Source organism: Microbispora sp. NPDC088329, assembly GCF_040685655.1.
GTDB lineage: Bacteria > Actinomycetota > Actinomycetes > Streptosporangiales > Streptosporangiaceae > Microbispora.
Map to the genome: position 1 here is coordinate 1 of NZ_JBFBIP010000025.1, position 55063 is coordinate 55063.

Below are 55063 nucleotides of genomic sequence, written 5' to 3' on the forward strand. Positions count from 1 at the left end.
CCCCTCACTCCCAACGGCAAGATCGACCGCGACGCCCTGCCCGAGCCTCCCGGCGACCGGCCCGACCTCGCCGACGCCTACACCGCACCCCGCGACGAGATCGAAACCGCCATCGCCGGCATCTGGTCCGACGTCCTCGGCATCGACCGCGTCGGCATCCACGACAACTTCTTCGACCTCGGCGGACATTCACTACGAGCAGTGGCGGTGGCGACTCGTCTACAGGATGCCGGCATCGACGTTTCGGTACGCCAGGTCATGCAGCACAGGTCCATCGCGGAGATCGCGGAGGCCGTCACGGGGCAACCCCGCTCGTCGCTGCGGGCCCTGACCCTTGAGTTCACGTCCGAGGGATCGGCGCGCACCGACGACCTGGTCTTGTTCTGCGTCCATCCCAGCGGCGGAAGCGCGCACTGGTATGAAGCGCTCGCCCAGAAGCTCACAGGCTCCTGCCGGACGTACGGAATCCAGGCTGCGGGAATGGATCCCGGTGAGGTTCCGTACAGAAGCGTCCCGGAAATGGCGAGCCGCTATTGGGAGGAGATCAAAAGGGTCCAGCCGAGGGGTCCTTACCGTGTGCTGGGATGGTCGTTCGGAGGGCTGGTCGCCCACGAGATCGGGCAACAGCATCCGGATGAGGTGGACGCGGTCTATCTATTGGAGCCTCCGACGGTGCAACCCGGTATTCGGCGCCGGATGCTTGATTATGCCGATGTCTACCGTAAGGCCGGCGAGATCTGGCTCGAGGGGCGCGCGGCCGACGGCGCCAGGCGCGTTGAGATCGAAACAAAATTCCGAGACTTCGTGGATTCCCTTGAATTCACCACAGAATCTCCCGGGTTGGACGACTGGCTCCCGTTCGGCGCATTGGGCGGAATCATGGAGGCCGCCGGAAACTACATGCCCGGCGTCTCCCGGGCCAACGCCACCCTGATGATCAGCGAAGACAGCCGCAGTATGTCTGCTGAATCCAAGTACAGAGAGGGGGGACTCGCAAAATACCTCGAATTCTGGAAGTCGCTTTATCGAGATGACATCCGAGTGGTCGATGTCTCCGGAGATCATATCGATATGATGACCAAGGACTCTTCGATCGCGGAGGTCTCCCAGCAGATCAGGACGGCATCTTCCGGTTTTCGTGGCCGGTCCTGACCACTCTCGGCCTGTCATGCGATTTCCGGCGTAGGTGTCCGAGCCGCCGAGTGATGTGACTCTTCCGACCGTCCTTCGAAAATAGCTCCATTCACTGTTGGGCCGTAGAACCAGGAGATCCAGTCCAGATGACGCATGTTTCGCCCACCGAGCCGATCGGGAGCCCGGCGCGGGAAGCCAGGGTGCTGTCCGAACGGGAACGGCACCAGGTGCTGGTGGAGTGGAACCGTACCCGGCACGAGGTCGAGCCGGCCACGCTGCCGGACCTGTTCGAGGCCCGGGTGGAGGCCACTCCCGACGCGGTCGCCGTCGAGTTCGAAGACCACACCCTCACATACGCCCAACTCAACGCCCGGGCCAATCAGCTGGCCTGGCATCTGATCGGCCAGGGCATCGGCCCTGAGGACGTCGTCGCCCTGGCCATCCCACGTTCGCATGAGCTGATCATCGCGGTTCTCGCAACCATGAAAGCCGGCGCCGCCTACCTTCCTCTGGACCCCGAATACCCCGCGGAACGCATCGCGTTCATGCTTCAGGACGCAGCGCCCGGCTTGCTCCTGACCACCCAAGCCGTCACGCTCGAACACCCAGCCGGCACCCGCCTGCTGATCACCGATCCCGCCATCGCCCAGCGACCCGCCACAAACCCGACCAACGGCGACCGCGTCCAACCACTGCACCACCAGAACGCCGCGTACCTCATTTACACCTCAGGATCCACCGGCCTGCCCAAAGCCGTTCTCGTCCCTCACACCGGGATCAGCAGCCTCATCACAGACCACATCTCCTGTCTCGATCTCGGTGAAGAAACCCGTCTGCTGAATCATGTGTCGCCCAACTTCGACGCGTGGAGCGCAGAAATCTTCTTCGGACTGGTCGGCGGCGCCACTGTGATTGTGGCTGGCGCGGACAAGCTGCTGGGAGAGGACCTGCTTCTGGCCGTGGAAAACAAGAGGGTCACCCACCTCAGTGCCCCCGCTCCGGTCCTGGCCACCGTTCCAGCGCGCGACCTGCCCGAGCTGCGGACTCTGCTCGTAGGCGGTGATGTCTGCTCGGTCGCTCTGGTCAACGACTGGGCTCCGGGCCGTCGGATGCTGAACGGTTACGGTCCGACGGAGTCGACCGTTGCCGCGACACTGAGTTTCCCGTTGGTGGCCGGCGAGACGCCTCCCATCGGCGCACCGGTGTCGAACACGCGAGCGTTCGTGCTGGACGCGGAGCTGCGTCCGGTGGCACCGGGCGTCGCGGGTGAGCTGTACGTGAGCGGGGCAGGGCTGGCCCGCGGGTACGTCAACCATCCGCGCCTGACCGCGGAGCGGTTCGTCGCCTGCCCGTTCGGCAATGGGGAGCGGATGTACCGCACGGGTGACATCGTGCGGTGGCGTCACGACGGACAGCTCGAGTTCCTTTCCCGGGCGGATGAGCAGGTGAAGATCCGCGGTTTCCGGGTCGAGCCCGGTGAGATCGAATCCGTCCTGACCGGCCATCCGGGGGTCGCCCGGGCCGTGGTCCTGGTTCACGAGAGCCAGCCCGGCGACAAACGCCTCGTCGCCTACTTCGTCCCCCAGCGGAACGCGTCCGGCGGACATCGTTCTCAGCACCACGTCGACGAGTGGCGGCAGTTGCACGAGGAGCATTTCGAAACATCGAGGATGGCTCCCTTCGGTAGAGATTTCGAAGGCTGGGCGAACAGCTCGGACGGCTCCCGGATTCCCGTCGAGGAAATGCGGGAGTGGCGAGACGAGATCGTGCGGAGGATTGTCTCGCTGAAGCCGCGGCGCGTACTCGAGATCGGCGCCGGATCCGGAGCCATCGTGGAGAAGCTGGCCCCGCACTGTGTGGAATATTGGGCGACAGACTTCTCGGCGGCGGCAATGGAGAAGCTCTCGGAAGACGTTGCGGGTGTCCCGGAGTTACGCTCCAAGGTTCACGCGAGAGTCATGGCTGCGGACGATTTTTCTGGAATCCCTCAAGCGTATTTCGACACCATCGTCATAAATTCGGTCATCCAGTACTTTCCCTCTAGGTCGTACCTGGAGGATGTACTCGCGCAGGCGTCCCAGGCTCTGCGGCCTGGAGGAAGGATATTCGTAGGGGACGTCCGCAATCTTCGTCTCCTGGACGAGTTCCATACTGCGGTGGCACGGAGTAAGGTCGGCGGCGACATGGGCAGGATTGCTCTGTGGAAGTCGGCGAGCTTGACGCGGGAGAAGGAGCTTCTCGTCGACCCGGCATTCTTCACCGCGCTGGGCGACCGCATTCCCGCTTTCTCGAACGTCGATATCAGAATCAAAAGCGGCAGGGCGGTCAACGAGCTGACCCGATATCGATACGATGTGATTCTGCACACCGAAACGGTGGACCGGGAGGCATCTGGGACGAGGTTCCGGGACTACCGCTGGGGCGAGGGGGTCGGCAGCCTCTCGGAGGTCAGGGGGCTGCTGGGCGAGTTGAGGGGCGAAGCGCTCCGGGTGCTCGGCATTCCGAACTCCCGTCTCACAAGCGGAATCTCCGGCCCTGGTCCGGGCTCGGAAAGCCCGCACGCCCTCTGCGCACTCGGTGACGATTTGGGAATCGACGCTGTACCGACATGGTCCGAGCATCCCCACATGTTCGACGTGATCTTCACGGACAAGAGCATGGCGTCAGGCGGCCGTGTCAATTGGCGACCGATGGCCGGTGGCGCCGGCCGTGAAGGTCTCACGAACACTCCATTCAGTGGTCACGCCGAGACGCCAAGCAGTCTGGAGCTGGCCTCATTCGTCAACTCCCGGCTTCCGTCGCACATGGTCCCCGCCTCGTTCGTTCCGTTGGAGGAATTTCCTCTGACGCACAACGGAAAGCTGGACCGAAGCCGGCTGTCCGAGCTGGGAGCCCTGGCGGTGACCAATGATCGCCGGCCGCAGGGCCCAACATCTCAGAGCCCCGCAGTGGAAACTCTCTGCTCTCTCTTCGCAGAGGCCCTCGGGCTTGACGGGTTTCAGGCCACAGACAACTTCTTCACGTCCGGAGGGCACTCGTTGATTGCCACGCGTCTGGTGAGCCGCATACGCACCTGCTTCGACGTCGAGATCTCTCTGCGGGTCCTCTTCGAGGCTCCGACGCCAGAAGAGATCGCTTCGAGGATCGCCGGTGCCGGGAAGCGGCGCCGGCCGGCACTCCGCCGGAAGCCGCCAACGTGAGTCCACTCCTGTACGTGACTCAGCCGGAGCGACCCATCACATGCACTTCATGGGCCCCAGCCAATACTGGTCGAACTCATTACGAATGCCAGGCAGAGGAGAGAATATGCGGCATCCGCTCGTCACCGAGACGTACGTGAAACCTGTCGAGGATTTCTATCTCCGCCGCGATCCCGCAGGTGGCACCGTCTTCGACGTCTGGGAGCGCGGCGAGGCCGTCGGGGACTCGATCACACCGTCAACGTACGACAACGGCTACCGGGCATGGATGGGTTTCCTGCTCCACTCCCAGCTCGGGCGGCCGGGCGAGCACACGCTGATCAGCGTCGGCTGCGGCAACGCGATGATCGAGTCGGATCTGGTCCGTCGTGGGCACGGGGTCACGGCGGTGGACGTGCTGCCACAGGCCGTCAGCTTGGCGCAGGCCAAGGGCGTCCCTGCCGTGTGTGCCGATGTGATGACCTGGACGCCGTCCGCACCGGGACCGCTCATCGTGTACGCCGACGGTCTGCTGGGGCATCTCTATTCCACCGAGAACCACAACCTGCCGATCCTCGACGTCATCCACCGGTGGCTGGCCGAGCGGCCGGGCAGCGCCTTGATCATCTCGAACGACGAGAGCCACGACGAGCTGCCGGTCGAGCCGGCGCGAGGGGTGCCCGGGTTCCACTGGTTTTCCGCCGGTTACCTGCAAGAACAGTGCGGACGCGCCGGATTCACCGACGTGGATCACATCCGGTACACCTATCAGCGACCGCTGTCCGGACCGCGCCACCGCGTCGTCCTGATGGCGCGCGGCTGATCCGCCATGCCCGTCTCCGACGACTTCCGGCAACGCCTCGATGCCTGCCTGCCTGCCGTGGCCGAGCATTTCGGCACGCCGTTCTACCTCTACGATGAGCAGGGCATCGTCGACACGATGGCTCAGCTGCGGGACGCCTTCGCTCCACTCGACTTCCGCGAGTTCTACGCCGTCAAGGCCGTCTCCAACCCACGCATTCTGCGCCTGCTGCGGGAGCACGGCGCGGGCTTCGACTGCGGCTCGGTGCCCGACCTCGGCGTCGCCCGCCGGGCCGGTGCGACCGCCGACGATCTGATCTTCACGTCCAACAACACGACCGCCGCGGAGTTCGCGGCCGCCCGCGCGACCGGAGCCCTGCTCACCATCGACGACCTGGCCGCGTTCGGCAAGCTGCCGGACCTGCCCGAGCGGGTCGGGCTCCGGCTCAACCCGGGCACCCTGGCCTACGGCGGCGAGGCGGAGCTGGTGACCAGCGGGCAGAAGTTCGGTCTGCGCCCTGACCAGCTTCTCGCCGCCGAGCGGGCGGCCCGGGCGCGCGGGGCCCGCTCGTTCGGCCTGCATGCCATGGTGGCGTCGGGGCTCACCAGCACCGGCGTCATTCGCGCGACGCTCGAGTTCCTGCTCACCATGGCCGGGCGATGGCATTCGGACACCGGCACGGTCGTCGACTTCATCGACGTGGGCGGCGGTCTGGGAATCCCGTTCCGGCCGGGCGAGCCCGCCTTCGACCTACGCGGGTTCGCCGCCGACGCCAACCGTCTCCTCACCGGCTGGGCCGAGCGCGAGGGTATTCCGCGTCCGCGTCTGTTCCTGGAGTCCGGTCGTTACGTGACCGGACCGCACGGCGTGCTGGTGACCCGCGTGGTCAATCGGATGGAGAAATGGCGGACCTTCGTCGGCGTGGACACCGGGGTCTCCGCGATGATCCGGCCGGCGCTCTATGACACGGCGTACCACCACATCTCGGTGCACGACGCCGACGACCGGCCCGAGGAGGTGGTCGACGTCGTCGGCAGCATGTGCGAGAACAACGACAAGCTCGCCACCGCCCGCCGGCTGCCCCGCGCCGAGGAGGGCGACCTGATGTACGTGCACGACGTGGGCGCGCACGGATATTCGATGAGTTTTCCGTACAACCACCGTTTGCGCCCGCAGGAACTCCTGCTGCACGCCGACGGCGACGTGGAGCTGATCCGGCGCGCGGAGACGGAGGCGGACTTCCTCGCCACCCTCGAGTGCGAGCGGCGAGTGCTGCACACGCGCGCCGGCGGCCGACGGGTGACCACGTGAGTTTCTGGGATCGCCTGGACTGCCTGCGCGCGGTCGCCGCCCGGCATCCGGACGGCATGGTGGACCTCACCAAAGGGGAACCGGTCGACCCGGTCCCGATGATCATCCAGCGGGCCCTCGCAGGCGCCGCGAACGCGCCCGGCTACCCCCTGACCCGCGGCACGGCGGCACTGCGCGAGTCCGCCGCGGTGTGGCTCGCGCGCTGCCACGGTGTGTCCGTGCCGTCCGGCCAGGTGCTGCCCACCATCGGGTCGAAGGAGTTCATCGGCCTGCTCCCGCTGATGCTCGGGCTCGGACCGGAGGACGCCGTCGGGTATCCGGAGCTCGCCTATCCCAGCTACGCGGCCGGCGCCCGCCTGGCCGGCGCCGAGACCGTCGCCTCCGACGACGTGACCGCCCGTGATCCGGTGCTGCCGAGCGGGCGCCGCATCCGGCTGATCTGGCTGAACTCCCCAGCTAACCCCACCGGGAGGGTATGGCCTGCCGAGAGCATGCGCCGTATCGTCGGATGGGCCCGGAAACACGACGTCGTGGTGGCCTCCGACGAGTGTTACCTCGACTACGGCTGGGATGCCGCGCCGGTCTCACTGCTGGCCCCGGCCGTGGCGGGCGAGTCCCACACGGGGCTGGTGAGCGTGTACTCGCTCTCGAAACGCAGCAACCTGGCCGGCTACCGGGCGGGTGTGGCTGCGGGCGACCCGGAACTGATGGACAGGATGTGGCAGCGGCGCCGTGAGATCGGCCTGATCACCCCCGCCCCCGTGCAGCGCGCCGTGATCGCAGCCCTCGACGATGACGCCCACGTCAAACGGCAACGCGAGCGGTATGCCCACCGGCGCGCCCTCTTGCGGGCTACCCTCTCGGCGGCTGGATGGACGATCGACCACTCCGAGGCCGGTCTGTTCCTTTGGGCACGCTGCCCGGCACTGCCCGGCTGGACGGCGTGCGAGCGGCTCGCCGAGGCCGGCATCCTGGCCACCCCGGGCGACATGTACGGCGACGCAGGCCGCCGGCATGTGCGCTTCGCCGTAACCGCCTCCGATATGGCGATCGAGATCGCATGCCGCCGTCTCCACACCGCTGTTCGGCCCTGACCGGACAGGTTCTCCACCTTCCGCACCACGGTGATCGGCGCCGGCGTCCCCGGTGCTACCTCAATGAGCAGGGATTCGGCGTCGCGGGACGCCCACGCCGTACGCCTCGGACGACAGATAGATCGACACGCCGGGACTGGGCGGCCCGATCCGCAGCGACACGTGCGCGACCAGGCCGACGCCATCCTCGAGCGGGCGGCTCGTGACCGCGGCGACAGCCGCCTCCAGCCTGTCCGTGTCGAAGCCGTACCGGCCGAGCAGCGCATGGACGCGGTCGTACGCCTGCCGATCGTCGGCGACGTAGCTGCGGATCGGTACGTAAACGCTGTATCCGACCGGCCGCGCCGCCTGTGCCACGAAGGTGTAGCTGCTGATGATGGGACGCCTGTCGTAGGGACCGGCGAAACCGGCGGCCGACTCACAGAAGGCGACCACCTCGGCGGGATCTGCGCCTGGCACCACCGCCGCCGCCCGTGCCAGGTCGGCCGGCTCTGCGTCGTGCTGTGACACGTAGAGCTTGATCCTGGCCGTGTCGGTGTCCCGCAGATCCAGGGCGAAGAAGGTCAGGCGGTCGCCCCGGCCGATCTCGCCGGGCCGCAGCGCCTGCTCACACACCGCCTGGTAGGCCGCACCGGCGCCGAGCCGGCCGAGCCCCTCCTGGACCAGTGGGACGGACCGGGCCATCCCGTGAATCTCGGGGTTCAGGTACACCTTGAACTCGGGCGTCGTACGCAGGATCAGCGAGTGCCACATGCCGAAGGTCCCCCGCGGCCGGCCAGTGGTGAACAGATCTCGGACCCGTTCGAGGCGCGACATGCTCACCGCGTGCCGGGCAGCCTGGCGACGGAGGAACGCGAGGGCAGGCGTGAGATCGGCAGGGGACGCCGGATCGGTGACCGCGGCCTCGCCGAGAATTCGCAGCACGGGTGGTCCGGCCGGATCGAACGCCAAGGAGAACTCCACCGGGGTGTGGTCGTCCGAGACGTCGGAATCCCACGCGGGTCCGGCCGCGAGGGGTCGCCGCCCCGCGGAACCCAACAGATCGGTTACCAATTCGACGGCTGTGGCGCCATCGGCGTGCGTGACCTGGCTTAACCGCACCAACTGATCCGTGATATGCGTGACGAGCGACTCGACAGACACTTAGCCTCCGCTCAGGACGCGATCATGATTCACTGATCATCTAACTCGGTGTATATCGATTAGTCCAGACCCGTGTTGTTCTGGCACGTGTGAAAACGGACCCCCTGGTGCCGGGCCACCCGGTGCCGCCGGCCCTTCGCGCCTTCTGACCTGGCCATGGTCCGTCCGGCGAGGCCTGTGACCGTCACGGGCGGCTGCCGTCCGCGCTTCCCTGAAAAGGACCTTTGCCTTCGTAAACCGGCGATCTTCCTCTCGCTCTGCGGCTCCGCTTTTGCGGCGAGTTGCTTTGTCGCGCCGTCACCGGTGATTTCCTTTGCGGTCTCTTGCCGTACGGCCTCCGGTCTTTGCCCTACGCGCGACTGAGTCTCAGTCACGCACCGTCAACAGCGCCTCGGGCAGAGGGGCGGAGCCCGGTCCGCTTTGGGGTAAACAGTCCCACTGGTAGATCTTCTGGGCTCTGTGCGGCTTTTACTTTGCTCCGTCCTGACTCATCCTGTAGTGTCCTGTTTGCCGCCAACCGGTGGCTGGATTGGACTTGGAGAGGAGATCACCGTGGGTGACCCCACATCGACCTCTGAGCCAAGGCTTTTCGGATCACACGTCTGACTCACGACGGCCTTCCGGCCGATCGCCATAGCTTCAGCGCACACGCCTCCGGGTGAACGACTTCCTCGCGCCCGGACACGTGGCCCGTCTTCGCGGTCTGCCGTACGCAGGTCCCTAGATGACGCATGGCCATCCACTGTCGTCTCACGAAAGATCCCCAGCCCTCATGAAGACTCTGTTTGACCTGCGTGGCAATCGACGCCTCACCGCCGTGGCCACGTTCGCCGGGGTGGCGGCCCTCACCACTTCCCTCGTGGCCGCCGCGCCCGCGCCTGTCGAGCAGCCGGTCAACGAGGCCGCCAACGTTTCCTCCACGGTCCCGACGCAGGACCTTTCCCTCGCCATGCCGGCGCACGAGGAGGCCCTGCTCCAGGGCAGCACCACCGGCTCGTACTTCTGGGACGACGCCTCCGGTCGCCAGGGCGACACGGGCCTGCCCGCGATCGGCAAGCCCATGCAGAAGGGCCTGTTCGCCAGCCCGAGCTGGCCGCTGGGCACCGAGGGCTACGTCTTCTACAAGGGCAAGAAGGCCAAGTTCTTCATCGGCGACCGCGGCCCGGGCATCCCGTCGAACAACGGCGTCATGCTCGACATCGACGGCAAGACCTTCGCCGAACTCACCGGCACCACCTGGAACGAGAACACGCTGACCGTCACCGGGGACCTCGGCCACATCCCGATCCAGTACGTCGTCACCAAGTGGGGCGACGGACCGGGCCTGCGCGGCGAGCCCGTGCCTTTCTCCAGCGGCGCCTGGCGGAGCTGACCCCCGAGATCTCGATGCGTGAGCGATGTGCGCGACCTTCGCGAGACTGCTAAGGTTACGGACATCGCAGGCGCCGCTAGCTCAGTTGGTTAGAGCAGCTGACTCTTAATCAGCGGGTCCGGGGTTCGAGTCCCTGGCGGCGCACAGAAGTACGAAAGCCCAGGTCGGCATAGTCGGCCTGGGCTTTCGTCGTCGACTGACCGTCTCCGCGGCCTCCCGTGTCCTGCCACCCTGTTGACGGCTCGCAGCACACTCAAGCGGGCTCCCTCAAGGCCCGGGGGGACGAAAGGTGCAGTGGGCAAGGATCTGGGCGAATGCCCATAAGATGGGGTCGGGGTGCCGGGAAGTCTGGTCGGCGGTCGTCGAACCGAGCCCGGAAACGGAGCGCCCATGGCCCCTTCCCAGCGACTGTCCCTCCTCGGTCCCGGATCCCGGGCCGAGGCCCGCCGCATCGCCGACATCCTCCGCAAGGAGACGATCGGCGGCGCCCTGCTCCTGATCGCCGCCGTCGCGGCCCTCATCTGGGCGAATTCCCCCTGGTCGGACGCGTACGCGGGGCTGCGCTCGGTGACGGTCGGGCCGGCTGGGTGGCACCTGGACCTCAGCCTCGCCAAATGGGCCTCGGACGGGTTACTGGCGATCTTCTTCTTCGTCGCCGGCCTGGAACTTAAGCGCGAGTTCGTAGCGGGGGACCTACGCGACCCCCGGCGGGCCGTCGTTCCGATCGCGGCGGCCGTCGGCGGCGTGATCGTACCGGCGCTTCTCTACCTGCTGGTCAACGTGCTGATGGACGGTGCGGTGCGGGGATGGGCGACCCCGACGGCCACCGACATCGCGTTCGCGCTCGCGGTGCTCGCCGTGGTGGGGCGGCGGCTGCCCCCCGCGCTGCGTACGTTCCTGCTCACCCTGGCCGTCGTGGACGACCTGCTGGCCATCGTGATCATCGCGGTGTTCTACACGTCGCATCTGTCGGTGCTGCCGTTGCTGGCGGCACTGGTGCCGCTCGGCGTCTTCACCGCGCTGGTGCGGCGGCGGGTGCGCTCGTGGTGGCTGCTGCTCCCGCTGGCCGTCGCGACCTGGGGACTGGTCCACGCCTCGGGTGTGCACGCCACCGTGGCCGGGGTGCTGCTCGGCTTCGCCGTACCCGTCTTGCGGGGTGAGAAGGCGGGTGGTCCGGAGGCGGGGCCGGGGCTCGCCGAGCACTTCGAGCACCGGTTCCGCCCGATTTCGGCCGGGGTCGCCGTGCCGCTGTTCGCGTTCCTGTCCGCGGGTGTGCCGTTCGGCGGGCTGGGGGGCGTGACGAACCTGCTCGCCGATCCGGTGTCGCTCGGCGTCATCGTCGGGCTCGTCGTGGGCAAGCCGCTGGGGATCATGGCGGCCACCTGGCTGACCGCTCGCTTCACCCGTGCCGACATCGACGAGGGACTGGCGTGGGTGGACATCGGCGGGCTGGCGATCCTGTCCGGCATCGGGTTCACGGTGTCCCTGCTCATCGGCGAGCTGGCGTTCGGTCTGGGCACGGCCCGCGACGCCCAGGTCAAGCTGGCGGTCCTGACCGGCTCGCTGGTCGCGGCGCTGCTGGCGACGGTGGTGCTGCGACTGCGTAACCGCGCGTACCGGCGGCTCGCCGACGCCGAAGCCGCCGATACCGCAACAGCCGATGCGGAAACCGCCGACGATTCGACCGTGGGCGGACAGGGCCCCGGACAGGCTCCCGAACGGGCTCCTTTCCGGGCGCCCGTACAGGCTCCCAACGGCGAGAGGCAGTGGACGACCGGCGCGCGCGGGCCGGGCCGCGAGGCGGAGACATGACCGGTCTCGAGCACATCGGCCTGCTCTACGGAAGCGAGGACGAGTACGTCACCGGATGCGTCGCTTTCCTCCGGCAGGCACTCAAGGCGGGGGAGCCCGCGCTCGTCGCGGTTCCCGGGGGTGGCGGCGAGCTGGTGCGGGCCGACCTCGGGCACGACGCAGAGAGGGTGACCTTCCGGGACATGAGCGTCGTCGGCCGCAATCCCGGCCGGATCATCCCCTCGGTCCTGCTCGCCTTCCAGCGGGCGCACCCGGGCCGGCGCGTGTGGATCATCGGCGAGTCGATGTGGAACGGCCGCAGCGACCTCGAACACCCCGCCTGCGTGCAGGACGAGGCCCTGGTCAACGTCGTCTTCGCCGACAGTGAGGCCGCCATCCTCTGCCCGTACGACACGGTGGGGCTCGGGGCGGAGGCGATCCGCGACGCGCATCGCACGCATCCGGTCGTGCGGGACCGGAACGGCACCTTTCAGAGCCCCGCCTACGCCGACCCGCTCGCGACCGCCGCCGCCTGCGATCTGCCATTGCCCGCGCCTCCGCCGCACGCGGCCGTCTTCCGGTTCACGGGGCTTCGAGCGCTTCCCGAGTTGCGCGCGTTCGCCTCAGCCGGAGCCGAGGCCGCGGGGCTCGAACCACGCCGCCTCGCCGACATGGTCATCGCGGTCAACGAGCTGGCCACCAACACGGGCGAGCACACCGACGGGCCCGGCACGCTGGCGCTGTGGGCCGAGCGCGGCACGCTGGTGTGCCAGGTCGACGACGGCGGCCGGCTCGATCCGCTGGCCGGGCGGGTGCCGCCGCCCGATCACGCCGCCCACGGGCGCGGCCTGCTCGTCGTGCACGAGCTGGCGGACCTGGTGCGGATTCACCGGCACGAGCGGGGAACGAGCATCCGCATTCACTTCGACCTGCCCGGGAGGCGCGCCGCGTGCACCTCCCGACCTCCGGTCACCAGGTGACGGGCAGCGCGTCGAACCCTCCTGCCAGCCTGTCGGTGTGCGTCCTCAGTTCCTCGTACGGCATCGCGAGCGCCAGCGTGGGGAAGCGGGTGAAGAGAGAGCCGAAGACCGCGCGCAGCTCGACCCGTGCCAGGGACGCCCCGAGACAGTGGTGCGGCCCGTGACCGAACCCGACGTGCGGTTGGGGATCGCGCCGCCGGATGTCGAACCTTTCGGGGTCGGTATAGACGCGCTCGTCCCTGTTGGCCGCCGAGGTGGACAGCATGAGCAGGTCGCCCGCGCGGATCGGCACCCCGGCGACCTCGACGTCCTCGTGCGCGTAGCGCACCAGCCCGTGTTCACTCGGCGAGGCGACCCGCATGATCTCCTCCACCGCGCCGTCCAGGAGAGAGGGGTCGCTCAGCAGGGCGTCGCGCTGGGCGGGGTTGCGCAGGAACAGCAGCACGCCGTAGTCGATCTGGTTGACCGTCGTCTCGTGGCCGGCGAACAGCAGGCCGCCCGCGATCCTGGCGACGTCGTCCTCGGGCAGTGAGGCGTTCGCCAGGTCGGAGTAGACGTCCTCGCCCGGGTCGTCCCGCTTGGCCTTCACGATCTCGTAGGTGTAGGTGTTGATCTCCATTTGAGCCGCGGCGGACCGCTCGGGGTCGCTGAGGTCGGTCATCGCCTCGGCCATCGCGCGGAACCTGCCCCTGTCCTCGTACGGCACGCCGAGGAGCTCGCAGATCACCTGGATCGGCAGCGGGAGCGACAGGCCGGCGTGCAGGTCCGCGGGCGGGCCCTGCTCGGCGAGCCCGTCGAGCAGGTTCCCGACCAGCGAGCCGATCCGGTCCGACAGGTTCCGCATGCGCCGGGCCGAGAACGCGGGGGCGAGCAGACGCCTCATCTCCTTGTGGACGGACCGCTCTGTGGCGTACTGGCCGGTCGGGCCGCCGAGCAGGGCGTTGTTCGACAGGCGGGCCGCGGTCTCGGGGGCGGGATGAGAGCGGCCGAACCTGTCGTCGGTGAACACCTGCCGTATCTCCTCGTAGCCCGTGACCAGCCACGCTTCGTCGCCCATCGCGGTCGTGACCTTGGTGATCGGCGCCCTGGCCCGCAGTTCGCCGAAGCCGGGGGATAGCCCCAGGGCGTCCGGCCGGTCGAACGGCAGCCGTGGCAGTCCGGGCATGGTGAATTTCCCTTCGCTCGATGTCGGGCCCTTACGAATCTCTCCCCTGACTTCCAGTCCGGCAAGGTAGTAAAACCATGTCCGGTGTGACCGAAGACGGGACGTTTGCCGCGCCCGCCGCCCGGTATGCGGCCACGCCGCCATCCGCGAACACCAGCGTCGTTCCGCGGCCCGGCATGAGACGGGTGGTACGGGAGGAACGGGGATCAAATCGTGGTGAAGTCACCGCAGCCAGTGGAAGATCTTCATCGGCGCGGCGGTGGCCGTGCCACCGGAGAGGGGAGACCGCTTCTCACTACCAATCGTGTCCGGACGAGCACATCGTTGTCTCCCGGCACAGAGCCTGGAGGTGGTGACGAGTGCGGTTCTCAGCCGAGGACGCTGCCTGGAGACAACTGAGCAGCGAGTACGCCGGTCGCTGGTCGATCTGGAGAAGCGACGCCGGCCGCTGGTACGCGACCCGGCTGATCAGGTCGCTGTCCCGGATCGAGATGGACCGGGGACTGATCATGACCGCATGCGGCGAGAGCGCGGAGGAACTGCGCGCGCTGCTCACCGCGCAGGAGGGCCTGACGGGCCAGGCGCTCTCCTGACACCCAGGACGTGGGCCCGGCCCGCCGGGCTCACCCAGGGCTCGTGAGCCCGGGCCGGCTGTACCACCGGGCCCGAGTGCCGTGGGACGGATGGGAAAATCCCTCTCATGACAGAACCAGCGGTTCGCGAACCCGTTCACCCGACCGGCACGCAGCACACCATCGCCGCGCACGGATACGTGGCGACCGTCACCGAGGTGGGCGGGGGCCTGCGCGCCCTGACGTACCGCGAACGGCCGCTGGTCATGTCGTACCCCGCCGACGCGCAGCCCGTGGGCGGCGCCGGGCAGTTGCTGCTGCCCTGGCCGAACCGGGTGCGCGACGGTAGGTATGACTTCGGCGGCGAGACCAGGCAGCTCGCGATCAGCGAGCCCGGGACCGGCAACGCCGCGCACGGCTTCGCGCGCCTGATGCCCTGGACGGTGCTGGACCGGGACGCCGCCTCGGTCCGGCTCGGGCTGCGGTTGTTCCCCCAACTGGGCTACCCCCACGTGCTCGATCTGACGGTGTCCTACGCCCTGGGCGAGGCGGGCCTGGAGGTCGAGGTGTCGGCCGTGAACGTGGGAGACGGCGTCGCGCCGTACGGCATGGGTGCGCACCCCTACCTCACCCTCGGCGAGGAGACGGTGGACGACGCCGTGCTGGAGGTCCCCGCGGCCGAGTGGGCTCCGGTGGACGAGCAGAAGATCCCGGTCGGCCGCCGCCCGGTCGAGGGCACGGAGTACGACTTCCGCGAGGGACGCCGCATCGGCGGCACGGTGCTCGACACTCCCTGTACGGCCCTGCGGCGCGGCGACGACGGGCTGGCGCGGGCCCGGCTCATGACGGCCGACGGCTCCCGGGGCGTGGAGCTGTGGGCCGCGCCCGGTGTCGAATGGCTCCAGATCTTCACCGGAGACACGCTGGCCGAGCCGTACCGGCGGGCCGGCGTCGCGGTGGAGCCGATGAGCTGTCCGCCGAACGCCTTCGCGACCGGCGAGTGCCTGGTGCGCCTGGCTCCGGGAGAGCGGGTCACCCACCGGTGGGGGATCACCGCGCTGCGGAGGGCGTGAAAGCGACACGGACGGGCGCGCGGAAAGCAGCCGCGAACGGGTCGTTGCGGGTCATGAGGGAGATAGGGGACGATTCGGTCTGCCGCATTGAAGCGCTGGGATGGGCTGATTTCAGTTATTTTCACGACGGCGTCGACCGGGCGAAGGCGTGGCGGCACCGGGGACCCGCGGCCGGTGGTGCCAAGTGCGGCGTCGTTGACGTGCGCACACGAGGCGCGGGAGACGAGCCTTCCGGCGATATCCTCTGTCGGCCCATCACAAATCGGGCATTGACCGGAAACAATCTTGTTTCTTTGAATTCACATGACTGCGTTGCGTGCCGTATCTTGAGCCGTGGGAGCGCTCCCATGAGCCTAAGGAGGCGCGCGTGACTCTCCCCTTCGGTACGGCGCCGGTCAACCCGGCCCCCGTATGGACCACCGAATGCCTCCTGCCCGCCGTCGGCGCGAGTGTTGCGGAGGCGCGCGCCCTCGTTCGCCGTGAACTGTGCCGGTGGGGCCTGGACGAGCTCGTCGACGACTGCTCCCTCATCGTGAGCGAACTCGCCTCCAACGTCGTACGGCATGGCGGCAACGTCTTCACCCTCCGGCTCGGCAGCAACGGCACCTGGGTGTACGGCGAGGTCTTCGACCAGGGGGAGGGCGTGCCGCAGCAGCGTGACGCGGATGTCGACTCCATCGGCGGGCGGGGGCTGCTCATCGTGGACGAACTCGCCGACGACTGGGGAGTGGCCGGCTCGGGCCCGACCGGCAAGACCGTCTGGTTCCTCGCCGGAGCGGGCAGCCCGTCGCTGTTGCCCGTCGTTCCGCACCAGTCCCGTATCGCCGTCGGCTGACCGCGCCCGGGGGGACAGGGCCGCGCCCGTCCCCGCCGGCGACGCGGGGCGGTCGTCCGTTCAGCCGTTCCCGCGGGTCTGCGCACCGTCGAGGCGGGCGAGCACGGTGGCCGCGATCTCCTCGGGCCGGTGTGTGGAGGGGTCGGCGACGAGGTCCGCCACCTCGCGGAACCCCGGCAGCCGCAGGTCGCGCTGCTCGGTCAGCATCCGTACGAGGTCGGGCTTGAAATGCGGGCGATGAGGACTCGACTTCATGCGCTCGGCGAGCACTTCGGGCGGGCCGTCGAGAAACACCACGAAGGCGGGGGCCAGCGCGCGGCGCGTCTCGGGGTCCTCCACGGTGCTGGCCGCGGCCGCGATGACCGGGGAGGGCCGGGCCGCAAGTGCGTCCCGCAGCACCAGCGCCTCGCGTGCGTGCAACTCGTCGGCGCCCACGTCGGCGGCCATCGCGGCGGCGGTGGTGCCGTACCTCGCCTCCAGGTCGGCGTCGCTGTCGCGCATCGGACGGCCCAGCGCGTCGGCGAGCAGCCGGGCGACGGTGCTTTTCCCGGCGCCCATGAGGCCCATCACCACAATGGGGGTATCGGTCATGATTCGCATGGTGCCCTATGCGGGCACCCGCATGCGACGTTTGGAATCCGTGACAGGGATAGAGCAGAAGGCGAAGGAGGAAACGCCATGACCATCGCCGGAAGCATCATCCTCATCATGCTGGGGGCCATCCTCACCTGGGCGGTCGACTTCGACATCGCGGGCCTCGACATCCAGGTGATCGGGGTGATCCTCATGGTGGGCGGCCTGGCCGGGCTGCTCTTCGGCATCTGGCGCCTGACGACGGTCCGCCGCAGGACCACCGTCACCGCCGCCGCCCCCGTGGACGCGACCGCCACCCGCCGCCACGTGTACGAGGAGCGGCGCTACGACGACCCCACCATCTGACCCCCTCCAACGGACTTCCGACGGTCTGAAGGGAGGCATGGACAATGCCAGGACGTAAGGAACTGCCCTCGACCCTGGAGCGCTCGCCCAAGGAGGCCCAGGAGACGTGGATCAAGGCGCACGACTCCGCCGTCGACACGTACGGCGAGGGCCAGCGCGCCCACCGTACGGCGTTCGCCGCGCTCAAGCACTCCTTCGAGAAGGTGGGCGACCACTGGGAGAAGAAGGAAGGGCGCGGACCGTCGGACGAGCAGGCGAAGAAGGGCACGCCGAAGCAGGGCAAGACGGCTGAGGGTGTCGACGCGAACGCCTCCAAGCAGCACCTTTACGACGTCGCCAGCCGCCTCGGCATCCCGGGCCGGTCGAAGATGACCAAGGACGAGCTCGTGGACGCGATCAAGAAGGCCAACCGCAAGGCGACCGCCAAGGCCCGCTGACCCCTCCTACGCGCCGCCGGCCGCTCGAGGAAGAGCGGTCGGCGGCGCTTCCGGCCCCGCGGCCGCATGACGCGTCCCCGCCGCATGACGTGTCCCCGTCGTTCAGGGCGCCGGTCTCGTCGTCGCCGGTTTCGTCGTCGCCGCACCGGAGGCGGCGAGCAGACGGCGGGCGAAGGCGGCGAGGGCGGCCCGGAAGTCTTCGGGCTCGACGACGGTGAAGTCGGCGTCGAGGTGGGCGAGGCAGGGGATGAGCCATCTCCAGGAGTCGAGCCGGACGGTGACCTGGGTCTCCCCGTCGCCGGGCCCCGGATGTATCTCGGCGTCCTCGAACTTCACCGCGTCGGCGACCTGGCCGGGCCGTGCGCGCACGACGAGCGCTCGCGGTCGTCGATCGCCTCGGCGAGATCGGCCAGGAGCGCCGCGTTCACCGCGGGCGCGACGTGCCGGCCGGTCTCCAGACTGGCCCGCAGCGCTGCCGCACGCGGACGCAGCCGCGCGGGCAGGAACTGGTCGAGCTTGCCGTACGCCCGGGTGGCCGCGTCGTCGAGCGCCCCGTCCTCGCCGGAACCGGAGGAGGCGAGAGTGGCGAGGCCGAGCAACGCGGCGACCGCCTCGTCGTCGTCGAGGACGAGCGGCGGCATGGTCCGGCCCGCCACGAGCCGGTAGTAGCCGCCCGGTCCCGGCTGGGTCTCGACGGGATAGCCGTACTCCCTGAGCCGGTCCACGTCGCGGCGTACGGTGCGGGGGCTGACGTCCAGGCGCGAGGCGAGCTCGTCCCCGCTGAACGGCCGTCCCGTCTGGAGGAGCGACAGCAGAGCCAGCATGCGTCGGGTCACGTCGGCCACCCGCCCATCATGCCCGCAATTGCGGTCAGATTCCGGCCACAACTGTTCGTACGGTCGGGAGCATGGCTTCACCACGCATCTCCATAAGAAAGGCCCGTACGAACAACCTCCGCGGTCTCGACGTGGACATCCCGCGGGGCCGTATCGTCGTCTTCGCCGGCGTCTCGGGCTCCGGCAAGTCGTCGCTGGTCTTCGACACGATCGCGGCGGAGGCCGGTCACCAGCTGAACGAGACCTTCCCGCCGTTCACGCGGAACCGGCTGCCGAAGTGGACGCGTCCCGACGTGGAGCACATCGACGGGCTGTCGCCCGTGGTGGTGATCGACCAGCGGCGCCTCGGCGGCAACGCCCGGTCCACGGTCGGCACGATCACCGACACCTGGACCTACCTGCGGCTGCTGTTCTCCCGCCTCGGCGAGCCGCACGTGGGCGAGTCGAACCACTTCTCGTTCAACGATCCGGCCGGAATGTGCCTCACGTGCTCGGGCCTCGGCGACGTCGTCGTCACGGCCGTGGACCGCATCCTCGACCCGGACAAATCGCTGCGGGAAGGCGCGATCCGGCTTCCGGGGTTCGGCGAGGGCAACTACTGGTACTCCCAGTACGCCGGCATCGGCGTGTTCAGCCCGGAGACACCGCTGCGGGACTGGAGCGACGACGAGCGGAACGCCCTGCTGCACGGCGGCGAGGCGGCCGCCCGGCTGGAGCGGAGGCTGGGGCGCCGGCTGCCGAAGGACTACGAGGGCATCGTCGAGCGGTTCGAGCGCGTCTACCTCAACACCTCCGACAACCTGTCCGAGCGCAAGCAGGAGACGATCCGCCGGTTCACCCGGTCGCAGGTCTGCCCGGACTGCGGGGGAGACCGGCTCAACGAGGCGTCGCGCGCCGCCACCGTGCTCGGGCACACCATCGGCGCGCTGTCCCGGCTGGAGGTCGCCGAGCTCGCCGGGCTCGTCCGCCGTATCGACACGCCGAGCGTCGCTCCCGTCGTCGCCGCGCTGACCGCGCGGCTGGACGCCATGGTGACCATCGGACTGGGCTACCTCAGCCTGGCCCGCGCGACCACGACGCTGTCGGGCGGCGAGTCGCAGCGCATCAAGATCGTGAAGCATCTCGGGTCGAGCCTCACCGAGATGCTCTACGTGTTCGACGAGCCCACGGCCGGGCTGCACCCCACCGATGTGGAGTCCATGACGAGACTGCTGGAGCGGCTGCGCGACAGGGGCAACACCGTCCTCGTCGTCGAGCACGACCCCGCGGTCATGGCGGTCGCCGACGAGATCGTCGAGATCGGTCCCGGGGCGGGGGCGGACGGAGGCCGGCTCGTCTTCCAGGGCACGTTCCCCGAGCTCCGGCGGGCCGGCACCCCCACAGGACGCGCGCTCTCCCGGCCCGCGCCGCTCAAGACGGCCCCGCGTACCGCCCCGTTCAGGGCGGGGGCGGCGATCACCGTGACCGAGGCGACGCGCAACAACCTGCGGCGCGTCACCGTGGACGTCCCCGCCGGCGTGATGACGGTCCTCACGGGCGTCGCCGGCTCGGGCAAGTCCAGCCTGGCCGCCGAACTCGTCGAGCAGCACGGCGCCGTCGTGATCGACCAGAGGCCGGTCGGCGTCAACCGCCGGTCCACGCCCATCACCTACACCGGCATCGCGCCGGCCATCCGGAGGCTGTTCGCCCGGCGGAGCGGCGTGCCCGCCGCGTTGTTCAGCGCGAACTCCGAAGGCGCCTGCCCGGCGTGCGACGGGCTCGGGATCATCTACACCGATCTGGCCTTCATGGACGGCCAGGAGGTCGTCTGCGAGGCATGCGAGGGGCGGCGCTTCACCCCCGAGGTGCTCGCCTACACCGTCGACGGCCTGTCCATCGCCGACGTCGACGCCCTGTCCGTCGACGAGGCCAGGCACCGGCTGCCCGACAAGGCCGTCGACCGGGCGCTGCGGCACCTGTCGCAGGCCGGTCTCGGCTATCTCCGGCTGGGCCAGTCGCTCACCACACTGTCCGGAGGGGAGTGCCAGCGGCTCAAAATCGCCAAGGAGTTGCGCGACGCCGAGCACCCCTCCACGTACGTGCTCGACGAACCCACCACGGGCCTGCACATGAGCGACATCGACGGGCTGCTCCACGTCCTGGACGCGCTCGTCGACCGGGGTCACACGGTCGTGGTCGTCGAGCACAACTTGGACGTCATCCGGCAGGCCGACTGGCTGATCGACCTCGGGCCCGGCCCCGGCAGGCACGGCGGGAGGGTCGTCTTCGAGGGGCACGTCGCGGACTATCCGGCGGACGCCGGAACGCCGACGGCCCGCGCCCTCGCCGCCGGCCGGTAGACCGTCTCAGCGAATCAAGGACAGGACGGCCTCGCGGATCGCGCCCCTGTCGACGCCGGCGTCCTCCAGCTGCTCTTGTGAGGTCGCGCTGCCGGGCATGCCCGCGACGCCCAGCTTGCGCACCTGCACCGGCGTCCCCGCCAGCGCCGAGAGCACCGCGTCGCCCAGCCCGCCCTCCGGCCAGTGGTCCTCCACCGTGACCACCTTCCCCGTCGCCTCGGCCATCGCGACCAGTTCGGGCGAGTCGAGCGGCTTGATCGAGTAGGCGTCGACCACGGTGACGGAGACGCCGTCCTCGGCGAGCAGGTCGGCGGCGGCCAGGGCCTCGTGCACGGTGACGCCCGCGGCGACCACGGTCGCCTGACCGCCGGTGCGCAGGATCTTGCAGCCGCCCACCGGGAACTCCTCGTCCGGGCCGTAGATCACCGGTGTCTCGCCCCGCGTCGTCCGCAGGTAGCGCACGCCCTCCAGGTCGGCCATGTCCGCGACCAGCCGCGCCGTCTGGTTCGCGTCGCAGGGATACAGCACCGTGCTGCCGTGCACCGCGCGGAACGCCGCGAGGTCCTCCAGGCCCATCTGGGAGGGCCCGTCCTCGCCGATCGACACCCCGCCGTGCGACCCCACCAGGCAGATCCCGGCCCGGCTCACCGCCGCCATCCGGACGAAGTCGTACGCCCGGGTGAGGAAGGCGGCGAACGTCGCGGCGTACGGGGTCCAGCCGCGGGCGGCCATGCCGATCGCGGCGGCGACCATCTGCTGCTCGGCGATGTAGCACTCGAAGAACCGCTCCGGGTGCGCCTTGGCGAACGTCTCCAGCTTGGTCGAGTCGGCCACCTCGCCGTCGAGCGCGACGACGTCGCCGCGCGCCGTGCCGAGCGCGGCCAGCGCCTCGCCGAAGGCGGTCCGGGTGGCCACCCGCTCGCCCACCCCGTATTTCGGCAGGCCGAGCGGGCCGTCGGCGTACCGGTAGGGCGTGGCGGGGGCGTCGGGCGGGGTGATCTCGACGGTGAGCGTGCGGGGCCCGCCGAGCTCGCCGAGCGCCTGGTCGGCGTCCTCCAGCGGCTTGCCGTGTTTGCCCTCGCGGTTCTCCACGGCCGACACGCCGCGGCCCTTGCAGGTCCTGGCGATGATCGCCGTCGGGCGGCGCCGGGTGGCCCGGGCGTCGGCGAGCGCGTAGTCGATCTGGCCGGGGTCATGGCCGTCGATCTCGATGGTGTGCCAGCCGAAGGCGCCGAGCCGGGCGGCGTACGCGCCGAGGTCCCAGCCGTGCCGGGTCGGGCCGCGCTGGCCGAGCCGGTTGACGTCGACGATCGCCGTGAGGTTGTTCAGCCCCTCGTGCCCGGCGTGCTCGAACGCCTCCCACATCGATCCCTCGGCGAGCTCGCTGTCGCCGCACAACACCCAGACGTGGTAGGGCAGGCGGTCCAGCCTGCGCGCGGTCAGCGCCAGCCCCACCCCCACGGGCAGGCCGAAGCCCAGGGATCCCGTGGCCACGTCGACGAACGGCACCTGTGGGGTGGGGTGACCCTCCAAGCGGCTGCCGCGCCTGCGGAAGGTCAGCAGCTCCTCGTCGGTGACGACCCCGGCCGCCTTGAGCATCGCGTACAGGAGGGGGGAGGCGTGACCCTTCGAGAAGACGAGGTGGTCGTTGGCCGGGTTGGCCGGATCCGCGACGTCGACGCGCAGGTGACGCGCGAGCAGTACGGCCATGAGCTCGGCCGCCGACATCGAGGACGTGGGATGCCCCGAGCCGGCGGCCGCGGCGGCCCGCACCGAGTCCGCCCGGAGCTGGGCCGCGAGTTCGCACAGGAAGCGGTAGTCAAGCTCGTCCATCGCCATCGACTACCCAGGTACGCCCCCTCGTATCGCCACAAAAGGTGCGTACCCCGATATATAGGGGTTTTTGAAATCGTCAGCGGCGGCGCAGGCTGAGGCCGGCGACGGCGGCGAGCCCGAGACCCGCGGCGGTGACCAGGCGGCGGTGCTGCGACATCCACAACTGCACGCTGCGGCCGTGCGACCGCCGGTCGAAGCCGCCGTGCGCGCCGTAGTCCTTGTCCTCGTCCGCGGGCTCCCACAGGTTGGACACCCCGGTCGGCGCCTTTTCCCCGGTGAGCTGCGACTTCACCCCGGTTCTCGCGAGGTAGCGGTCGAGCAGGGCGGGCACCGCGCGCTGGCCCATGATCGTAGCCGCGGTCATCCCGCCGACCCAGTATTCCTTGCGCTCCGGGTGCTGGGCGGCGTAGACGAGCGCGTCGGCGGCCACCTCCGGCTGGTAGATCGGCGGCACCGGCTGCGCGTGCCGCCGCATCCGGTTGAGCCCCCAGTCGAACTGCGGGGTGTTGAGCGCCGGGAGCTGCACCACCGTGATCTTCACGCCCGAGTCCTCGGCGAGCAGCTCCGTCCGCACCGACTCGGTGAACCCGACGATCGCGTGCTTGGCGCCGCAGTACGCCGACTGCAGGGGAATCGACCGATAGGCCAGGGCCGAGCCCGCCTGCACGATGACGCCCTTGTCGCGCGGCTTCATCAGCTCCAGGGCCACCCGGGTGCCCCACACGTAGCCGAGGTAGGTCACCTTGGTCTCGCGCTCGTACTCCTCGGGAGTGATGTCCAGGAACGGCGCGAAGACCGTCGTGAACGCGATGTTGATCCACACGTCGATCGGGCCGAGCTCGGCCTCGGCCCGCTGGGCGGCCTGGCGGACCTGGTCGTAGTCGGAGACGTCCGCGGCGAAGACCTTCGCGGTCCCGCCCTCGGCCCCGACGTCCACGGCGGCGCCTGCGAGGCCCGCCTCCCCACGTGCGATGAGCGCGACCTTGGCGCCCTCCGCGCCGAGCTGCCGGACCACCGCGCGGCCCACCCCGCCGCTCGCGCCGGTCACCACGACGACCTTGTCCTTCAGGCTCACCTCGTTGTCATCCTCTCGATCGCGGCCCGCCGCCGAGCCTCTTCTGCCTGCGTACGGCGACCGTCATGTAGATCGCGATGATCGCCATGATCGCCACGACGACCCCGGTCAGCACCCAGATGCGTCCGACGAAGGAGAGCACCAGAACGGCGAAACAGAAGACCAGGGCGAACGACGCGATACGGACGTGGATCACGTCCATCGGCGTCGCCTCCACCATCGGCTTGCCGGTCGACGAGCGTTGTTCTTCGGTCATGCAGCCCCCTCTACCCTCGAATCCGGTTCACTATCGCCGTGGTGGAGCGGTCCGGAACGTAACCGAGCACCCGGACCTCGCCACCCAGCTCCTTGACCAGCTCCCCCTCGGGCAGCAGGTCGGGGTGGTAGTCGCCGCCCTTGACGTACACGTCCGGCCGGACGAGCCGCAGCAGCTCGGCCGGGCTGTCCTCGTCGAAGACGGTGATGTAGTCCACGCAGCCCAGCGCCGCGAGCACCGCGACCCGGTCCTCGCACCTGTTGATCGGGCGTTGCGGTCCCTTCAGCCGGGCCACGCCGTCGTCGCCGTTCACCGCGACGACCAGCACGTCGCCGAGCCGGGCGGCCTCCTCCAGGCAGGCGACGTGACCGCGGTGGAGCACGTCGAAGCAGCCGTTGGTGAAGACGATCCGCTTGCCCTCGGCGCGGTCGCGCTCCAGGCACGACGCCAGCCGCTCGGGCGGCAGCGCGGTGCCGGGACGCAGCGCCTGCAGCAGGTCCTCGTGAGAGCAGGCCGCCGTTCCCTGGCGGCGTACGACCACGCTCGCCGCCGCCTGGCCGATGTCGGCGGCGCGCTCGGGCTCCGCGCCGGCCGCCAGCGCGAGCGCGAACGCCGCCGTGAAGGTGTCGCCCGCGCCGATGCTCATGGTGTCGGGCGCGGGAGTCGCGTACGTGCGGTGCGGCTGCCTGCCGCGCCGGTGCAGCAGCGTGCCCTCGCCGTCCAGCGTGGTGACCACGAGGCCGGCGCCGGTGGCCTCGATGAGCTCCTCCGACCGCGCGGACAGGAACGCGACCCTGTCGTGGTCGCCGCCCTCGCCCAGCAGCCGGCGCACCTCGGCGTAGTTGGGCAGCACGGCCGTCGGGCGGCAGTCCCGCCAGGCCGCCACGTCGTGGGCGTCCACCACCAGGATCGGCGCGCCGCGCGATCCCTCGCTCCGGTCGATGCTCAGGTCGCACAGCACCCGGCGGACGTCCGGGGTGCACACCCCGCCGCCGTAGTCGCAGGCGATGATGACGTCCGCGTCCGCCGCGAGCCGGATGATCTGCTCGATGAGCTCGCGCTCGGCCGCCTCGGGCAGCGGTGCGTCGTCCTCCTCGTCGTACCGCGCCACGATCTGGCCGTCGGTCAGCACCCGGCGCTTGACCGAGGTCCGCCAGCTGCGCACGATGACCAGGCCTTCGACGTCGAGCCGTCCCAGGGCCGCGTTGAGCGTCGCCCCGGCGGGATCGGCGCCCGTGACCCCCACCATGTGGACCCGCGCGCCCAGGGCGGCCAGGTTCACGGCCGTGTTGGCGGCGCCGCCCGGCTGGTCCTCGATCTGCTCGACGGTCACCACCGGCACCGGGGCCTCCTGCGCCATGCGCTTGGTGTGGCCCCGCAACCACGAGTCGAGCATCACGTCCCCGACGACGACGGCTGTGACTTCACCGAAACGGTTGAGCGTCTCTTCCGTCATATCCGGCGGCTACCCCGGCAGACGCAGGGGAAACAACAGGCACGGCAGACCCGGCGGGCCGGTTTGGAGCCGCCGCACCGGGGTAACCGGGATCAGACGTCGCTCCACACAGCGCTCCACACAGCGCTCCGCCGGAGGTCAGCCGGCGGGCCGGACGAATGGGGGTGTCCGATGGACGAGGGGACGAAGCGGGTGACCGTCCGTTCGCGTGGCGGCTTGTGGCCATGAGCGAGCGAAGCGAGCGAATCAATAAGCACAGTGCGTTTCGCTCATGCGACTCCGAGCCGCCAGGCGAGGAGGTGGCATGAGCGAGCGAAGCGAGCGAATCAATAAGCACAGTGCGATTCGCTCATGCGACTCCGAGCCGTCAGGCGAGGAGGTGGCATGAGCGAGCGAAGCGAGCGAATCAATAAGCACAGTGCGATTCGAGAAGTGCTGACCTGCGCGCCTCCGGCACGACGCGACTCCGAGCCGCCAGGCGAGGGGGAGACATGAGTGCGCTGCTCGTCGAAGGGGTGGAGCGCATCGCCGTGCTGAGGGCCAACGCCCTCGGCGACCTGCTGCTGGCTCTGCCCGCCATCGGGGCGCTCAGACGGGCGTATCCCGCCGCCAAGATCACCTTGCTCGGCCGTGAGTGGCACGCGCGGTTCCTGCGGGGCCGCCCCGGCCCGGTGGACGAGGTGGTGGCGTTGCCGCCCATCTCCGGCGTCTCCTCACCGCCGGACGGGCCCACCGCGCCCGAGGAGCTGTACGAGGACCTGCGTGAGCGCAGGTTCGACCTGGCCGTCCAGATGCACGGCGGCGGGCGCAACTCCAACCCGTTCATCCGCCGCCTCGGCGCGCGGGTGACGGCCGGCCTGCGCACCCCCGACGCCGCTCCGCTCGACCGCTGGGTGCCGTACGTCCACTACCAGCACGAGACCCTGCGCTACCTGGAGGTCGCGGGGCTGCTCGGTGCCGTCACCAACGAGATCGAGCCGAGGGTCGCGGTCGTCAGGGAGGACTGGGCCGAGCTGAACCGCACCCTCGGCAAGGTGCCGCGGGGCCTGGTGGCGATCCACCCGGGCGCGGGGGACCGGCGCAGGAGATGGCCCCCGGAACGCTTCGCCGAGGTCGCCGACCGCCTCGGGCGGCCGGTGGTGGTGACCGGCGTCGAGGAGGAGCGGGAGGTCGTCGAGAAGGTCGTCGCGCAGATGCAGACCCCAGCGAGGGCCGTCGTCGGAGAGCTGTCCCTCGGCGGGCTCACCGCGCTGTACGCCGCCTGCGACCTGCTCGTCTCCAACGACACCGGGCCGCGCCACCTGGCGGCGGCGACCGGCACGCCCACCGTCGGCGTCTACTGGTGCGGCAACATGATCAACTGGGGTCCGCTGAGCAGGGGCCATCAGCGGCCGCTGATCTCCTGGACGTCCGGCTGCCCGGTCTGCGGAACACCGGCCGACCCCAGGCTTGGCATGCGGGAGTGCGGCCACCGCGACGTCTCGTGGGTGGGTGACGTGAGCGTGGACGACGTGCTCGAACAGGCCTGGGACCTGCTGCGATGAGCACCGCCGCGGAGGTCTTCGCGACCCCGCCCGTCGAACTGCGGCCGAGCGACCCGAGCGAGCCGGGCATCCGGCGCCGGCGTCGTGGCCGCGGGTTCAGCTACACATGGGCCTCCGGCCGGCCCGTGAAGGACCGCTCCGCCCTGCGCCGGATCAAGAGCCTCGCGATCCCGCCGGCCTGGACCGACGTGTGGATCTGCGCCCATCCGAACGGCCACCTCCAGGCCGTGGGCACCGACTCCGCGGGCCGCCGGCAGTACCGCTACCACGACGAATGGCGCAGGCAGCAGGACGAGGCCAAGTTCGACCACGTGCTGGAGATCGCTCAGCGGCTCCCCGCGTTCCGCGAGCGGATCGCGCGCGACCTGCGCGGCGACGAGCTGGGCCGCGAGCGCGTGCTGGCCACCGCCGCCCGCATGCTCGACATCGGCTTCTTCCGCGTCGGCGGGGAGGAGTACACCGACTCCTACGGCCTGGCCACGCTCAAGACGTCGCACGTGAAGTGCGGCGACGGCAAGGTCGTGTGCCACTACCTGGCCAAGGGCCGCAAGGAGCGGGAGCAGGTGCTGGCCGACGCCGACGTGTGCGAGGTGCTGACCGCGCTGTCCAAGGGGCACCGGGGCGAACTGCTGCGCTACCGCACCGACGACGGCTGGGTGGACGTGCGCAGCGCCGACATCAACGCCTACCTCAAGGAGACGTTCGGCACCGACGTCTCCGCCAAGGACTTCCGCACCTGGCACGCCACCGTCCTGGCGGCGGTCGGGCTCGCCGTCTCCCGCCCCGTACGCAGCGGCGCCGGGCGCAAGCGCGCGGTCTCCCGGGTGATGAAGGAGGTGTCGGAGTATCTCGGCAACACCCCGTCGGTGTGCCGCGCCTCCTACGTCGACCCGCGCCTCGTCGCGTTGTACGAGAAGGGGCGGACGATCCCCCTCGAACGGCTGGGCGAGGACACCGGCGAAGGCGGCCTCGCCACGCATGGGCCGGTCGAGGAGGCCGTCATCGAACTCCTGCGCCGAGCGCCCGCACGGCGGCGCTGACCACCTGGGCGGCCGGGACCGCCGCGTCCAGACGCTCGGCGGCGTCCGTCTCGTGCAGGATCGGGTGTCGTCCGTCCGCGGTGGAGACGAGCACGGAGGGCGTCCGGTACGCCTCGGCGAGCCGTGTCATCGCGACGTCGCCGCTGATGACCAGGCGCGCCCCCGCGACCAGTGCGCACAGCTCCCGGAGCGAGGTGCGGCCCGCCAGCACGATCTGCGGCGGCAGCACCGCCCGGGTCGCCACGAGCAGGGCCATCGGCCGTTCCCGCAGGCTGCCGGTGATCACGACGGGCAGGCCCTCGTCCGTCAGCGCGCGCGCCACCTCGGCGAACCGCTCGGCGGGCCAGCGCAGCGACGTGCCGCCCGCGCCGGGGTGGATCACGACGGCTCCCGGCGCGGGGCTGGCGGTGAGGGGAGTGGGCAACGCCAGGTCCTCGGGGTCGGCCGGCACGCCGTGCCACCGGAGCAGCCGGCACCACCGCAGCACCTCGTGCTCGCCCGGGTCCCACCACGGTCCCCTGATCCACGGGACGTCCGGGTTGGCGTACGCCCACAGGCGCCTCGTCCCCACACCGAGCAGGACGCGGTGGCTGCGCGGCCCCCGGTCCTGCAGGTTGACGGCGAGGTCCGGCAGGAGCGGCGGGTGATCGGCGGTCTCCTCGCCGGGCCCGGGCCACGACAGCGGCGCGAGCCCGTACGCGGGCAGGATCCGGTCGACCGCGCCGGTGAGCGCGGCGAGCTCGCTCAGCTCCGGCGGGCAGGCGAGGACGACGCGCAGCCCGTGGCGGCGCAGGGCGCGCAGCGCGGGCACCACGGCGAGCAGGCCCCCGATGCCGTCCGAGCGCAGCACCAGGGCCGTCGACGTCACCGGCCCACCTCGCGGGACGGCGGGATCATGAGGCGCTCCTTTCCAGCTCCCGGGCGGACAGGGCCCGCTCGTAAGCGGCCAGGGTTTCGCCGGCGATGCGGCTCCAGGCGTACCTCGCGCGGGCCCGGTCGGCACCCGCGATGCCGTACGCGGTGCGCCGCACCCGGTCGTCGAGCAGCTTGCGCAGCGCCCTGGCCAGCACGGCGGGCTGGCGGGGCGGCACGAGGAGACCGGTCACGTTGTTGACCACGGTCTCCTTCTGGCCGCCCACCGCCGAGGCGACGACCGGGACGCCGCAGGCCATCGCCTCGAGGGCCACCATGCCGAACGGCTCATACCAGGGCACGGACACGACGGCGGTGGCCGAGCGCATCAGCGAGGGCAGCGTGTCACGCCCGACCCGGCCGAGGAATCGGACCCTGTCGGAGACGCCCGCCTGGGTCGCGAGCCAGCGCAGCCGGGTGACCTCGGGGTCGTGGTGCAGCTGCGCCGCCGGGGGACCGCCCGCGACGACCAGCTCGGCGTCCCGCAGGTACTGCAGCGCCCTGATGGTGGTCTCCAGGCCCTTGCGCGGCACGAGCCGGCCGACCGACAGCAGGCGCGGGCGCTCCGGCCGCTCCAGCGGCTCGACGTGCGGGTGGAAGGCGGTGACGTCCACTCCGCAGGGGACGACCCGGGCCGCTCGGCGGGGCACGCGCATGCGGATGAGTTCGTCGATCTCGTCGGTGCAGGTCGCGATGATGCCGTCGACGCGCCGTCCGATGCCGGCCTCGGCCTCGATGCGCTCCCGCGGGCTGGTGTCGGCCGTGCCCTGGTGGCGCCGCTTGACGCTGCCGAGCGCGTGATAGGTGTGGACGACCGGGATGCGCAGCTTCTCCGCCGCTGGGAGGGCGGCCAGCCCGCTCATCCAGAAGTGGCTGTGCACGATGTCCGGACGGTCGAACAGCCACCGGTCGTGCAGCCACTTCCCGAAGTGGGGAATCCAGGGAAGGATCTCGTCCTTGGGGATCTCGGAGGCGGGACCGGCGGGAACGTGGACGACGTTCACGCCCCGGCCGAAGGCGACGGTTTCCGGCAGGTCCTCGCGGTCCTTGCGCGTGTAGACGGTGACCTCGTGGCCGGCTCGGGCGAGCTCCCGGGCGAGGGCGGCGACGTGCACGTTCTGACCGCCGGCGTCGACACCGCCGAGGGTGGCGAGCGGGCTGGCGTGCTCCGAGACCATGGCGATCTTCACTGGGGGTTCCTCCAAGAGCGGCAGTGGCGGGTACCCGGCTCGGGGGTCAGGGAGTCCAGGCGAGCAGTCCCGGCGACGGCGGCGCACGCATGGCGGGCCGCGGCGGGCGGACGGTGGAGGGCGGGCACGCGGCCCGCGAGGAGGGCGGCGCACGCGTGGCGGCGGGCGGCGCCGGAGGCGGCCGGAAGGGGATGGGCCGCGATGTGGGGGCCGGAGGGGAGAGTGCCCGTGGAAGAGGCGTGTGAAGAGATGCGGCCGGCCCACCCGGCATGCCGGTCGGGGCGAGGTGAAGGCCGATCAAAGGTTCCCAAGACGCTCCTCCGTCGCGGCATGCTCACGCCAAGGAGGTACCTGCGTCTTAGGCACCAGGAATACCCACAACCATATCCACCAACGCGCCGGTCAAACCACTGGTTTCGCTTGGGAAGGGCCGGGCAGCGCTAACCATACGGAACCGAGGGGGACACGAGGGGAAGAGATGGAGACGCCGCACTATGTCGCGGCCCGCGTGCAGCGGGCTCTCGCGGAGGACGAACGGACCACCGAGCTGGGCATTCGGGTGGATGTGCGAGGAGAAGAGGTCTACCTGCGCGGGCAGGTCTCCTGTGACGAGCGGCGACACCAGATCGAGAACGTCGCCAGGGAGGCGGCTCCGGGCCTGCGGGTGCACAACGAGATCACCTTGGTGGAGGTGCGGGAGCCGGGAGAGGAGGAACATCTGTGAGGGAGCTGCGGATCGCCGCCGTCGCGGACATCCATCTGGGCGAGGACCTGCGCGGCCACTATCGCAAGAAGATCGAGGGCATCGAGCGTCGTGCGGACGTGTTGCTGGTGGGAGGCGATCTGACCAGGCACGGCACGATCCCCGAAGCGCGGGTGGTCGCCGACGAGCTGCGCGGCCTGCCCATCCCCGTCGTCGCCGTGCTGGGCAACCACGACTACCACTCCGACCGCAACCAGGAGATCGTCGATCTCCTCCGTGACGCCGGCATCGTCGTCCTCGACGACGAGGGCACGGTCGTCCCCATCGACGGCGTACGGCTCGGAGTCGCCGGCGGCAAGGGCTTCGGCGGTGGTTTCGCCGGGAAGTGCGCGAGCGAGTTCGGCGAACCGGAGACCAAGGCGTTCGTCCGGCACACCAAGGAGATCGCCGAGCGGTGGCGGCGGGCGCTCAAGGAGCTGGACGCCGACCACAAGATCGTGCTCAGCCATTATTCGCCCGTGAAGGACACGCTGATGGGCGAGCCCCCGGAAATCTATCCGTTCCTCGGCAGTTACATGCTGGCGGAGGCCGCCGACGCCGAGGGCGCGGATCTTTTCATTCACGGCCACGCGCACGCGGGCACGGAAAAGGGTGTCACTCCCGGAGGTATTCGCGTGCGAAACGTCGCCCTTCCGGTGATCAAGCACGCGTACACCGTCTACTGCCTGAACGGCGACCATTGCTGATCCGCCGTGCTCCATGCCGTGCGGCTTGGAGTTGCGGGACGGCGGCCGGCCTTAAGGCCGGCCGCCGTCCCGATGTCCGCGAGCAGGGTGGGCGAGGTGCGACTATGGATTGAAGATGCTGACGCCACCGGGGCCGACGAGGAATCCGATGACGATGAGGACGATCCCCCAGAGGATGTCCCGACGGGCCAGGATCACGTAGATCCCGGCGATTACCAGTACCACGGCGATGATCCAAAGCAGAGTAGCCATGGCCCTCCACTGCCCGTACAAGGGGCCTCGTAACATCAATCGGCCCCGGGTCCTGTCCCATAATCTTTCTCGCCTGCCGTGGCCGCCCGGACGGCGCCCGCCGTGATCCCGCCCCGCGTCCATCAGGTCGAACTCCGCCGCGGCGGAAGATCGAGGGACACTCCCGAGACCGATTACATTGCCCCTTAAGGGATCATTACTACGTTTGCTTGACCATATTGGGGCATGTGGTGATACATGACCACTTTCGGATATTTCCTGTCCAGCGAGGAGCATGACCCCAAGGAACTGGTCCGCCAGGCGAAACTCGCCGAGGAAGCCGGCTTCGAGGCGTTGTGGATCTCCGACCACTATCACCCGTGGCTGGACGAGCAGGGCGAGAGCTCGTTCGTGTGGTCCGTCATCGGGGCCATCTCGCAGGCCACGTCGCTACCGGTGACCACCGCGGTCACCTGCCCCATCATCCGGATACACCCAGCGATCATCGCCCAGGCCGCGGCGACCGCCCAGATCCTGCTGGGCGGCGGGTTCCGTCTGGGGGTCGGCACCGGCGAGGCTCTGAACGAGCACATCCTGGGCGACCAGTGGCCTCCCGCCGAGGAGCGCCAGCGCATGCTGGAGGAGGCCCTCGACGTCATCAGGGAGCTGTGGACCGGCGAGCTCGTGACGTATCACGGCGAGTTCTACGAGGTGGACACGGCGCGGCTGTACTCGCTGCCCGACCGGCCCCCGCCGATCTACATCTCGGGCTTCGGACCCAAGTCCGTCGAGCTGGCGGGCAGGCTCGGCGACGGGTACATCCACACCGCGCCCGCGGCCGACATGGTGGAGGCGTTCCACAAGGCGGGCGGGGAGGGCAAGCCGTGCGCGGCCGGGCTGAAGGTGTGCTGGGCGCACGACGAGGCCGAGGCGCGCAGGACCGTCCACAGGCTCTGGCCCAACCAGGGGATCCCGGGCGAGGCCGCACAGCTCCTGCCGCTGCCGCGGCACTTCGAGCAGCTCTCGCAGCTCGTCACGGAGGAGGCCGCCACCCGGTCCACGCCCTGCGGTCCCTCTCCGGAGACGCACCTCGGCGCGATCCGCGAGTATGTGGACGCCGGCTTCGACGAGGTCTATATCTCCCAGATCGGCCCGGACCAGGAGGGGTTCTTCGAGTTCTACGCGACGCGGATCCTGCCGAGCCTGAGGGAAACGGCCTGACCGCGGAAAGAGCGCGACCGCGGATGCACGCGGTCGCGCTCTTTCTCAGCAGTCCTTCTCGGCGCTGTTTCTCAGGCGTCGTTCCTGACCGTGCGCAGCGACAGGAGCGGCTGGATGAACCAGAGCCAGCCGGACAACAGCGCCACACCCGCGCCGATCAGCGCCGTCGGCCACCTGCCGGTCAGCGCGTCCATGACCAGGGCGGTGGAGCAGGCCATCGACACGGCCAGGGCGAGCCCGCCGGCCACGCCGAGCCGGTTCGCCCGGTGCAGAAGCAGCTCCTTGAGCCCCGATCGGAACAGGATCCGGTGCTGGGTCGCCGGAGCGATCAGGCAGATGGACGCGACCGCGGCGGTCACGACCGCGATGTAGAACAGCCAGTTCCCGGTCATGTCGATCTTCTCGAAACCGGCGGAGAACGGGAGCGTCAGCAGGAACGCGAACAGCACCTGCACGCCCGTCGCGGCCACCCGAAGACCTTGCAGCAGCTCGCCCAGCTCGCGGTCGACGCGCTCCTTCGGGTGTTCGTCGGTGTTCTCGAGAGGCTCCAGCACCTCACTCATTCGGCGGCCTTCATCAGGCGCGCATAGGCGAGCTGGAGCCAGTCGGAGATCGCGACGGCCGCCATCGTGGCCCCGGCCAGCCGGGTCACCCTGGGGAAGAACACGGTGCCCGCCGCGTACCCGGTCGCGACCCACTGAGACAGGCAGAACGGGCAGGTCAGGAGCTCGCCCACGGCGTGCTGCAGCCCGTGACCGCGGACCTCCTCCTTGAGCTCCGCCGGGCCGGAGACACCCTCGTACCTGGTGAAGGGGGCGCGGATGGGACTGGTCACCGGGTCCTTCGCAAGCGTCCGCGAGAGCCGGTGCGTGAAGAGCCCCATGAGCGCGAGGTCCATCAACTTGATCTTCTCTGGGCCCTTGCGGCCCGTCAGTTTCGCCGCGGCGAGCAGCGTCGCGACGGCCCCGCCGTACACTGCGAGAACCCGTGTGTACGAGGCGAGGGGACGGTTGTTCTCCCCCTCGTATTCGCGCTTGATCTCCTGGAGGGTCTCGGTCATGAGCGCGCTCTACCCGGGATTGTTTGCGGCGAACATGGCTGGGCAAGCGACGTGAGTGGGTAGTCACAGTCACGAAGTCACCGACGCGATCCTTGAAACGCTCAAGCGCGCCGGGTCCGGCCTCAAGGAGGCCGGGGTGCGGTTCGCCCTGGCCGGAGGCTGCGCCGGTTACGCGAGGGGCGCCGCGCCATCGCTGCACGACGTCGACTTCGCTCTGGTCGAGGAAGACGTCCCGCTCGCACTGAAAACCCTGGAGAGCCTGGGTTTCCGGACCGCGAGACCACCGGAGGACTGGCTGGTCAAGGCGTTCGACGAGGAAGATGTGCTCGTCGACCTGATCTTCTCGCTCGCCGACAGGCCCGTGACCGAGGCCATGATCGCCCGAGCCGAGATGATCAACACCGCCGCGCTGAGTTTGCCCGTCCTCGAAGCCACCGACCTTGTGATCTCCTGGATACTGCCGCTGTCGGAACACGCCTGCGACTACGGTTCGCTGCTGCCCATGGTCCGCGCCATGCGGGAGCAGGTGGACTGGGACCGGGTCGCCTCGGTCGCCGCCCCGTCGCCGTACGCGTCGACGTTCGTCACGCTTCTGGAGCGGCTGCACATCATCGCCCCTACGACACCTCGGCCTGACAGCACCTGGCCCTGAGGGCCGGTAACCATGCGGAGGAGGGCCGGGCGAGGGAAAGGGGGCCGCGCCGTCACGGCGCGGCCCCCTTCTCGGATATCACTCTCACATGGACGACGAAGTGCGGGGGAAACGCCCGTAGTACTCCCCGACGCGGTCCCGGTAGCCCGGATCGCTCATCGCCGTCTCGTTGAACTCCGGCGCGTTCTTGATCTCTTGTTTCGTCCGGCTGACGAAGATTTTGCGGTCCTGGAAGTCGATCCTCGTCACCACGCTCGCGGGGAGCATGACCTTCTTACCGAAGATCCACGGGCCCGTGTCGACGACGATGTAGCTCTGGCCCGCCTCATAGGTGGCCTCGTCCACGGAACCGATCTTTCCATCCACGGCCTGCACGTCGTATCCGGCGATGTCCATCTGCTGTCCGGTGCCGGAGACGGTGTCGGAATACGACCAGAGATCCGGTGTCATGGTGCTCACTCCCTTCGTCGTCACTCCACGTACCCGAAGGGAAGAAGGGGAACATCCCGGACACGTAAGGGCAGGACATGATCTGGCCGTGTCGTTTTCCGGGCCGGGGCGCGCCATGGCGCGAGAAGCCTCCGGATGCCGCTACTCTTGTGGTGCGGGCGCCGCTAGCTCAGTTGGTTAGAGCAGCTGACTCTTAATCAGCGGGTCCGGGGTTCGAGTCCCTGGCGGCGCACCTCAGTAGACGGGCATTCGCGATCACGCGGATGCCCGTCGTCGTTTCCGGGTCATCGCGGCCGACCGCGCGGCTCCACGCGCCGGATCTCAGCGAGAGGTCTCATACCAGAGGTAGGGGATCGACCAGTCCCAGTGCTCCTCTTCCACCTGGTCGAGGGCGAGGTGGGCCGCGTCATCGGAAGCCCATGCCGGAGTGCAGACGACGCCGAACTGGGCGGCCCAGCATCGTCCGAGTCGCACGAACCCCCCTCCGAGAGCGCGGACCATCCGCTTCACCAGCGAGAACACCATCGGGCACCACTCCTCGCACGATCAGGCACGGCACCAATGTGGCCCAGATCACTCTGTCTCTGGAAATAAAGATTTAATCTGCCCGAATCCTCCATGTAAATGCCCAGAGGGGTACGTGACGCGCTCGCCGTGATTTTCGGTCGTACGCGTGACCTTGGGGGCGGGAGGATGTCGGGCATGTCACCCTTCGAGATCGGTGAGACCGCCCTGGTGGTGGAGGTCGCCTCGGCGGAACCCCTGGTCCGGGGCCTGCGCGAACGCTACGACTCCTCCGCGGCGTACGGCATGCCCGCGCACGCCACCGTCCTGTATCCGTTCCTGCCCCGTGAGCGCCTCGACGACGGCGTGCTCGCCGCCCTGCGGGAGCTGTTCGCGGCATGGAGGCCGTTCGAGGTCGAGTTCCGGGGCGTCGGCCGCTTCCCGGGCGTGGTCTACCTCGCTCCGGAGCCGGACGGCCCGTTGCGCGAGCTCACCGACGCGGTGGCGGGCCGCTGGCCGGCGGCACCGCCGTACGGAGGCCGGTTCGACGCCGTCGTGCCCCATCTCACGGTCGCGGAGGGCCTGGGCGGCGAGGCCGTCGCCCGGATCACGGCGGACCTGGCGGCCGGGCTTCCCGTGACGACGCTCGTCAGCGGCGTGACGCTGCGGGTCTTCGACGGCGGGGGCTGGCGTGCGGAGGCGTTCTTCCCCCTGGGCGAGCCGCCGGTGGCCGAGTTCGCCTTCCCCGGGCCGCTGCGCGAGCGCCTGGTCGCGGCGATTGTGAGCGGCGCGAAGACGGCCACCGCGGGCCTGCTGGCGGATTACGAGCACTGCGGCGACCCCCTTCCGGTCGCCGGCCGATGGGCCGCGATGATCGACTCTGCCGGACGGCGCGTGGCGCTGCTGGAGACGACGCAGGTGCGGGTGGTGCCGATCCGGGAGATCGACGAGGCGTTCGCCCGCGACGAGGGCGAGGGGTTCGACACCGTCGCACAGTGGCGTGCCGCGCACGAGCGCTTCTGGACCGGTCCGGAGATGTCCGCCGTCCTGGGCGGGCCACCGGTGATCGACGACGACACACTGGTCGTGGCCGAACGCTTCCGCCTGCTCGGTCCCCTGTGACCGCCGTCCTGCCGGCGCACGCCCCGCCTGTGGATAACGTCACGGAGCCGGTGGCGGGGGCTGACAGAATCGCTCGCACGACCGGCCAGGCGGTCGCCGAGGGCCACCCGGAGGGACGCCGATCGGGGGAGAGTGAGCGGATGAGCGGGGCGAACCGGCACGGTCATGCCCGAGACACGCAGGAGCGTCGCGGCGCAGGCGCCCGAGGGAACGGCACGCGGGGGGACGGCGCACGGGAGGACGGCACACAGGGGGACGGCGCGCGGCGGCGGTGGAGCCTCGGGCCGGCGGAGGGAGCCGCCTGGAGCTTTCCCTGGTCGTCGTCGGGCCCTCCACACCAGGCCGCCGGGGAACTGGTGGCCGAGTTGCTGTCCGCGGCGCTGCAGGCGCGGCGCCGCCGCGACGAGACCGAGTTCGGGCGGTGCGTGAAGGTCCTGGCGCAGGGGCAGGGGTTGCGCGAGGTCGTGGACCGCGCCCTGCTTGACGCCCTGAACCGGCACGTGACGGTCGCCTGGCAGCGCGGCTGGCAGCCCGCCGACCTCGTCCGGCTGGTGGACCGGCGGCTGGAGGCCCGGCACGTCCGCCTGGTGACCGACGCCGTCGCGGCCGAGATGCGGGCCTACGCCGCGGCGACCGTGGACGATCGATGGCTGGACCAGCTCACGGCCGTCGGCGCGACGGTGTGGTGGCGCCGCGACGAGGAGTATCTGCGGGACGACGGAGACCGCACCGCGCTGGTCGCCTGCGCGCTGCGGGTGGTCCATCTGCTGGCCACGCTGCCGCAGTTGGAACGGCTGTGCCCGGTGCCGGGAACGGCCCGCCGTACGGGTGGCCCCCGCGGCGGCGCGGTGGACGAACGGACGCTCGCCCGGGTGCGGGCCCTGCTGGCCAAGGCCGAGTCGACCGAGTTCGAGGCGGAGGCCGAGACGTTCACCGCCGCGGCCCAGTCGCTGATGGCCCGGCACAGCATCGACGCCGCGCTGCTGGCCGCCCGGACGGCCGGCCAGAGAGGGGACGGCCAGGGAGGAGCCGGTCGGCCGGAGGGACGCCGGCTGGGCGTCGACGCGCCCTACGAGGGCCCGAAGGCGATGCTGCTGGACGTCATCGCGTCGGCCAACCGCTGCCGCTCGGTTTGGAGCCGGCATTTCGGTTTCGCCACCGTGCTCGGGTTTCCCGCGGACCTGGCCGCGGTGGAGATGCTGTTCACCTCCCTGCTGGTGCAGGCCACGACCGCGATGAGGCTGGCCGGGGCCCGCAGGGACGGCTCCGGCCGGTCCCGCACGAGGTCGTTCAGGCAGTCGTTCCTCGCGGCGTACGCCCAGCGCATCGGGGAGCGGCTGCGGGAGGCGACGGGGCAGGCGGTGCGGGAGGCCGCCGCCGACACCGGGCGCGACCTGCTGCCGGTGCTGGCGGCCCGGGAGGCCGCGGTCGAGGCGAGGGTCGAGGAGCTCTTCCCCACGCTGACCATGGTCGGCGCGGGCGCGATCAGCAACCGGGAGGGCTGGATTTCCGGCCGGGCCGCCGCCGACCTGGCCGTCCTCGACCTACGCGACAAGATCACAGAGGGAGGTCGCTGATCCGACTCGGTGCCGGCCGCCCACCAACGCGGTCCGAGCGCTCGGTCGCCACGGGACCACGAGGGCTGCCGGACGGCGGGGTTCACACATCGAGCAACTCGTGCGGCCCCCAGCCGTCGGCGTCCTCCACCACCCGCAGGGCCAGCTCCGCGCGGCCGGCCATGTCGAGCGGGGCGACGCCCGAGACCGCGTGACCGTGCGCGAGCCGATCCAGCGCGGCGCCGACGAGCGGCCCGGCCGTCCGTACGGTCGAGGGCAGCGCGATCGAACGCGTCGAACCGCCGTGCAGCACGATGTTGCGCTGGCGGTAGAGACGCCGGAAGCAGCCGCGCAGATAGCGCTCCACCCGGCCGAGGGTCACGGACGGCGCGGCGACCAGCTCGCGCATCCGCCCGAGCGCGGCGATGGTCACCGGGTCGTCCACGCGCACGATCGGCTCCGCGGCCAGCCACCGGGCCATCCGCCGCGCTCGTTCGCGGTTGTTGGCGCCGGCCGCGTCGAGGTCGCGGCACAGGCGCGCGTCCTCCTCGCGGATCCGGGCGTCGTAGCTCAGCGCGGTCAGCTCGGCGCGTGGCCAGCCCGCGGCCACCAGCGCGGCGGCCCGGTCCGCGGCCACCGCCCGTCCCTCCTCGCGGTCCGCTTCGTCGGTGTCGCAGAAGAGCAGCGATTCGACGGCGGCCCACGCTCCCGCCACGGCCGTGCTCGGCGAGCTCTCCGTGAGCGGCGCGGCGAGTTCGAGCGCGTCGTCGATGCGCAGCCCATGAGCGCCGGCGTCGGGCAGGTCGTAGAGCACGCCGACGCGTTCCAGCGACAGCACGGTCACCGCCGGATCGCCCCGCCGGAAGTCCTGCGGCTCGGGGAGCCCCGAGATGAACACCTTGGGATAGACGTCCAGCGCCGTCTGCCCGCGCCGGTAGCGCACTCTGTTGCGGACGCGGTCGAACAGCTCGGTCACCTGCTGCACCGCCGAGACGTGATCGCGAGCCCGTACGCGGAACAGCAGGCCCCCGCTCGCGCGGACCCCGGTGGCGTGCGGAAACTCGACGAGCAGACGCCGGCGTACTTCTTCCTGTGACAGCCAGTGCGAGGACTTGAGCGCGACTTGTGGAGCGGGCACCTTGTCCTGCAGAACGATCACTCCCTCGTATTCGGTCACGCCCTGGGATTCGAGCTCGATGAGGAGATCGACCAGATCGACGGCGTCGGCGGAGGTCCCGAGCCGTGACTTGATCTCACGTCGGAGGAAATCCTGATGGAAGCCCTCGTCCAGCAGGTGAGCGGCGATGCATCGAGAGGAACGTTCCACATGCACGTGGCCGGAGGCGAGGAGATCGCGCCACCGGCGAAGCTAACCGTCCGTCACCAGGTCCGACAGGAGCGCCAGGGTGCGCTGGCTGCGGGCGCCCGGTTTGATCGGCCTGACGCAGATCTGGTGCAGGTGCCGGCGGATCAGCCCGTCGCCGAGCGCGCTGTCGGTCTTCAGCCGGGGCAGCAGCGACTCCCGGGCGTACCACGCGAGAGAGGCCTGCGATAGGACGTGGCGCCCCACCCAGTCGGCCGCCTCCACCGCCTCGCGCAGGGCGAGGACGGTGCCCACGTCCCACAGACGGCGATGCCAGGGACGCCAGGACTCCAGCAACTCCTGGACCCGGGCGGTGACCAAGGCGCCGGTTTCAGGTCTGCTGCTGACTCCCATAGGCGAGGTGTCTCCTTCGGCTGAGTGACTGCGTCGTTACCGCTTGCGCACGACCCGCCGGGGAAAGTACTCTCAAGAGGACTTAGGCAGGGGAGTCGCCCGGAAGGGCCGCTCCCCATCGCCTTTTCTGGGGGGTGTGCGGCATCCAGTCTGGCTGATCGGAGACCCGCCGCTCACTGTTTTCGTGCATCTCGCGCACTCTGTGTGACCATCATCCGTGGCGGCTGGAACGGTCGCCGAAGTCCCATCCCGGTCCGGCGGCCAGCCGTCGCGCCCGGTGCGGGGCTTGTGAAGGCGGCCCGCACCCGTTCGACCTCGAGTGTCCCCCGTGCGTCGTCCCCGAGCCCGCCGGAACCGAATCTTTTTCTGCCGTCACGGTGGCTTCGGTCCTGCCCGACAGGGCAGTGAAGGGCGGCCGAATCCGCGTAAGGTGCATGCAGCGTGAGAGACGGGAGGTACCGATGCGGCTGGAGGCGGTCTTCTTCGACGTCGGAGAGACCCTGGTGGACGAGACCCGCGAGTACGGCACCTGGGCCGACTGGCTGGGCGTCCCGCGGCACACCTTCTCCGCCGTGTTCGGCGCCGTGATCGCACGCGGGGGCGACTACCGGGACACCTTCCAGCACTTCCGGCCCGGATTCGACCTCCATGCGGAGCGGGAGCGCAGGGCCAGGGAAGGCCAGGCCGAGACGTTCGGCGAGGAGAACCTCTATCCGGACGCCCGGCCCTGCCTGGCGGAGTTGCGGGAGATGGGACTGCGCGTCGGCCTCGCCGGCAACCAGACCGCCCGCGCCGAGACCATCCTGCGCGCCCTCGACCTGCCCGTGGACGTGATCGGCACCTCCGACGGCTGGGGTGTGGAAAAGCCCGACGCGTCCTTCTTCGACCGTGTGGTCGCGGAGGCCGGATGCCCGGCGGAGTCCGTCCTCTACGCGGGCGACCGCCTCGACAACGACATCCGGCCCGCCCAGAAGGCCGGGCTGCGCACCGCCCTCGTGCGGCGGGGTCCCTGGGGGCACATCCTCCGGCACGAGCCGGCCGCCCGGGCGTGCCTGTTCCACGTCGACTCACTGGCCGAGCTGCCCGCCCTGATCCGCAAGCACAACGGCGACTGATCGCTCAACCGGCCGCGGTGAGATCGATCGAGGCGGCCAGTTCCGCCGCGACGGCGAGCAGGTTCCGTACGGCCTGCCGGTCGCGCGCGGGGTGCCAGGCCATGACGGTCTCGGCCCGGTCGCCGGAGAGCGGCACGAAGACGACACCGCTGCGCCGGAGGCTGTGCGCGGACCGGGCGAGCCGCGTCACGCCGACACCGGCGGCGACCAGACCGAGCAGGCTCGGCACACCGTCGGCCCGCTGTACCACCCGCGGCTCGAAGCCCGCAGCACGGAAGTCCTCGTCGTACTTGCGATGCCAGGGTGGCCACGAGCCGCGCGGGGTGAGGACCCACGGCTCACCGGCCAGATCGGCGAGCGACAGCTCGGCCCGTCCGGCGAGCGGGTGACCCGCCGGCAGGACCGCGCAGACGGGCTCGGCGACCAGCGTCGCGGTCGCCAGGTCGCCGACCAGCGGCGGCCGGGTGAACGCCGCGTCGTATCGGTCCTCGCGCAGCCCGGCCACGAGCTCGGCGATGCCGACGGCCTCGGCGAGCAGCTCGACATCCGGGTACCGCTCCCGGAACGCGCGGACGACCGAGGGCATCATGTAGTTCGCGGTTGAGACGAGGAAGGCCACCCGAAGCCTGCCGATCTCGCCGCGCACCGCCCTGTGGGCGGTTTCCAGGGCCGCGTCCGCCCGAGCCAGGACGGCCCGCGCCTCGGGCAGGAACACCCGGCCGACCTCGGTCAGTCGCGTGCCCCGGGTGTCGCGGTCGAACAATTGTGCGCCGAGAGTGCGCTCGAGTGCCGCGATCTGCTGTGACAGCGACTGCTGGGCGATGTGCAGCTCCCGCGCGGCGACGGTGAAGCTCAGATGCTCGGCCACGGCGGCGAAATACCGCAGATGACGCAGCTCGGGGGTCACAGGCCCTGACTGTAACCCCTGCAGGGAACGAGTGTTGGCCGGGAGGGTCTCGCCCGGCGCAGAGTGGTCCCACTGATCACGAGGACGAGGAGTGGGACCATGACCGGACGGGTGTGGCTGATCACCGGATGCTCTGCGGGCTTCGGCCGGGAGCTGGCCGAGGCCGCGCTGGCCGCGGGGGATCGGGTGATGGCGACGGCGCGACGTCCCGAGACTCTGGCGGACCTGGTGGGCACGGGCGGCGATCGCGTGCGGGCCGCCCGGCTGGACGTCACCGACGCCGCGTCGATCGACGCCGCGGTGGCCCGGGCGCTGTCCGCTTTTGGCCGGATCGACGTCGTGGTGAACAACGCCGGCCACGGGTCGGTCGGGGCCGTCGAAGAGCTCGCCATGGCCGACCTGCGGGGGCTGATGGAGGTCATGTTCTTCGGGGCGGTCGCCGTGACCAAGGCCGTCCTGCCGCACCTGCGCCGGCAGGGGAGCGGGACGATCGTCCAGATGAGCTCGATGGGCGGGCAGCTCAGCATGCCGGGGTTCGGCGCCTACTGCGCCGCCAAGTTCGCCCTGGAAGGGCTGTCGGAAGCGCTCGCCGCCGAGGTCGCGCCCTTCGGCGTACGGGTGCTCATCGTGGAGCCGGGCGCGTTCCGCACCGAGTTCGGCGGCCGTCGCATGCACCGCTCGGAGCCGATCGACGCCTACCGGGTGTCCACGGGTACGACCAGGTCCTTCGTGGACGGCATGGACGGCACCCAGCCGGGGGACCCGGCCAAGGCCGCGCAGGCGATCCTCCGGGTCCTCGACGACGACGAGCCGCCGCTGCGGCTCGCCCTGGGCGATGACGCCGTGGAGGCCATCCGCGCCCACCACGAGACCCTCCGCGAGGACCTGGACCGCTGGGAGAAGCTCAGCAGGACGACGAATCTCTAGAGTGGTCGGATGCGATCCGATCACGATCCGGATGTCATGCCATTGCTCGGCCGTGACTGGGGGGCGGTGAACCACCGGGACGCGCTCGCCGACCTCGTCAGGCTCGGCTGGACACCCTGTGGAGTGGGCGACTGGGCCGTCGGGCTGCGCTCGCCACACGGCCTGCTCGCGGCGCGGATCTGCCCGTTCGACCCGGCCTATCCGGCCTTCCTGGAGCTGTGCCGCCGCTGCCCCGGCAGCCCGTACCTGCCGGGGGTGGCGCTCGCCGAGGACCTCGACGGCGGCGGCTCGCTCACGGTCCTGGAGTTCCTGACCCCTGCCGAGGAGGCCGAGGCGGCCGAGGTCGCCCGGCGGTGGCGCGAGGGGGCGGGCGACGAGGCCTTCGACGCCGTACGGCGGACCGCCCTCGCGGTGGACGAGGAGTGGCGGGCGCGGATGCCGTGGTGGGACGGGCTCGACCTCAACCACGGCAACGTGCGCCGGGCGGTGGACGGAAGAACCGTGCTCGTCGACATCTTCTGCATGGACGGGGCGTCGCTGTACGGCCAGGTGCTCGACGACTCCGCCGTCGTGCGTGAGCGCCTGTCGGCCGACACGACGCGACACCTGCTGGACATCCCGTACATCGCCCGCGCCAGCTCCCCGGCGGAGATCGAGGCGCTGCGCGCGGCGTGGCGGGCGGGGGCCGCCGTCACATCGTGAGCTCGGGGTGTCTGGCGCGGCCGAGTTCGGTGAGCCGTTCGTCCAGCGCCCGCGTCGCCGCCGCGGGCGGCAGGACCTTCAGCACGCCGCGGACCCGGTCGTGCCCGATCGCGTACCACTGGTCCTCCAGCGCGTCGACCGCCCGCCTGAGATGCTCGGCGGCCTGGTCGCCGTCCCCCGGGGCGTGCGCGGCGGCGAGGTCGGCGAGCAGCACCGAACGCTGCTTGCCGCCGTTCGGGCCCAGGTCGTCCAGCGCCTTGAGCAGGCGGCGGGCCGCTTCTTCGTGGTTGCCCGCCGTCAGCGCGCTGTAGCCGGCGAAGCCGTCGAGCCTGGCCCGCTCGAAGAAGTCCAGCCAGGCCGGGTCGTCGCCGCCCGCGTCCACCATGTGGTCGGCGCGGTCGATGTGGCGCATGCACTCCTTCGGTTCGCCGCAGCGGGCCGAGATCTCCGACGCCACGCAGTGCAACCACGCCCTGGTCAGCGGGCCGACGCCGTGCCAGGCGTGCGCGAACGCCGCGTCCAGCAGGCCCAGAGCGTCCGTACGGTGGCCCTCGAACCCCGGCACGAACGCCGCGTGGGCGAGCACGGCGGCGGCGAGCGGATGGTCTCCGCACTCCCGGGTGGCCGACAGGGCCATCCGGTACAGCCGCGCCGCGGTGGGGCCGTCGTTCAGGTCGAAGAAGGCGACCCTGCCCGACAGCAGGGCCGAGCGCGCGGCGGCCTCGGCCAGTGTCTGCCGGACCGGTCCCTCCGGCGCCCCTCGCAACAGGCTCATGCCGAGCCGTGTGTGCGCGACCGACGCCTGGAAGATGTCGTCGGGCGGAGAGGTCCAGTAGAGGGCGGCCTGCTTGTCGACGACCCGGGCGAACGCCTCGGCCGACTCGGCGTCGACACCGCGCCCGCGTTCGACCGCCGCGGGAAGACGCTCGCCGCCCTCGCCGAGGAGCGGAGCGAGCACGCCCGCGCCGAGGAGCCCCCGCAGGAACGTGTAGCGGTCGATGCCTTCTGCGACGATCATGCTCAGCAGCCTCCGTATCTCGTCCACCACCTCCGTGACCGGCCGCATGGCCATCTCGTCGGGGGTGAGCAGTCCCAGTTCGCTCGCGGGCTTGTCGAAAATCGTCACGAGATGCTTGCGATAGCGCGGATCCGGCCACCGCTCGCCGGTCTCCCACCGCCGCACCGTGTTGGCCGTCAGGCCGGTGTCCTTCTCACCGCACGCCCGCATGGACGTACGGATGCGTTCGCACAGCTCCTCGTAGGACCACCCGCGCTGCAGGCGTTCCCACGCGAGCCGGCGATTCGGCGGATGGCGGTGGTTGGCCGGCATGTCGCACCCCCAGCACACTGCGTCAGCGTGACACGCCGACACTACGGGAGATTCTGTGTTCGCGTGGCTACTGGCTGTGATTGGACGTCCTCTGGCTGATACTCCAACCGCTTCAAAAGCGCTTAGCTTGGCCCACTTCCGCGAGCAGCCGTTGGAGATGGGTGACATGACCACGTTGGAGGACATCGCACGGGTCCATACCGGCTGGATCATCTGGCGGTCGGACGTCGGCCGCTGGTGGGCGACCAGGCGCGGGACGGTGGACCTCGACGCGATCCGCTTGGGATGCGCGATGACGCTCGACGCCGACGACCCCGAGGCCCTCGCCGCCGCGCTGGCCGCTCAGGCCGAGATCACCGCCGCTGTCGTCGCCGACCCCGCCGCGGCCGGGTGAGCGGGGCCTCGGGCGCGGTCATCGGCCGTGCCGCAGACGGTCCCTGATGTAGCCGGCGACGTGCACCGCGCAGGCGCCGTTGTTCGCGCCTGCGCGATCGGTGGAACTTGGTCTGCGGCAGATCCACCCGGCCCTGCCCTCCGCTGTTCAGGCGAGGAGATCGGGCCTGAGGACGTCCGCCTGGAGGATGCGCTCGATCTCCTTCTCGTCCGCGTTGTGTCCCGTCTGCCGCCGCAGTTCCTTCCGTACGGCGTCGAGGATCACGGGCGTGAGAAGAACGCGGATGAAAGATTTCGGTGCCGTCGCCGCGCGGGCCTTCCACAGGTCGTCGATCAGCCGACGCTTGAACGCCCACGCGTATGCCATAGTCGGCGAATTCGCCTTTGACCTGGTATTCGGTAGTCAGATGTTCGTATTTGTCGTACCCCAGCCCTTCGCAGAGGAAATCGGTGACGAGCAGGCGGGTGCCGCCCTCGTTGGCGTCGCGGGCGATGAGATCGGCGAGGGGCTTGCCGTACCGGCGGATCGCCGTGCGGATGCGGTTGCGCGCCTCGGATTCCCAGCGCAGGGGATCCGCGTCGCATTGCGTCTCGCGATAGTGCGGATTGCAATAAGACGATGGGGGAGTAATGGGGCGGGCGGACAGGGATCTGGTCGGGCTGACGGTGCTCGCCCTGCTGTCCGTACGGCCCGCCCACCCCTACGAGCTGAGGAACTCCTCTGCCCTCGCGCCTGCGGAGCTTGCTGCCGGCTCCGCCCATCTCCGGGCGGGGCCTGTCAGGCGGCCCTACACCGGGATCGCTCCGCCGCGAAGTCGATGATCTCGCTCTGGATTTCGGTACGCGCGCTCTGGACGGTGGAGTCCACCGCGCTTCTGACGACGGCGTCCGTGTCCAGGGTGATCTCTCCGGCGTTCAGGACCTGCTCCGAGACCTTCAGCCGGGCGGCCACCTCCGCCTCGCCGCGAAGGGTGTCACTCGTTCCTCGGTGTAGAGCAGCAGATCGTACGCGGTCCGGGGTGAAAGCAGTCCGATGATCACCGGAAGGCTCTCCAGCAGGGCGATGAAGACGAGCAGCACGATTTCCACGAGACCCGGCGCGGTTCACAACTTGTAGTGCTCGAGGTATGACGTTAGCAACCGCTGTCCAATATCAGGCGGAAACTTCAGAGCCGGAGTTGATGCATGGTGGAACGACGCATGTCGGTTGCGACGCACTGGGGTAGTTATGTCGCCGTAGTCGATTCCGGCCAGCTGGTGCGAATCGAGCCGAGGCACGATGACCCCGTGCCATCGCCTATCGGCCCCGGAATGGTGACAGCCGCCGACGATAGCGCTCGCGTGAGGCGCCCCGCGGTGCGCAAGGGCTGGCTGAACGGCGAGCCGCGCGCCCACGACACGGCCAGAGGTACGGACGCCTTCGTGGAGGTGAGCTGGGACGATGCGATCACGCTGGTGAGCGATGAACTCCGTCGAGTTCGTTCACAGCACGGAGACAGCGCGGTCTTCGGCGGGTCCTACGGCTGGGCGAGTGCGGGCAGGTTTCACCACGCGCAGGGTCAGCTCCACCGGTTCCTGGCGCTGGGAGGGGGATACACCGACTCTCGCAACACCTACAGCACCGCGGCGTTGGAGGTCATCCTCCCTCATGTGATTGGCGGCCATCCGTGGAGCTACCAGTCCCGGATGCCGATGTGGGGTGAGATAGCCGAGAACTGTGAGCTTGTGGTGGCCTTTGGAGGGCTTGCCCTTAAAAACAGCCAGATCAACCCTGGTGGGCTCGCCAGGCACCAGACGCAGAACCTGCAACGCCAGTGCCGTGAGGCTGGGGTGCGGTTCGTGAACATCAGCCCCATCCGCAGCGATACCGCCGGCTTCCTCGACGCCGAATGGTTGCCCGTCATCCCCAACACCGACACCGCCGCGATGCTCAGCATCGCACACACGATGCTGGTCAACGGCTGGCACGATGAGGACTTCCTTCGCCGGTGCTGCGTCGGGTTCGATCGCTTCGCCTCCTACCTGGTCGGCGAGCTCGATGGCATCCCGAAGGATGCTGCCTGGGCAGCGAAGATCACGGGCATCAGCCGCGACGCGATCATCGACCTCGCTGGCCGCCTCACCACCCAGCGTTCTCTCATCATGGTCAACTACGCGGTGCAACGGGCAGACCATGGTGAACAACCGATCTGGATGTCTGTCGTACTGGCCGCCATGGCGGGCTCGATGGGTCGGCCTGGCTGCGGCTGGGGCGCAGGGTACGCGACGATGGACGCGACAGGAGTTGCCCCAGATCGCCCCTTCGTGGGGACGATACCCGAGGTTTCCAACCCTGTTCCGGATTTCATCCCAGTGGCAAGGATCGCCGATGCCCTGCTGCATCCGGGCAAGACCATCGACTACGACGGCCAGCGCCTCACGTTGCCCGAGCTTCGCCTGATCTACTGGTGTGGAGGGAACCCGTTCCACCACCACCAAGATCTCCATCGGTTGGCGCGCGCCTGGCAGACCCCTGACACGGTGGTGGTTCACGAAGCCTGGTGGAACACCACGGCCAAGTTCGCGGACATCGTGCTGCCCGTCGCCACCAGCCTGGAGCGCGACGACTTCGCTGCCGGGTTTTCGGACCCCCACATCGTCGCGATGCCGAAGGTCCGCGAGCCGGCGGGCGAGTCGCGCACCGATCATCACATCTTCGCTGCCTTGGCCTCCCAGCTCGGGTTCGAGCGGGAGTTCACGGAGTCGCGCTCCGAGATCGAGTGGGTTCGACACCTTTACGAGCAGACGAGGGCCAAGCTCGGCGGCGATGCCGCCTTGCCGAGCTTCGACGACTTCTGGCGCAGCTCCACCGCTCAGCTGCCAGCGGCGACCGGACCGTTCCCCGGCAGTTTCGAGGCCCTCCGCTCAGATCCGCAGCGTTTCCCCCTACTGACGCCGTCGGGCCGGATCGAGATCTTCTCCGAGGAGATCGACTCGTTCGGCTACGACGACTGCGCCGGGCATCCGAAGTGGTTTGAACCAGTGGAGTGGCTTCGTGCCGAGCTGTCGAACCGATTCCCGCTGCACCTGATCTCGAATCAGCCGGCCTCACGCTTGCACAGTCAGTACGACAACGGTGGCCGCAGTCTCAGTTCGAAGATCGGTGGTCGCGAGCCCGTGACGATGAATCCGCTGGACGCCGCGTCGCGCGGCATCGAGAGCGGCATGATCGTGCACGTTTACAACGATCGAGGTAGCTGTCTCGCGGGCGCGGTCTTGTCGGACGATGTCATGCCGGGCGTCGTGCAACTGTCGACGGGGGCGTGGTGGGATCCGGTCCAGCCAGGCATGAACGGAACGTTGGACCGCCACGGTAATCCGAACGGTCTCACCGCGGATCGGCCATGCTCGCGCCTGTCCCAAGGACCGAGTGCTCTCAGTGCGCTGGTCGACGTTGCGCGCTACGACGGCCCCCTTCCCGATGTGCTCGCCTTCTCACCCCCAAGCCTCGAGCATTGAGACTGGAGGAGGTCGTCAGCGGGAGCGTCGGCGTGCTGCCGGATCGTGTTCGGCGGTGATACGGGCGGAGATCTCCTCGCCCAGGCGAACGTAGCGGCCGAGGCTGGCAGGTGCTGGTGGCGGCTCTTGGCCTGCAACTCCGGCGCGGCGGGCGTGCCTCGCACGATGCTCGTGTGACAGGTAATCGTGATTCTTTGTCGTAGGTTACTCATGCCTCACCACCACGCCATATCACAATGAGTATCTCTTACATTACTTTCGGTCAGCGGTCTAGTGGTGATCATTCGATCCCCGCGAAACGGCGAAGGCGAGGTGGTAAAGGTTGCATCCAACCCCGTATGAACGTGAACGTCTGATGACCGGCCGGGCCGTACTAACGCCCTGGCCGGTCCGCCGTCCTGGTCACAGCTCTGACTCCGGACGCCCCGCAACGGGACCGTCTCCTGAAGGAGGCGTACCTCATGCCGTGAATCCGCTTCGCCGGTCACCGCGCCCTCACCCACATGACGTCTCGCGGAACGTAACTGCATGATTTCGTTCGGATGCGGCTCAGTGATGATCCTCAAACAGGAAGGAACCACACCATGTCGGACTCGTTCGCAGCTCACGCAGACACGACCACTCTTCAAGATCGCAAGTACCGCCAGTGGTTCAGGGGCGCCGACGTCGACGGCGACGGGGTCATCACCCGGCAGGACGTCCTGCTGATGGCCGAGCGCTACATCGCCGCTCGTGCCGCGTCAAAGTCCCCGACCGCCCATCGCCTCACCCAGGAGCTGGACGCGTTCTGGACTCACGTGATCGCCCCGATGGATCAGGACGGCGACGGGAAGATCGACCTGCGAGAGATGACCGAAGGGTTCCGGCGGGCCCTGACTGACCCCGGCCTGTACCCGCAGCAGATCCAGCTGGTGGCCGACTGCTATTTCGACCTCATCGATCTCGATGGCAACGACAAGATCGACCAAGAGGAGTTCCAGCAGATCTTCGGCCTGGCCGGCAACATCTCCTTCGAGCACTGCGCCGAGGTTTTCACAGCCCTGGACCTGGACGGCTCAGGCACGCTGGATCGCGCCGAGTTCCACCAGGCGCTCGCGGAGTATTTCTACGGCAACGACCCGGACGCCCCCGCCAACCACCTGTTCGGCAGAGTCGCGGACTGACGGCCCCTTGCCCCGCGGGCGAGGGCGTCAGGGCCGTGTTCCAGGAGCACCGCTTCTGCCGCTTCGCCGTCGCCGGCAGCCGTGACGTCCGCGGGAACCCTCCTCTGCGAGGTGCGCGGTGTCGTCGAGGCGCCGGTCGAGCGTGTGACCGGCCTGCTCCTGTGCGTAAGGCCGGGCCCGGTGGGACGCGACAACTGCTTCCCGTTCGCCGACCACGGCGGACTGAACTGCCCGGTCCGCCTGCTGGACGGCCCCTGAACCATCGTGGCGAGCGCGGGCGTGCCCGGCACCGGCATGATCGAATGCGTGTTTGAATATGCTGGTGGGCATGAGGACTTTCCAGGCTTCGCTCCTCGACTGGGACGAGGATGTGCGCGTCGGCCCGCTCGGCTCGTCGGTGCGGCGCACCCCGCTCGACCGGGGCGCCTGGATCGACGTCAGGCCGCACTGGATCGAGGGGGCCGACGCGCTCTTCGAACGCCTTCTCGAGGTGGTGCCGTGGCACGCCGAGCGCAGGCACATGTACGACCGGGTCGTGGACGTGCCCCGTCTGCTGAAGTTCTACGAGGAGGACGAGGAGCTTCCCGACCCGGTGCTGGTCCAGGCGCGGGACGCGCTCGACGCCCACTACGAGGAGGAGCTCGGCGAGCCGTTCCGTACGGCCGGGATGTGCCTCTACCGGGACGGCCGGGACAGCGTCGCCTGGCACGGCGACACGATCGGGCGCGGCAGCACGCAGGACACCATGGTCGCGATCGTGTCGGTCGGCACGCCGCGCCCGCTGCTGCTGCGCCCGCGCGGCGGGGGCGGCCCGACGGTGCGGCACGAGCTGGGCCACGGCGACCTCATCGTCATGGGCGGGAGCTGCCAGCGCACCTGGGAGCACGCGATCCCGAAGTCCGCCACCGTGGCCGGCGCCCGCATCAGCGTTCAGTTCCGCCCCAGAGGCGTGCGCTGAGGGGCGGCGACAGGCCGGCCCGCCGGTCCGGGTTCGGGGCGTCGCCCCACCCGCCGGGCCGTTGACACGTGCGGTTTCCTGGTAGTCCTGGAGCAAGGCCCCGGCGAAGCACGGGCCACGGCCGCACGAAGAAAGGTCACGGATGATCCCGAACCCTTACGCCCCCGCCCCCACCCGGTACGACGACATGCGGTACCGGCGCAGCGGAAGGAGCGGGGTGCTGCTTCCCGAGATCTCCCTCGGCCTGTGGCACAACTTCGGCGACGGGCACCCGTTCGACGTGCAGCGCGCCGTTCTGCGCCGGGCCTTCGACCTCGGCGTCACCCACTTCGACCTGGCCAACAACTACGGCCCCCCGTACGGCTCCGCGGAGGAGAACTTCGGCCGTCACCTGGCCGCGGACTTCCGGCCCTACCGGGACGAGTTGTTCATCTCGACGAAGGCGGGCTACGACATGTGGCCCGGGCCGTACGGCGAGTGGGGGTCGCGCAAGTATCTGCTGGCCAGCCTCGACCGGTCGCTGAGCCGGATGGGCCTCGACTACGTCGACGTCTTCTACTCCCACCGGCCCGACCCGGACACCCCGATCGAGGAGACCATGGGCGCCCTCGACACGGCGGTTCGCTCCGGCAAGGCGCTCTACGTGGGCATCTCCAACTACTCCGCCGAGCAGACCGAGCGGGCCGCCGCCGTGCTGCGCGAGCTGGGCACCCCGCTCCTGATCCACCAGCCGCGCTACTCCATGCTCGACCGCTGGGTGGAGGACGGGCTGCTCGACACGCTGGAGCAGGCGGGAGCGGGCTGCATCGCGTACTCGCCGCTGGCGCAGGGCCTGCTCACCGGGCGCTACCTCGACGGCGACGTGCCGGCCGACTCCCGGATGGCGATCGGCCATTTCCTCACGCGCGACCGGCTCACCCCCGAACTGCTGGAGACCCTGCGCGGGCTCAACAAGATCGCACAGGAGCGCGGCCAGTCGCTCGCCCAGCTCGCCCTGTCGTGGATCCTGCGCGACCCGCGGGTCACGTCCGTGCTGATCGGGGCGAGCTCGGTCGGGCAGCTCGAACAGAACATCGCGGCCCTCGACGCGCCCCCGCTCACCGCAGGGGAACTGGCCGAGATCGCGAACCTGCTGTAGGCCACGCGGACGTGATCCCCGGGGCCGGCGCGCAGGCGCCGCCCCGGCCGTCCGCGTCAGGAGGCTGTCCGCGTCAGGAGAACGCGTCGACGCCGGTGAGCTCGGACGACAGGTCCCAGAGCCGCGACGCCTCCCCGGGGTCGATCGCCCACGGCTTGACCCCTCCGGTGCCCATGTCGTCGCCCGTGGCGAGCTCGGCGACGTCGCAGTCCTGGCAGTAGACCCCGCCCCGATCCGCGAGCATGGGAGAGGTCGCCGCCCATACCGTCGTGGCCGCGCCCTGCTCCGGAGTCTTGAAGCCCTCCGCCGCCGTGCCGCCCGGAGAGATCCAGCCGAGGGCGATCTGCTCCTCGCGGGGGATGTGCCGCTGGAGGGGAGTGAGAATCTCGCCCGGATGCAGGGAGAAGGCCCGTACGCCGGCGGCGGCCCCGAGCGCGTCGAGGCGCACGGCGAACAGGATGTTCGCGGTCTTCGACTGGCCGTAGGCCAGCCACCTGTCGTACCCGTCGCGGAAGTGGATGTCGTTCCATCGGATCCCGGTCGCGAAGTGGCCGGCGGAGGACACCGACACCACCCGCGATCCTCCGCCGGCCAGGGCGGGGCGGAGGCGGTTCACGAGGGCGAAGTGACCGAGGTGGTTGACCGCGAACTGGGCCTCCCACCCGGGGCCGACGCGGGTCTCCGGGCAGGCCATGACGCCGGCGTTGGCGACGAGGATGTCGATGGTCCTGCCGGTCTCGATGAGCGTTTCCGCGAACACGCGCACGCTGTGCAGGTCGGCCAGGTCGAGCTCGCGGGTCTCCGTGCCCGGGATGTCGCGCAGCGCCTCCTTCGCCGCCGCCGGCCTGCGCGCGGGGACGATCACCTGAGCCCCCGCCGTGCTCAGCGCCCGCGTCGTCTCCAGGCCGAGCCCGGAGTACCCCCCGGTGACCAGGGCCGTCCGCCCGGACAGATCGATGCCCGCGAGCACCTCGCGCGCGGTGCTGCGGGCGCCGAAACCACTGCCGATCCTGTGCTGTGTCGTCATGAGAAGGACGGTAGAAACTAGAGCGTGCTCTAGGTCAAGCTGTACGATCCGCCGCATGACCAGGCGTACGGAAGCTCTGTCCATCGGGCAGGTCTCGGAGGCGACCGGGCTGAGCGTGCACGCGCTGCGGTTCTTCGAACGCGAGGGGCTCTTCCTCCGCCCGATCCCCCGATCGGCCGGAAGACAGCGGGTGTACGACCCGGCGGACGTGCAGTGGCTGGTCCTGTGCAACCGGCTGCGCGACTCCGGCATGTCCATCGCCACCCTGCGCAGGTTCGCCGAGCTCGTACGGTCGGGGCCGGGCAACGAGCACGAGCGCCTCGCTTTGCTTGAGGAGCACGAGCGCACCGTCAGGGCACGGATCGCCGAGCTCGACGCGAGCCTCGCGGTCATCCACGACAAGGTGATCACCTACCGCGGGCACCTGCGCGACGGGACCGCGACGGGACTGTGGGCGCCCACGCCGTCCCCCTGATCGGCCCTTGAGGCCGGCTCAGTCGATCTCGGCGCTGCCGTTCACGCGGAGCTTGCGCCGGGCCCGCTCGTAGAAGGTGGTCGTCCCGAGCCGCACCACGCGGGCGGCGGCGCGCAACGCGGTCACGGTGAGCCGGTCGCCTGGGCACAGGTGGCCGCCGATGGTGCCGTCGACCTCCAGCGCGAGCTGTCCGCTGGTGGGGAGCACGTCGAGCGTCACCTCCTCGTCGGCCGACAGGACCAGCGCCCGGTTGAACGCCGAGTGGGCGGCGGCGGGGACGACGAGGAAGCCCTCGACGGTGGGGGAGACGATCGGGCCGCCGGCCGAGAAGCTGTACGCGGTGGACCCGGTGGAGGTGGAGACGATCACGGCGTCGGCGGCGTACCGCACGAACGGCTCGCCGTAGACCGAGACGGAGACGGCCGCGAGCCCGTCGCCGGGGATGCGGACGAGGGCGATGTCGTTGAACGCGGTCACCATCCGGCCGTCATGGCTGGTCGCGCGGACCGCCATACGTGGCTCGACCGTGTATCTGTGCTCGTCGATCGCGGACAACGCGGGCGCCAGCTCGTCCACGTCGATCTCGGCGAGGAAACCGAGCCGTCCCAGGTTGACGCCGAGGACGGGGGTCGGCCGCCCGGCGATCAGGCGCATCGTGCGCAGCATGGTGCCGTCTCCGCCGAGGCTGACGAGGAGGTCGGACCGTCTCACCAGAGCCGGGGCGTCCACCGCGACCGCGCTGCAGTCGATGCGCCCGACCTCGTCGGGCAGCCCGAGCACCGTGCAGTCCCGCTTGCGCGCCCACTCGACGATCGTGTCGATCGCCTCCTTGGAGTCGCGTTGCGGATGCAGGACGAGACCCACGGTGCTGACCATGCCCACGCCCTCACTGTACGGCCACCGGCCCGCGCGTCTGTCCCCGCCGGGGGTTCCCTACGGCCGGTCCTCCCGGGGCGCCTGCACGAGGGGCAGGTAGACCCGGAACCGGGTGTCGCCGGGCGCCGACTCCACCCGGATGTCCCCGTGGTGCTTGTTGACCACGATCCGGTAGGAGATGTCCAGGCCCAGGCCGGTGCCCTCGCCGACGGGCTTGGTGGTGAAGAACGGCTCGAAGATGCGGGGCCGGATCTCGGGCGGGATGCCGGGGCCGGTGTCGC

58 protein-coding genes and 2 tRNA genes (1 of these 60 cut by a window edge) are annotated in these 55063 nt (G+C 69.9%); 34 read left to right on the top strand and 26 right to left on the bottom strand.

The genetic code is table 11. The annotated features are described in order from the left end of the window. The 5 genes from AB0O28_RS33315 to dapC all read left to right on the top strand — a co-directional run. On the top strand, window positions 1-1152 hold a 1152-nt coding region (locus tag AB0O28_RS33315; RefSeq protein WP_363646549.1), incomplete at its 5' end, for an alpha/beta fold hydrolase. Window positions 1153-1280: 128 nt separating this feature from the next. Then, on the top strand, window positions 1281-4334 hold the full coding sequence (locus AB0O28_RS33320) for an amino acid adenylation domain-containing protein (RefSeq protein WP_363646550.1): 3054 nt from the start codon (window positions 1281-1283) through the stop codon (window positions 4332-4334). Window positions 4335-4440: 106 nt separating this feature from the next. Further along, window positions 4441-5136, top strand: coding sequence for a class I SAM-dependent methyltransferase (locus tag AB0O28_RS33325; protein ID WP_363646551.1), 696 nt, complete (start codon window positions 4441-4443; stop codon window positions 5134-5136). Window positions 5137-5142: 6 nt separating this feature from the next. Continuing rightward, window positions 5143-6426, top strand: coding sequence for a diaminopimelate decarboxylase (locus tag AB0O28_RS33330; RefSeq protein ID WP_363646552.1), 1284 nt, complete (start codon window positions 5143-5145; stop codon window positions 6424-6426). Next, window positions 6423-7520, top strand: coding sequence for a succinyldiaminopimelate transaminase (gene dapC, locus AB0O28_RS33335; protein ID WP_363646553.1), 1098 nt, complete (start codon window positions 6423-6425; stop codon window positions 7518-7520). The genes AB0O28_RS33330 and dapC overlap by 4 nt, the downstream gene beginning before the upstream one ends. Before the next feature lie 60 nt (window positions 7521-7580). Here the strand turns inward: dapC and AB0O28_RS33340 are convergent, their stop codons facing one another. Beyond that, window positions 7581-8663 carry a tryptophan dimethylallyltransferase family protein gene (locus AB0O28_RS33340; protein WP_363646554.1) on the bottom strand — a complete coding sequence of 361 codons (1083 nt, stop codon included), beginning with the start codon at window positions 8661-8663 and terminating at the stop codon, window positions 7581-7583. 772 nt (window positions 8664-9435) lie between these two features. Between AB0O28_RS33340 and AB0O28_RS33345 the strand changes: the two genes are divergently transcribed. The 4 genes from AB0O28_RS33345 (at window position 9436) to AB0O28_RS33360 (ending at window position 12806) form a co-directional block, all read left to right on the top strand. Beyond that, window positions 9436-10035 carry a hypothetical protein gene (locus tag AB0O28_RS33345; RefSeq protein ID WP_363646555.1) on the top strand — a complete coding sequence of 200 codons (600 nt, stop codon included), beginning with the start codon at window positions 9436-9438 and terminating at the stop codon, window positions 10033-10035. Between the two features lie 70 nt (window positions 10036-10105). Continuing rightward, window positions 10106-10179: transfer RNA gene (locus tag AB0O28_RS33350), tRNA-Lys, on the top strand. Between the two features lie 246 nt (window positions 10180-10425). Then, complete coding sequence (nhaA, locus tag AB0O28_RS33355; RefSeq protein WP_363646556.1) at window positions 10426-11847, top strand: Na+/H+ antiporter NhaA; 1422 nt, start codon at window positions 10426-10428, stop codon at window positions 11845-11847. Beyond that, window positions 11844-12806: an anti-sigma factor RsbA family regulatory protein gene (locus tag AB0O28_RS33360; RefSeq protein WP_363646557.1), complete on the top strand. Its 963-nt coding sequence runs from the start codon at window positions 11844-11846 to the stop codon at window positions 12804-12806. Before nhaA ends, AB0O28_RS33360 begins: the two co-directional genes overlap by 4 nt. Here the strand turns inward: AB0O28_RS33360 and AB0O28_RS33365 are convergent. Further along, a complete protein-coding gene (locus tag AB0O28_RS33365) occupies window positions 12796-13971 on the bottom strand; it encodes a cytochrome P450 (RefSeq protein WP_363646558.1) in 1176 nt (391 codons plus the stop codon). The two genes, AB0O28_RS33360 and AB0O28_RS33365, sit on opposite strands and share 11 nt — an antisense overlap. Before the next feature lie 359 nt (window positions 13972-14330). Between AB0O28_RS33365 and AB0O28_RS33370 the strand changes: the two genes are divergently transcribed. The 3 genes from AB0O28_RS33370 to AB0O28_RS33380 all read left to right on the top strand — a co-directional run bounded on the left by AB0O28_RS33370 (window position 14331) and on the right by AB0O28_RS33380 (window position 16451). Then, window positions 14331-14564 carry a hypothetical protein gene (locus AB0O28_RS33370; RefSeq protein WP_363646559.1) on the top strand — a complete coding sequence of 78 codons (234 nt, stop codon included), beginning with the start codon at window positions 14331-14333 and terminating at the stop codon, window positions 14562-14564. Between the two features lie 107 nt (window positions 14565-14671). After that, the gene (locus AB0O28_RS33375; protein ID WP_363646560.1) at window positions 14672-15616 is read left to right on the top strand and encodes an aldose 1-epimerase family protein; all 945 of its coding nucleotides are present in this window, start codon (window positions 14672-14674) and stop codon (window positions 15614-15616) included. 367 nt (window positions 15617-15983) lie between these two features. After that, window positions 15984-16451, top strand: coding sequence for an ATP-binding protein (locus tag AB0O28_RS33380; RefSeq protein WP_363646561.1), 468 nt, complete (start codon window positions 15984-15986; stop codon window positions 16449-16451). Between the two features lie 60 nt (window positions 16452-16511). On the opposite strand, the gene AB0O28_RS33385 is transcribed toward AB0O28_RS33380, so the two are convergent. Further along, complete coding sequence (locus tag AB0O28_RS33385; protein WP_363646562.1) at window positions 16512-17042, bottom strand: shikimate kinase; 531 nt, start codon at window positions 17040-17042, stop codon at window positions 16512-16514. An 87-nt stretch (window positions 17043-17129) separates the two neighbouring features. Here AB0O28_RS33385 and AB0O28_RS33390 point away from each other — a divergent pair, with 87 nt between their 5' ends. After that, a complete protein-coding gene (locus AB0O28_RS33390) occupies window positions 17130-17390 on the top strand; it encodes a DUF6458 family protein (RefSeq protein ID WP_363646563.1) in 261 nt (86 codons plus the stop codon). Window positions 17391-17434: 44 nt separating this feature from the next. Continuing rightward, window positions 17435-17827 (top strand): ChaB family protein, encoded by a 393-nt coding sequence (locus AB0O28_RS33395; RefSeq protein WP_363646564.1) that lies wholly within the window; start codon window positions 17435-17437, stop codon window positions 17825-17827. 102 nt (window positions 17828-17929) lie between these two features. Here the strand turns inward: AB0O28_RS33395 and AB0O28_RS33400 are convergent, their stop codons facing one another. Beyond that, the gene (locus AB0O28_RS33400; RefSeq protein WP_363646565.1) at window positions 17930-18196 is read right to left on the bottom strand and encodes a WYL domain-containing protein; all 267 of its coding nucleotides are present in this window, start codon (window positions 18194-18196) and stop codon (window positions 17930-17932) included. Next, window positions 18160-18672, bottom strand: coding sequence for an HTH domain-containing protein (locus AB0O28_RS33405; protein ID WP_363646566.1), 513 nt, complete (start codon window positions 18670-18672; stop codon window positions 18160-18162). The genes AB0O28_RS33400 and AB0O28_RS33405 overlap by 37 nt, the downstream gene beginning before the upstream one ends. Window positions 18673-18734: 62 nt before the next feature. Here AB0O28_RS33405 and AB0O28_RS33410 point away from each other — a divergent pair, with 62 nt between their 5' ends. Then, the gene (locus AB0O28_RS33410) at window positions 18735-21002 is read left to right on the top strand and encodes an excinuclease ABC subunit UvrA (RefSeq protein ID WP_363646567.1); all 2268 of its coding nucleotides are present in this window, start codon (window positions 18735-18737) and stop codon (window positions 21000-21002) included. Between the two features lie 6 nt (window positions 21003-21008). On the opposite strand, the gene AB0O28_RS33415 is transcribed toward AB0O28_RS33410, so the two are convergent. The 4 genes from AB0O28_RS33415 to rfaE2 form a co-directional block, all read right to left on the bottom strand. Further along, entirely contained in the window at window positions 21009-22835 is a 1827-nt protein-coding gene (locus tag AB0O28_RS33415) for a transketolase (RefSeq protein ID WP_363646568.1), read from the bottom strand. Window positions 22836-22914: 79 nt separating this feature from the next. Then, window positions 22915-23913 carry an SDR family oxidoreductase gene (locus AB0O28_RS33420; protein WP_363646569.1) on the bottom strand — a complete coding sequence of 333 codons (999 nt, stop codon included), beginning with the start codon at window positions 23911-23913 and terminating at the stop codon, window positions 22915-22917. A 7-nt stretch (window positions 23914-23920) separates the two neighbouring features. Further along, window positions 23921-24169 (bottom strand): hypothetical protein, encoded by a 249-nt coding sequence (locus AB0O28_RS33425; protein WP_363646570.1) that lies wholly within the window; start codon window positions 24167-24169, stop codon window positions 23921-23923. Between the two features lie 10 nt (window positions 24170-24179). Next, entirely contained in the window at window positions 24180-25625 is a 1446-nt protein-coding gene (gene rfaE2, locus AB0O28_RS33430; RefSeq protein WP_363646571.1) for a D-glycero-beta-D-manno-heptose 1-phosphate adenylyltransferase, read from the bottom strand. Window positions 25626-26116: 491 nt separating this feature from the next. Here rfaE2 and AB0O28_RS33435 point away from each other — a divergent pair, with 491 nt between their 5' ends. Next, the gene (locus tag AB0O28_RS33435) at window positions 26117-27169 is read left to right on the top strand and encodes a glycosyltransferase family 9 protein (RefSeq protein WP_363646572.1); all 1053 of its coding nucleotides are present in this window, start codon (window positions 26117-26119) and stop codon (window positions 27167-27169) included. Continuing rightward, a complete protein-coding gene (locus AB0O28_RS33440; RefSeq protein ID WP_363646573.1) occupies window positions 27166-28209 on the top strand; it encodes a DNA topoisomerase IB in 1044 nt (347 codons plus the stop codon). Before AB0O28_RS33435 ends, AB0O28_RS33440 begins: the two co-directional genes overlap by 4 nt. On the opposite strand, the gene AB0O28_RS33445 is transcribed toward AB0O28_RS33440, so the two are convergent. Both AB0O28_RS33445 and AB0O28_RS33450 read right to left on the bottom strand, forming a co-directional pair. After that, the gene (locus tag AB0O28_RS33445) at window positions 28169-29077 is read right to left on the bottom strand and encodes a glycosyltransferase family 9 protein (RefSeq protein WP_363646574.1); all 909 of its coding nucleotides are present in this window, start codon (window positions 29075-29077) and stop codon (window positions 28169-28171) included. The genes AB0O28_RS33440 and AB0O28_RS33445 overlap by 41 nt on opposite strands. A gap of 25 nt (window positions 29078-29102) precedes the next feature. Beyond that, a complete protein-coding gene (locus tag AB0O28_RS33450; RefSeq protein ID WP_363646575.1) occupies window positions 29103-30311 on the bottom strand; it encodes a glycosyltransferase in 1209 nt (402 codons plus the stop codon). 478 nt (window positions 30312-30789) lie between these two features. On the opposite strand from AB0O28_RS33450, the gene AB0O28_RS33455 reads away from it, so the two are divergent. After that, on the top strand, window positions 30790-31035 hold the full coding sequence (locus AB0O28_RS33455; RefSeq protein WP_357217769.1) for a BON domain-containing protein: 246 nt from the start codon (window positions 30790-30792) through the stop codon (window positions 31033-31035). Beyond that, window positions 31032-31760 (top strand): metallophosphoesterase, encoded by a 729-nt coding sequence (locus AB0O28_RS33460; protein WP_363646576.1) that lies wholly within the window; start codon window positions 31032-31034, stop codon window positions 31758-31760. The genes AB0O28_RS33455 and AB0O28_RS33460 overlap by 4 nt, the downstream gene beginning before the upstream one ends. 102 nt (window positions 31761-31862) lie before the next feature. Here AB0O28_RS33460 and AB0O28_RS33465 read toward each other — a convergent pair whose 3' ends face one another. Next, on the bottom strand, window positions 31863-32012 hold the full coding sequence (locus AB0O28_RS33465) for a GPGG-motif small membrane protein (protein WP_169947694.1): 150 nt from the start codon (window positions 32010-32012) through the stop codon (window positions 31863-31865). A 237-nt stretch (window positions 32013-32249) separates the two neighbouring features. Here AB0O28_RS33465 and AB0O28_RS33470 point away from each other — a divergent pair, with 237 nt between their 5' ends. Beyond that, window positions 32250-33212 (top strand): TIGR03557 family F420-dependent LLM class oxidoreductase, encoded by a 963-nt coding sequence (locus AB0O28_RS33470; RefSeq protein ID WP_363646577.1) that lies wholly within the window; start codon window positions 32250-32252, stop codon window positions 33210-33212. Window positions 33213-33283: 71 nt separating this feature from the next. Here the strand turns inward: AB0O28_RS33470 and AB0O28_RS33475 are convergent, their stop codons facing one another. Together AB0O28_RS33475 and AB0O28_RS33480 are read right to left on the bottom strand one after the other, a co-directional pair. Then, window positions 33284-33775 carry a DUF6328 family protein gene (locus tag AB0O28_RS33475; protein ID WP_363646578.1) on the bottom strand — a complete coding sequence of 164 codons (492 nt, stop codon included), beginning with the start codon at window positions 33773-33775 and terminating at the stop codon, window positions 33284-33286. Then, the gene (locus AB0O28_RS33480; RefSeq protein WP_363646579.1) at window positions 33772-34272 is read right to left on the bottom strand and encodes a DUF1360 domain-containing protein; all 501 of its coding nucleotides are present in this window, start codon (window positions 34270-34272) and stop codon (window positions 33772-33774) included. Before AB0O28_RS33480 ends, AB0O28_RS33475 begins: the two co-directional genes overlap by 4 nt. 55 nt (window positions 34273-34327) lie before the next feature. Between AB0O28_RS33480 and AB0O28_RS33485 the strand changes: the two genes are divergently transcribed. Beyond that, window positions 34328-34924, top strand: coding sequence for a hypothetical protein (locus AB0O28_RS33485; protein WP_363646580.1), 597 nt, complete (start codon window positions 34328-34330; stop codon window positions 34922-34924). A gap of 84 nt (window positions 34925-35008) precedes the next feature. Here the strand turns inward: AB0O28_RS33485 and AB0O28_RS33490 are convergent, their stop codons facing one another. Beyond that, on the bottom strand, window positions 35009-35374 hold the full coding sequence (locus AB0O28_RS33490; RefSeq protein ID WP_363646581.1) for a PRC-barrel domain containing protein: 366 nt from the start codon (window positions 35372-35374) through the stop codon (window positions 35009-35011). 158 nt (window positions 35375-35532) lie between these two features. Between AB0O28_RS33490 and AB0O28_RS33495 the strand changes: the two genes are divergently transcribed. Further along, window positions 35533-35606: transfer RNA gene (locus AB0O28_RS33495), tRNA-Lys, on the top strand. Between the two features lie 89 nt (window positions 35607-35695). On the opposite strand, the gene AB0O28_RS33500 is transcribed toward AB0O28_RS33495, so the two are convergent. Then, the gene (locus AB0O28_RS33500; protein WP_363646582.1) at window positions 35696-35899 is read right to left on the bottom strand and encodes a hypothetical protein; all 204 of its coding nucleotides are present in this window, start codon (window positions 35897-35899) and stop codon (window positions 35696-35698) included. A gap of 177 nt (window positions 35900-36076) precedes the next feature. Between AB0O28_RS33500 and AB0O28_RS33505 the strand changes: the two genes are divergently transcribed. Both AB0O28_RS33505 and AB0O28_RS33510 read left to right on the top strand, forming a co-directional pair. Continuing rightward, window positions 36077-37000 (top strand): 2'-5' RNA ligase family protein, encoded by a 924-nt coding sequence (locus AB0O28_RS33505; RefSeq protein ID WP_363646583.1) that lies wholly within the window; start codon window positions 36077-36079, stop codon window positions 36998-37000. A gap of 140 nt (window positions 37001-37140) precedes the next feature. Further along, window positions 37141-38577, top strand: a complete 1437-nt coding sequence (locus AB0O28_RS33510; protein WP_363646584.1) for a DUF2786 domain-containing protein — start codon at window positions 37141-37143, stop codon at window positions 38575-38577. A gap of 82 nt (window positions 38578-38659) precedes the next feature. On the opposite strand, the gene AB0O28_RS33515 is transcribed toward AB0O28_RS33510, so the two are convergent. Continuing rightward, the gene (locus AB0O28_RS33515; protein ID WP_363646585.1) at window positions 38660-39889 is read right to left on the bottom strand and encodes a hypothetical protein; all 1230 of its coding nucleotides are present in this window, start codon (window positions 39887-39889) and stop codon (window positions 38660-38662) included. A 36-nt stretch (window positions 39890-39925) separates the two neighbouring features. Then, window positions 39926-40273 (bottom strand): hypothetical protein, encoded by a 348-nt coding sequence (locus tag AB0O28_RS33520; protein WP_363646586.1) that lies wholly within the window; start codon window positions 40271-40273, stop codon window positions 39926-39928. 461 nt (window positions 40274-40734) lie between these two features. Here AB0O28_RS33520 and AB0O28_RS33525 point away from each other — a divergent pair, with 461 nt between their 5' ends. Next, window positions 40735-41388, top strand: coding sequence for an HAD family hydrolase (locus tag AB0O28_RS33525; RefSeq protein ID WP_363646587.1), 654 nt, complete (start codon window positions 40735-40737; stop codon window positions 41386-41388). Window positions 41389-41392: 4 nt separating this feature from the next. On the opposite strand, the gene AB0O28_RS33530 is transcribed toward AB0O28_RS33525, so the two are convergent. Continuing rightward, window positions 41393-42295 carry a LysR substrate-binding domain-containing protein gene (locus AB0O28_RS33530; protein WP_363646588.1) on the bottom strand — a complete coding sequence of 301 codons (903 nt, stop codon included), beginning with the start codon at window positions 42293-42295 and terminating at the stop codon, window positions 41393-41395. 99 nt (window positions 42296-42394) lie between these two features. Here AB0O28_RS33530 and AB0O28_RS33535 point away from each other — a divergent pair, with 99 nt between their 5' ends. Next, window positions 42395-43222 carry an oxidoreductase gene (locus AB0O28_RS33535; protein WP_363646589.1) on the top strand — a complete coding sequence of 276 codons (828 nt, stop codon included), beginning with the start codon at window positions 42395-42397 and terminating at the stop codon, window positions 43220-43222. Window positions 43223-43231: 9 nt separating this feature from the next. Beyond that, window positions 43232-43924, top strand: coding sequence for a hypothetical protein (locus AB0O28_RS33540; RefSeq protein ID WP_363646590.1), 693 nt, complete (start codon window positions 43232-43234; stop codon window positions 43922-43924). Here the strand turns inward: AB0O28_RS33540 and AB0O28_RS33545 are convergent. Beyond that, window positions 43914-45254 (bottom strand): helix-turn-helix transcriptional regulator, encoded by a 1341-nt coding sequence (locus tag AB0O28_RS33545; protein ID WP_363646591.1) that lies wholly within the window; start codon window positions 45252-45254, stop codon window positions 43914-43916. The two genes, AB0O28_RS33540 and AB0O28_RS33545, sit on opposite strands and share 11 nt — an antisense overlap. Before the next feature lie 166 nt (window positions 45255-45420). Here AB0O28_RS33545 and AB0O28_RS33550 point away from each other — a divergent pair, with 166 nt between their 5' ends. After that, window positions 45421-45648 carry a hypothetical protein gene (locus AB0O28_RS33550; RefSeq protein ID WP_363646592.1) on the top strand — a complete coding sequence of 76 codons (228 nt, stop codon included), beginning with the start codon at window positions 45421-45423 and terminating at the stop codon, window positions 45646-45648. 147 nt (window positions 45649-45795) lie between these two features. On the opposite strand, the gene AB0O28_RS33555 is transcribed toward AB0O28_RS33550, so the two are convergent. The 3 genes from AB0O28_RS33555 to AB0O28_RS33565 all read right to left on the bottom strand — a co-directional run bounded on the left by AB0O28_RS33555 (window position 45796) and on the right by AB0O28_RS33565 (window position 46727). Further along, window positions 45796-46014, bottom strand: coding sequence for a hypothetical protein (locus AB0O28_RS33555; RefSeq protein WP_363646593.1), 219 nt, complete (start codon window positions 46012-46014; stop codon window positions 45796-45798). A 411-nt stretch (window positions 46015-46425) separates the two neighbouring features. After that, the gene (locus AB0O28_RS33560; protein ID WP_363646594.1) at window positions 46426-46599 is read right to left on the bottom strand and encodes a hypothetical protein; all 174 of its coding nucleotides are present in this window, start codon (window positions 46597-46599) and stop codon (window positions 46426-46428) included. Next, window positions 46584-46727 (bottom strand): hypothetical protein, encoded by a 144-nt coding sequence (locus AB0O28_RS33565; RefSeq protein ID WP_363646595.1) that lies wholly within the window; start codon window positions 46725-46727, stop codon window positions 46584-46586. Before AB0O28_RS33565 ends, AB0O28_RS33560 begins: the two co-directional genes overlap by 16 nt. A gap of 120 nt (window positions 46728-46847) precedes the next feature. On the opposite strand from AB0O28_RS33565, the gene AB0O28_RS33570 reads away from it, so the two are divergent. From AB0O28_RS33570 to mgrA, 5 genes are all read left to right on the top strand, one after another. Further along, window positions 46848-49145 carry a molybdopterin-dependent oxidoreductase gene (locus AB0O28_RS33570; RefSeq protein WP_363646596.1) on the top strand — a complete coding sequence of 766 codons (2298 nt, stop codon included), beginning with the start codon at window positions 46848-46850 and terminating at the stop codon, window positions 49143-49145. Between the two features lie 584 nt (window positions 49146-49729). Next, window positions 49730-50308 carry an EF-hand domain-containing protein gene (locus AB0O28_RS33575; protein ID WP_363646597.1) on the top strand — a complete coding sequence of 193 codons (579 nt, stop codon included), beginning with the start codon at window positions 49730-49732 and terminating at the stop codon, window positions 50306-50308. A gap of 81 nt (window positions 50309-50389) precedes the next feature. Further along, window positions 50390-50566 carry a hypothetical protein gene (locus AB0O28_RS33580; RefSeq protein ID WP_363646598.1) on the top strand — a complete coding sequence of 59 codons (177 nt, stop codon included), beginning with the start codon at window positions 50390-50392 and terminating at the stop codon, window positions 50564-50566. A gap of 70 nt (window positions 50567-50636) precedes the next feature. Continuing rightward, window positions 50637-51266 carry an alpha-ketoglutarate-dependent dioxygenase AlkB gene (locus AB0O28_RS33585; RefSeq protein WP_363646599.1) on the top strand — a complete coding sequence of 210 codons (630 nt, stop codon included), beginning with the start codon at window positions 50637-50639 and terminating at the stop codon, window positions 51264-51266. Window positions 51267-51408: 142 nt separating this feature from the next. Beyond that, window positions 51409-52404: an L-glyceraldehyde 3-phosphate reductase gene (gene mgrA / locus AB0O28_RS33590; protein ID WP_363646600.1), complete on the top strand. Its 996-nt coding sequence runs from the start codon at window positions 51409-51411 to the stop codon at window positions 52402-52404. Between the two features lie 73 nt (window positions 52405-52477). On the opposite strand, the gene AB0O28_RS33595 is transcribed toward mgrA, so the two are convergent. Then, window positions 52478-53431 carry an SDR family NAD(P)-dependent oxidoreductase gene (locus AB0O28_RS33595; protein WP_363646601.1) on the bottom strand — a complete coding sequence of 318 codons (954 nt, stop codon included), beginning with the start codon at window positions 53429-53431 and terminating at the stop codon, window positions 52478-52480. Window positions 53432-53486: 55 nt separating this feature from the next. Between AB0O28_RS33595 and AB0O28_RS33600 the strand changes: the two genes are divergently transcribed. Next, the gene (locus AB0O28_RS33600; RefSeq protein WP_363646602.1) at window positions 53487-53906 is read left to right on the top strand and encodes a MerR family transcriptional regulator; all 420 of its coding nucleotides are present in this window, start codon (window positions 53487-53489) and stop codon (window positions 53904-53906) included. Window positions 53907-53924: 18 nt separating this feature from the next. Here the strand turns inward: AB0O28_RS33600 and AB0O28_RS33605 are convergent, their stop codons facing one another. Then, window positions 53925-54782 carry an NAD(+)/NADH kinase gene (locus AB0O28_RS33605; RefSeq protein WP_363646661.1) on the bottom strand — a complete coding sequence of 286 codons (858 nt, stop codon included), beginning with the start codon at window positions 54780-54782 and terminating at the stop codon, window positions 53925-53927. Between the two features lie 57 nt (window positions 54783-54839). Beyond that, window positions 54840-55063: the end of an ATP-binding protein gene (locus AB0O28_RS33610; protein WP_363646603.1), read on the bottom strand. It continues 1225 nt past the right edge of the window; only the last 224 of its 1449 coding nucleotides appear in the window; its start codon lies off the right edge, out of view; it ends in the stop codon at window positions 54840-54842.

Coding starts and splice junctions, on each gene's coding strand:
- mgrA (WP_363646600.1), top strand. CDS start 51,409: ATGATCCCGAACCCTTACGCCCCCGCCCCCACCCGGTACGACGACATG.
- AB0O28_RS33365 (WP_363646558.1), bottom strand. CDS start 13,971: ATGCCCGGACTGCCACGGCTGCCGTTCGACCGGCCGGACGCCCTGGGG.
- AB0O28_RS33525 (WP_363646587.1), top strand. CDS start 40,735: ATGCGGCTGGAGGCGGTCTTCTTCGACGTCGGAGAGACCCTGGTGGAC.
- AB0O28_RS33470 (WP_363646577.1), top strand. CDS start 32,250: ATGACCACTTTCGGATATTTCCTGTCCAGCGAGGAGCATGACCCCAAG.
- AB0O28_RS33320 (WP_363646550.1), top strand. CDS start 1,281: ATGACGCATGTTTCGCCCACCGAGCCGATCGGGAGCCCGGCGCGGGAA.
- AB0O28_RS33480 (WP_363646579.1), bottom strand. CDS start 34,272: ATGACCGAGACCCTCCAGGAGATCAAGCGCGAATACGAGGGGGAGAAC.
- AB0O28_RS33540 (WP_363646590.1), top strand. CDS start 43,232: ATGCGATCCGATCACGATCCGGATGTCATGCCATTGCTCGGCCGTGAC.
- AB0O28_RS33455 (WP_357217769.1), top strand. CDS start 30,790: ATGGAGACGCCGCACTATGTCGCGGCCCGCGTGCAGCGGGCTCTCGCG.
- AB0O28_RS33345 (WP_363646555.1), top strand. CDS start 9,436: ATGAAGACTCTGTTTGACCTGCGTGGCAATCGACGCCTCACCGCCGTG.
- AB0O28_RS33410 (WP_363646567.1), top strand. CDS start 18,735: ATGGCTTCACCACGCATCTCCATAAGAAAGGCCCGTACGAACAACCTC.
- nhaA (WP_363646556.1), top strand. CDS start 10,426: ATGGCCCCTTCCCAGCGACTGTCCCTCCTCGGTCCCGGATCCCGGGCC.
- AB0O28_RS33545 (WP_363646591.1), bottom strand. CDS start 45,254: ATGCCGGCCAACCACCGCCATCCGCCGAATCGCCGGCTCGCGTGGGAA.
- AB0O28_RS33385 (WP_363646562.1), bottom strand. CDS start 17,042: ATGACCGATACCCCCATTGTGGTGATGGGCCTCATGGGCGCCGGGAAA.
- AB0O28_RS33415 (WP_363646568.1), bottom strand. CDS start 22,835: ATGGACGAGCTTGACTACCGCTTCCTGTGCGAACTCGCGGCCCAGCTC.
- AB0O28_RS33510 (WP_363646584.1), top strand. CDS start 37,141: ATGAGCGGGGCGAACCGGCACGGTCATGCCCGAGACACGCAGGAGCGT.
- AB0O28_RS33505 (WP_363646583.1), top strand. CDS start 36,077: ATGTCACCCTTCGAGATCGGTGAGACCGCCCTGGTGGTGGAGGTCGCC.
- AB0O28_RS33475 (WP_363646578.1), bottom strand. CDS start 33,775: ATGAGTGAGGTGCTGGAGCCTCTCGAGAACACCGACGAACACCCGAAG.
- AB0O28_RS33550 (WP_363646592.1), top strand. CDS start 45,421: ATGACCACGTTGGAGGACATCGCACGGGTCCATACCGGCTGGATCATC.
- rfaE2 (WP_363646571.1), bottom strand. CDS start 25,625: ATGACGGAAGAGACGCTCAACCGTTTCGGTGAAGTCACAGCCGTCGTC.
- AB0O28_RS33500 (WP_363646582.1), bottom strand. CDS start 35,899: ATGGTGTTCTCGCTGGTGAAGCGGATGGTCCGCGCTCTCGGAGGGGGG.
- AB0O28_RS33535 (WP_363646589.1), top strand. CDS start 42,395: ATGACCGGACGGGTGTGGCTGATCACCGGATGCTCTGCGGGCTTCGGC.
- AB0O28_RS33435 (WP_363646572.1), top strand. CDS start 26,117: ATGAGTGCGCTGCTCGTCGAAGGGGTGGAGCGCATCGCCGTGCTGAGG.
- AB0O28_RS33465 (WP_169947694.1), bottom strand. CDS start 32,012: ATGGCTACTCTGCTTTGGATCATCGCCGTGGTACTGGTAATCGCCGGG.
- AB0O28_RS33600 (WP_363646602.1), top strand. CDS start 53,487: ATGACCAGGCGTACGGAAGCTCTGTCCATCGGGCAGGTCTCGGAGGCG.
- AB0O28_RS33585 (WP_363646599.1), top strand. CDS start 50,637: ATGAGGACTTTCCAGGCTTCGCTCCTCGACTGGGACGAGGATGTGCGC.
- AB0O28_RS33520 (WP_363646586.1), bottom strand. CDS start 40,273: ATGGGAGTCAGCAGCAGACCTGAAACCGGCGCCTTGGTCACCGCCCGG.
- AB0O28_RS33605 (WP_363646661.1), bottom strand. CDS start 54,782: ATGGTCAGCACCGTGGGTCTCGTCCTGCATCCGCAACGCGACTCCAAG.
- AB0O28_RS33390 (WP_363646563.1), top strand. CDS start 17,130: ATGACCATCGCCGGAAGCATCATCCTCATCATGCTGGGGGCCATCCTC.
- AB0O28_RS33575 (WP_363646597.1), top strand. CDS start 49,730: ATGTCGGACTCGTTCGCAGCTCACGCAGACACGACCACTCTTCAAGAT.
- AB0O28_RS33570 (WP_363646596.1), top strand. CDS start 46,848: ATGTCGGTTGCGACGCACTGGGGTAGTTATGTCGCCGTAGTCGATTCC.
- AB0O28_RS33395 (WP_363646564.1), top strand. CDS start 17,435: ATGCCAGGACGTAAGGAACTGCCCTCGACCCTGGAGCGCTCGCCCAAG.
- AB0O28_RS33555 (WP_363646593.1), bottom strand. CDS start 46,014: ATGGCATACGCGTGGGCGTTCAAGCGTCGGCTGATCGACGACCTGTGG.
- AB0O28_RS33375 (WP_363646560.1), top strand. CDS start 14,672: ATGACAGAACCAGCGGTTCGCGAACCCGTTCACCCGACCGGCACGCAG.
- AB0O28_RS33360 (WP_363646557.1), top strand. CDS start 11,844: ATGACCGGTCTCGAGCACATCGGCCTGCTCTACGGAAGCGAGGACGAG.
- AB0O28_RS33490 (WP_363646581.1), bottom strand. CDS start 35,374: ATGACACCGGATCTCTGGTCGTATTCCGACACCGTCTCCGGCACCGGA.
- AB0O28_RS33325 (WP_363646551.1), top strand. CDS start 4,441: ATGCGGCATCCGCTCGTCACCGAGACGTACGTGAAACCTGTCGAGGAT.
- AB0O28_RS33425 (WP_363646570.1), bottom strand. CDS start 24,169: ATGACCGAAGAACAACGCTCGTCGACCGGCAAGCCGATGGTGGAGGCG.
- AB0O28_RS33330 (WP_363646552.1), top strand. CDS start 5,143: ATGCCCGTCTCCGACGACTTCCGGCAACGCCTCGATGCCTGCCTGCCT.
- AB0O28_RS33440 (WP_363646573.1), top strand. CDS start 27,166: ATGAGCACCGCCGCGGAGGTCTTCGCGACCCCGCCCGTCGAACTGCGG.
- AB0O28_RS33595 (WP_363646601.1), bottom strand. CDS start 53,431: ATGACGACACAGCACAGGATCGGCAGTGGTTTCGGCGCCCGCAGCACC.